Source organism: Bacillus cereus group sp. TH152-1LC, assembly GCF_027710505.1.
Classification (GTDB): domain Bacteria; phylum Bacillota; class Bacilli; order Bacillales; family Bacillaceae_G; genus Bacillus_A; species Bacillus_A mobilis.
In genome coordinates, this window is record NZ_JAQFNK010000002.1 from 115,343 (window position 1) to 173,013 (window position 57,671).

A 57,671-nucleotide genomic window follows, 5' to 3' on the forward strand; every position below is an offset into this window, starting at 1 on the left:
GCGGCGTTGTGTCAATGCAGAATGTAAATAGATTGCATGTGGCATAACTGTCGCGTCTAATATCCCTGCTGCAAGTAATATACTGTCTACACCTTGGAATTTCGGAATCAATAGTCCTGAAAGAAGGGGACTTAATTCTGGTTTTGCATAAAAAACTTGAATCCCAAATGCTATTACTACAATAAAAATCATCCCTGTAATAATAGCTTCTAGTGGGCGAAATCCTCTGCGTTGAAACTCAAGAATAATAAATGATCCGACTGCTGTAATTAAAGCAGCTGGTAACATAGGAATTCCAAATAATAAATACAATCCGAGTGCTGCCCCGATAAATTCAGCTAAATCTGTAGCCATAATAACGAGTTCACCTTGTATCCATAAGCCGATAGACACAGGTTTTGGAAAGTGCTCGCGAGCTATTTCAGGTAAATTATTTCCTGTAGCAATTCCTAATTTAGCTGATAAAGTTTGAATTAATACTGCCATTAAGTTAGAAGCGAATATAACCCATAATAGTAAATATCCGTATTGTGAACCAGCAGCGATATTTGTAGCAAAGTTACCAGGGTCAATATAAGCTACGGATGCGATAAAAGCGGGTCCTAAAAACGGTAACAGTCGTTTCCAGCCTTTCGTTTCGCCACTTAAAGCTTAAGTGTGCGGATTGAACAGTTGTACTTTGAGAAGGGACTTGTGCATCTTTTGATATATCTTTATTCATAGTAGTTTTCCCCTTTGGAATGTTAACTTGATGAAATTATTGTAAGTATTCTTATTGTTTATTTCAATACATTTAAATGTATTAGATGATATTTTTATCCCGCTTTAATGGGCAGTAAGACCCCCACCTCAAAATTCAGCGAAAGCAAAGAAGTTAGGAGGGGGTCGGGCTGCCCATTAAAGTCCGATTGGTGAGGGCTAATAATCAGTGGGGGATGAAGAAAACCCCCACTGATTAAAGTTTCACTTTATTTGAACATAAATGTTTCCTTAGTGCAAATTATATGCCTTGCTGCAATGGATGGTGTCGTGTAATAAAAAATTGGGAGTTTATGGTGTGATGACGTGGGGAAACATAATGAATTAAAGGGCTGTTTTTGAAATTTATGTGAACAAAAAGCCGATAATACAGCATATTAATTGATGGAATTGCATTTGTATGATATATAATATATTGGGATTACAACATAACCACAGGGTTTTGGTGTGTAATCTTGTTTTTTATTTTTGTTAACTGATAGAAAATAGTATAAAGAGAAGAAAATGGATTCATTTTCTTATTATATATGTTTTGATATGAACGTTAACTTATACATGATTTTAAAAATTAGATAGGTGGTAGAAACACATTGGCAACTACAAAACCATATAGAGTATTACTATATTACATGTACACAACAATTGAAAATCCGGAAGAATTCGCGGCAGAGCATTTAGCATTTTGTAATTCACTTGAATTAAAAGGTAGAATTCTTGTAGCAAAAGAAGGAATTAACGGAACTTGTTCTGGTACTGTAGAGCAAACAGAGAAATACATGGAAGCAATGAACAACGATCCACGTTTTGACGGTATCGTATTTAAAATAGATGAAGAAGAAGGGCATGCATTCAAGAAAATGCACGTACGTCCTCGTCCAGAATTAGTGACACTTCGTTTAGAAGACGACATTAATCCACATGAAATTACTGGTAAGTATTTAGAGCCAAAAGATTTTTATGAAGCAATGAAACAAGAAGATACAGTTATCATTGATGCACGAAATGATTATGAGTTCGATTTAGGACACTTTAAAGGTGCGATTAAACCTGATATTGAATCATTCCGTGAATTACCAGATTGGATTAGAGAAAACAAAGAAACACTTGAAGGTAAAAAGATTTTAACGTATTGCACAGGCGGAATTCGTTGTGAGAAGTTCTCTGGTTGGTTAGTTCGTGAAGGTTATGAGGATGTAAGTCAGCTTCACGGCGGTATTGTAACGTACGGAAAAGACCCAGAAGTACAAGGTGAGCTTTGGGATGGACAATGTTACGTGTTCGATGAGCGTATCGCTGTACCGGTAAACCAAAAAGAACATGTTATCGTTGGTAAAGACCACTTTACAGGTGAACCTTGTGAGCGCTATGTAAACTGTTCAAATCCAGAATGTAATAAGAAAATTTTATGTTCTGAAGAAAACGAAGCGAAACATTTACGTGCATGTTCTCATGAATGTCGAGTAAGCCCACGTAACCGCTACGTAGTACAACATGAATTAACGGAAGAGCAAGTAGCTGCTGCATTAGAGAAAATCGAAGCAGGGAAGTAAGCTGAATTAGTGTAATAAAAAAGTACTCCAGGTCTTAGATTGGAGTACTTTTTTATTATGTAGTTTTTCTTTTGTCAGTAAGTCGATATATCTTAAAAATCGCTCATAAAAATTTCATTTACTGAATCCTGCCACGTATTTGTAATTTGAAAATAACCTTCTTTACTTCTTATCATCTTTCTCTTTTACAGCAGAAAGTACAGTTTGTTTTACCCATGCTTTTCTTCGTTTATGTTGTAGACTCCATTGGTATAAACTTTGCGCACCTAAAATAAGTGAAATAACGATGCCGCTAATTGCTATTAAAAGTGCGAAAAATTCCAGTGGTGACGATATTTTGTTTGAATCGGTGTTTCTTAAAAGGTCAATCATAGTAAACCCTAACATTTGGCCTACTACAGAGTAGAGCGTTAAAATTAATAGTAAAAGGCTATCTTTTTTAGAGGCGACATTTTCTTGATATTTAAACAAACTATCAAGATTTTGTTTTGCATTTGAGTATAGTACTTCAATGTTAAATAGATTTCTTAAGCGGAAGAAAATATCTTCACTCTGTGATTGGGATACTAGCTCTAAAGAAAAGTAATTCGCTGTAAACGAATTGATTGAATAAATTAATTTTTCTATTTCATTTGTATCTTGTTCAATATTTAACTCCGCATAAGCATTTGCCATTTTTAATAAAACAACTTTATGAAATAAATTCAATAACAAGGCGTAATAAAACTCCCCGTACATTTGACTAGCAAGTTTAGCGAATTCGTGTTCACCCTCGTTTGTTATACATGTGAAAATATGTTCTTCCATAATAAAGTAGCGACTAGGAGCCCATCTTTGATATGAATGCTTTATTAAATAATCTTGAATATAAGGAACATTATTTGCGCTAATATACGGCTTGCCATCGTCTGTTAATCCGGAAAGACTGGAAGCTCGGTATACATCAACTACATGAAGGTCCGACTCTTTGTTTATGGATAATAAAGTTTGTACATACATTCGTTGATCCTCAAAGAAGGGGAATGTTTGAAAGTAAGAGCTCCGCAATCTCTTTTTCTCAAAGAAGTCTGTTACACCATGAAATAAATCGCCGAATATAAGCTTCTCTACTTGTGAATATTTTTTTCCATTACATTCAATGCAGATCGTTTCAGTTGTGCCATTTTTAGTTTCAAGTACACGGAAGCGGGCGGCGAATTCAATTGCTTCTGATAATGTCATGTTTGGAGCAGTTTCTACTTCTGTCCGAATTGTTAAGAAGCCAAGCTCATAGGGACAAAGTGTTACGTCAATAGAATGAATCTTGAATGGAACGGAAACAAGATTTGTTGTTAAGTGTCCAGTTAAGTTAAGGTCTTTAGAATAGCGTTGCAATCCTTTTTGATGCTCTGAGTGAGGGAATAGTATTTTATTTGTAAATGAAAGATAGTATGCTTCCATATTTTGATGTGAAACTTGAAACTTTCCGTAGTATGTATTTTCATTTTCAAGATGATCGAGTCGAAAAGGGCGAAAATCATTTTGTTGTAAGAAAGGGAACATATTTTGTTCATATCCAGTTTTAAAAGAAAACGGGAATATGAATTGAAATATAGCTGTTGTTACATCTTTTTCCTCGATTGTTTGTATTGCCTCCATTTACATTGTTTCCTTTCATATATGCTATAAAAACAACATGCCCAAATTCATTTGAAAATAACCACTGTTTTATAGTTGATTAAGAATGAAAATTCAGCTTATTTAGTAGGGGACATGTATAATGTTATGTATACGAAAGGTTATAAAACTGTATTTTGAAAAGGGGGGATGTTGTATGCGTATTTTAGTATTAGGAGCGGGTGGCGTTGGAGGCTTTTTTGGAGGGCGATTAGTCGAAAAAGGAGAAGATGTTACGTTTCTTGTCCGTAGTAAAAGAAAACAGCAATTAGAGGAAAAGGGGCTTGTTATTCGTAGTGTTAACGGGGATTTTTCTTTCCAACCGAAATTAATAACGAAGGAAGATCGAACTGCTTCATTTGATGTCATTTTATTTTCAACAAAAGCGTATCACTTAAACGAGGCAATGCAAGATTTGAAGCCGTTTGTAGGTGAAAATACTGTGATTATTCCATTGTTAAATGGTATTGCTCATGTATCACTATTACAACAAGAATTTGGCGTGGAAAAAGTGATTGGCGGTTTATGCTTTATCGAGACGACGTTAAACAATCAAGGAGAAATTGTACAAACGAGTGTTGCCAACAGACTTCTGTTTGGAGAAATGAAACCTCAAGATTCAGAGAGAATAAAGCATATTGCTAAAGCATTTGCAGGTACGAAATCTAGTTTTGTTTTAAGTGAAAATATTACACAAGATATGTGGCATAAATATTTATTCATCACTGTAATGTCAGGTGTGACAACATTAATGCGTGCACCGATAGGACCGATTCGTGAAAGCGAAGGTGGCCGCGATTTTATCCAAAACTTATTTGAAGAATGTGTGCAAATTATGAAATATATAGGGGCACCAGTTAAGGAAGGTATTGTCCAGGAACATATGAAAACAATTGATAAAATTTCGTATGATATGAAGTCATCGATGCAGCGGGATATGGAAAAAGGTTCTGGAATTGAAGGTGAGCACTTACAGGGGTACTTACTAGATATAGCAAAGCAATTTTCTATAGAAGCACCATTATTGAGTGCGGTATATCAAAACTTAAAGGTGTATGAAGAAATGACCTTTAACAAATCAGCAATACAATTGGATGTATGAAAAAATAAAAAAGAAAGCAATATATAAGTGTATTGCTTTCTTTTTTATGACAAATTATTTATTTCTTTTCGTTCTATCTGTCAAATTTATTTCCTGTTCACGTTTACCGTATAATTGATTAATTTCATTTGCTAATGCATCTAAATAGGAATCGGAAAAAATAGGCTTCTTTTCTTTAGACATATGGGTCTCCTTTATCGATTTTTTAATATTCATTATGTATATTTACCGGCGGATTATGCGCAATCATTTAAATTTTTTCTTTTTCAAAATTTTTGTTTACATTTTGAAAATAAAGGAGTATTATAATCCACAGTTTCAATTTTCTAAATCGCTGAAACCGCATGGTACGGGGGACCCGTTCTTATGGATTAGTTCTTAATCCAATGGGGTGAATCCTTGAAAAAGGTAGGGCTACTCATAGGCCCGAATCCGACAGCTAACCTCGTAAGCGTTATATTGAGAAGGAAGGTGGAGCTTGTGCGACAAAAAATATAATGTCTACAAGTCTATTTCGTTATGGCTTGTAGACATTTTTTGTTTTCTGAAGAAATCGTTTATCCGCTGTAACTAGCAGAAAAGTTCGTACAAAATTATTGGAGAGTGGACAGCAGTGGTTTCATCTATCAAAAAGTTTTTAATTGGAAGGCCGTTAAAATCAACTGAGTTAGGAGAGCAAAAGCTTAATAAAACGAAGGCGTTAGCCATATTATCTTCTGACGCATTGTCATCGGTTGCATACGGACCGGAGCAAATTTTAATTGCATTAGCAGGTCTTGGGGCAATAGCTTATTGGTATTCCATTCCGATAGCTGTTGGGGTATTAGTGTTATTAACTGCTCTTATTTTATCTTATCGACAAATTATTTTCGCTTATCCGCATGGTGGAGGAGCGTATGTTGTATCAAAAGAAAATTTAGGGATGAATCCGGGGTTAATAGCTGGAGGGTCTTTATTAGTCGATTATATTTTAACTGTTGCAGTAAGTGTATCAGCAGGTACAGATGCGCTTACATCAGCTTTTCCTAGTTTACATGCACATAATGTAATCATTGCGATTATATTTGTTATATTTATTACTATTTTAAATTTAAGAGGGGTAACGGAATCGGCTTCCGTTTTAGCATATCCTGTTTATTTATTTGTTCTAGCACTATTTATATTAATTGGTGTAGGTATTTATAATATTATAACTGGTCAAGTTTCACCGACATTACACACGCCAATTGGAACACCAGTTGCAGGAATTAGTTTGTTCTTACTGCTACGAGCATTTGCTTCAGGAAGCTCTGCTTTAACAGGTGTTGAGGCGATCTCCAACGCAATTCCAAACTTTAAAGATCCTGCACCAAACAATGCAGCGAAAACATTGCTTGCAATGGGTGCATTACTTGCCGTTTTATTTTCAGGAATTGTCTTTTTAGCTTATTATTACGGCATTAATCCAAGTAAGGAAGTAACGGTTGTTTCACAAATTGCTGAACAAACTTTTGGACGTAATTTCATGTACTATTTCATACAAGGTACAACTGCTTTAATATTAATTCTGGCTGCTAATACAGGTTATTCTGCATTTCCACTATTAGCAGTTAACCTTGCAAAAGACAAATTTATACCGAGAATGTTTATGATTAGAGGAGACCGCCTAGGATACTCAAACGGAATTATTATACTTGGAATCGCATCGATTATTTTAATTGTAGCTTTCCAAGGACAAACAGGACATTTAATTCCGTTATACGCAGTAGGTGTATTTATTCCGTTTACCCTTTCTCAAACGGGTATGGTATTAAAATGGCTTCGCGAAAAACCTGAAGGATGGGCTTTACGATTAACGGTCAATTTAATAGGAGCAGTCATTAGTTTTATCGTAATGAGTATGTTCTTTTTAACTAAATTCGCACAAGTTTGGTCAATCCTTATTTTCTTACCTGTCATTATCTTCTTGTTCCACCGAATTAAGAAGCATTATGATGCAGTAGGCGATCAATTAAGTTTAAAAACTTGTGAGAGAATTGTTCCGATTGAAGGAAATGTAATTGTCGTTCCTGTGGCTGGTATGACACATGTGGTAGAAAATTCATTGAACTATGCGAAGTCTCTTTCTGCAGATCAAGTAATTGCTGTATATGTTGCTTTTGACAGAGAAGAGGAAAAGAAATTCGAAGAGAAATGGAAGAAGTGGCAACCTGAAGTAAGACTCGTTACATTGCATTCGCATTATAGAAGCATTCTTCAACCGCTAACAAAGTTTATTGATACAGTGCAATATAAAGCGAGTGAATCAAATTACCGAGTTACGGTCGTTATACCACAGTTCATTCCGAAAAAAGGTTGGCATAACATTCTTCATAACCAGTCTAGTTTACTCATTCGTGCGTATTTACTCTATAAAAGAAATGTTGTTATTACGACAGTTCCATATCATTTGAAAAAGTAAGAAGATTTTTTAAGGATAGCTTCATGAAAGTGAAGCTATCCTTTTTGTGTATACACTATGCATAATTGCATATGAGTCTAAAAGGTATATTAATATAATTTTTATGTCTGTGAATAAGTAGAGATTTTTGTTGTGATATATGGATATTTCAATTGGAATAGTGAAGCGGATTATATTTTGAAATAAGGACAGGAAATCTTGAAAATAAAGGGAGTGAAAATACTTCTTTACGTTATATAAATAGCTGTGTTTAAATGACCTTACAGTACAAAACTTACATGAAAACAAAACAGAATTTCATATTGACGTACGTTTTTTAGTTTATAATGAATAATATTTTCATGTAATATATTCACTGTGTGAATGTGGAAATGATAAAATAGAAATTTTATACAATGTTATTCATACTAATCACATATGAAATGTTTTATAACAATAAGTAAGTACTGTAGCAATAAAAGTTGAGAGAGGTGGTTCATACATGGATCGCGGTGAGAACGTTCTCTATTTTAACCATCTCAAATTATGTGTAAGAAAATAGAATAATAAAATGCGATAGTAATAGTTGCTAATACATAGGAGGAGTTAAAGTGAAAAAGACTTTAATTACAGGGTTATTGGTTACAGCAGTATCTACGAGTTGCTTCATTCCTGTAAGCGCTTACGCTAAGGGGGGCAAACAGAGGTGAAAGCAGTATATGCACAAAATGTAATTGCTCCAAATACATTATCCAATTCAATTCGAATGTTAGGATCACAGTCACCGCTTATACAAGCATACGGATTAGTTATTTTACAACAGCCAGACATTAAGGTGAATGCGATGAGTAGTTTGACGAATCATCAAAAGTTTGCGAAGGCAAATGTAAGAGAGTGGATTGATGAATATAATCCGAAGCTAATCGACTTAAATCAAGAGATGATGAGATATAGCACTCGATTTAATAGCTATTATAGTAAGCTCTATGAACTAGCAGGAAACGTAAATGAAGATGAACAAGCAAAAGCAGATTTTACAAATGCATATGGAAAATTACAACTGCAAGTACAAAGCATCCAAGAGAGTATGGAGCAAGATTTATTAGAGTTAAATCGATTTAAAACGGTATTAGACAAAGATAGCAATAACTTATCGATTAAAGCTGATGAAGCAATAAAAACACTCCAAGGATCAAGTGGAGATATTGTGAAGTTAAGAGAAGATATTAAAAGAATTCAAGGGGAAATTCAAGCTGAACTAACTACTATTTTGAATAGACCTCAAGAAATTATTAAAGGTTCTATAAATATCGGTAAACAAGTATTTACAATTACAAATCAAACTGCACAAACGAAAACAATTGATTTTGTTTCTATCGGTACTTTAAGTAATGAAATTGTCAATGCTGCAGATAGTCAAACGAGGGAAGCGGCTCTTCGCATTCAGCAAAAGCAAAAAGAGCTACTACCACTTATTCAAAAGTTATCACAAACTGAAGCAGAAGCGACACAAATTACATTTGTTGAAGATCAAGTAAGTAGCTTTACAGAACTAATCGATCGTCAAATTACAACTTTAGAAACGTTATTAACAGATTGGAAAGTTTTAAATAATAATATGATCCAAATTCAAAAGAATGTTGAAGAAGGCACATATACAGATAGTAGTTTACTTCAAAAACATTTCAATCAAATTAAAAAAGTAAGTGATGAAATGAATAAGCAAACGAATCAATTTGAAGATTACGTTACAAACGTTGAAGTACATTAAAAATAAGTAATGATATAGGGAGAGAAGAAAAATGACAAAAAAACCTTATAAAGTAATGGCTCTATCAGCACTTATGGCAGTATTTGCAGCAGGAAACATTATGCCAGCTCATACGTATGCAGCTGAAAGTACAGTGAAACAAGCTCCAATTCATGCGGTAGCAAAAGCTTATAATGACTATGAGGAATACTCATTAGGACCAGAAGGCTTAAAAGATGCAATGGAAAGAACAGGTTCAAACGCTTTAGTAATGGATCTGTACGCTTTAACAATTATTAAACAAGGGAACGTTAACTTTGGTAATGTATCGTCTGTTGATACTGCTTTAAAAGGTAAAGTAATTCAGCACCAAGATACAGCTAGAGGAAATGCGAAACAGTGGTTAGATGTATTAAAGCCACAGCTTATTTCAACGAATCAAAATATCATTAACTACAATACGAAATTCCAAAACTATTATGATACTTTAGTTACTGCGGTAGACGCAAAAGATAAAGCGACTCTTACGAAAGGTTTAACTAGATTATCAAGTAGTATTAATGAAAATAAAGCGCAAGTAGATCAGTTAGTAGAAGACTTGAAGAAATTCCGAAACAAAATGACGTCCGATACGCAAAACTTCAAGGGTGATGCAAATCAAATTACATCTATATTAGCTAGTCAAGATGCAGGAATCCCGCTTCTGCAAAATCAAATTACAACGTATAATGAAGCAATTAGTAAGTATAATGCAATTATTATCGGTTCATCAGTTGCGACAGCTCTAGGGCCAATTGCCATTATTGGTGGTGCAGTAGTCATTGCTACAGGTGCAGGAACGCCGCTAGGAGTCGCGTTAATTGCAGGTGGTGCAGCAGCTGTAGGCGGTGGTACAGCTGGAATCGTATTAGCGAAGAAAGAGCTTGATAATGCACAAGCTGAAATTCAAAAAATAACAGGACAAGTTACAACTGCTCAATTAGAAGTAGCTGGGTTAACGAACATTAAAACACAAACGGAGTATTTAACAAATACAATTGATACTGCAATTACAGCGTTGCAAAACATTTCAAACCAATGGTACACAATGGGATCAAAATACAATTCTTTACTTCAAAATGTAGATTCAATTAGTCCAAACGACCTTGTTTTCATTAAAGAAGATTTAAACATTGCGAAAGATAGCTGGAAAAACATTAAAGACTATGCAGAAAAGATTTATGCGGAAGATATTAAAGTAGTAGATACGAAAAAAGCTTAATCAAATACGAATCGTTAGAGCATTACGTATTGATGAAAGATTTGAAGCTCCTGTTCAGTTGTGAGCAGGAGTTTTTCATACCCTTATAAAGAAAATAGGTGAAAAGAATGCAGAAAAGATTTTATAAAAAATGTCTTTTAGCGTTAATGATTGCTGGGGTGGCAACGAGTAACGCATTTCCTTTACATCCTTTTGCAGCAGAACCAAATGTAAAAACATTGCAAGAAAATGCGAAAAATTATTCTCTCGGACCAGCTGGATTCCAAGATGTAATGGCGCAAACGACATCGAGCATATTTGCAATGGATTCATATGCAAAATTAATTCAAAATCAGCAAGAGACTGATTTAAGTAAAATAAATTCCATTAATAGTGAGTTTAAAGGAAGTATGGTTCAGCATCAAAGAGAGGCAAAGATTAACGCGGCGTATTGGTTAAATTATATGAAGCCGCAAATTATGAAAACAGATCAAAATATTATTAATTACAATAATACTTTTCAAACGTATTATAATAGCATGCTAATAGCGATTGATCAAAAGGATAGCGTAAAGTTAAAAGCGGATTTAGAAAAGTTGTATGCGGATATTGTAAAGAATCAAAATGAGGTAGATGTATTATTAGGGGATTTGAAAGCTTTTCGCGATAGAATGGCGAAAGACACAAATAGTTTTAAAGAGGATACAAATCAATTAACAGCGATTTTGGCAAGTACGAATGCTGGTATTCCAGCTCTAGAGCAACAAATCAATACATATAACGATTCAATCAAAAAGAGTAATGATATGGTCATTGCTGGTGGCGTACTTTGCGTAGCACTAATTACATGTCTTGCTGGCGGACCGATGATTGCCATTGCGAAAAAAGATATCGCAAATGCAGAAAGAGAAATAGCCAATTTAAAAGATAGAATTTCTGGCGTACAAGCAGAAGTTGCAATTTTGACAGATGTAAAAAATAAAACAACAAATATGACTGAAACGATTGATGCAGCAATTACAGCATTGCAAAATATATCAAATCAATGGTATACAGTAGGGGCAAAATATAATAATTTACTACAAAACGTAAAAGGAATCAGCCCTGAAGAGTTTACGTTTATAAAAGAAGATTTACATACAGCGAAAGACAGCTGGAAAGATGTCAAAGATTATACAGAAAAATTACATGAAGGTGTGGCGAAGTAAACAGTGGACTAGTTCCGCTGTTTATTTTTTTATCCTGTTTTTGTGAGAGTTGGACTTGTAATTTGATATTTAAATTTTTCATGTTTTTTATTCATGTAGTTTTAGGGTAATGTTTAATCGAATCGATACTAATACCTTAGATAAACTTCTGATCAAGCTTTTTATATGTAATGTTTTAATGAAAAAAGTTATACTGTAAGCAAAACTAAAAATTGGAAAGGAAATACTAGAACATGGAAAATTATCTACTATTTATCCTTACAGCAATGTTAATCATAATGATGCCTGGTCCTGGTTTTGCACTAGTTACAAAAAATACTATCTCGCATGGTAAAAATGGTGGGATAAAGACTGTCTTAGGAACGATATCTGGAATGATGATTCATACAATAATGGCTACGCTAGGACTCTCTGCCATCTTAATGAAATTTGCTATGTTATTTACATTTATAAAATATGCTGGGGCAGTTTATTTAATTTACTTAGCTGTAAAGTCAATTAAAAGTGCCTTATATAAAAAAGAAGCTATATCAGGTTCAGTAGAAAGGGACTCTAAGGATATTGGGGTAATTAAAAGCTTTAGACAAGGATTTACTACGGCAATTTTAAACCCAAAAACTGCTGTGTTTTTCCTTAGTTTTTTACCCCAATTTATTGTAAGTAATCAAAATCATTTCCTCCAATTTCTTGTATTAGGAGTTACATTTACGACTCTGACAGCAGTATGGTATTTACTTTATATCTCACTCATACGTCAATTAAGAACTTTTTTAAGAAAAGAAAGAGTGAACCGTACAATAGAGGGTATTACGGGCGCAGTATTATTAGTATTTGGAGTGAGGTTGTTTTTCCAAAAATAAATATGTATATGAAAAGAGAAATAATCACTATTGATTATTTCTCTTATTTACTTATTCCAAAACTACTATTTTACAATTGATTTCACACCTTCATATTGATTTTATATATCTAATTTGAACTTTAAAACTGACTTCTTCAATAACCTGACCGGTTTGCTTTATAAGAAAAATCGTACATTATGGGGGCGGGATGATAACTAATAGGGGATGGATAAAAAACATTGATTAAAGTTTCATTTTAAATACTAAGTGTAGTAGAAGTTCAGTTAGATAAAATTCATTAGTCGAAATTTATTGCATAAAGCTGTATAATGCTTGTAACGAAAAGGAAATACAGGGAAGGATATGTAATAAGTTATTATGGATAAAGATAAACAACAATTAAGTGTTGAAGTTGCAAGATTATATTATCAATCAGATTATAGTCAGCAAGAAATTGCTAACAAATTAAATATTTCAAGGCCGACGACCTCTAGACTATTAAAGTACGCGAAAGAAAAAGGATTTGTTCAAATTAGTATAGCCGATCCATTTGCTGATCTAGATAACGTTGGAAATTTACTGAAAGAAAAGTACAACTTGCTAGAGGCACATGTCGTATTTTCTCCAGTGCCAGAATATGCAACGATTACAGAGTATATTAGTAAATATGCAGCTGAGTATATGGAAAAGACGGTTAAAAACGGTGATATCGTTGGTGTAAGCTGGGGAATGACGATGTATGAAATCGCTAGAAAAATCGTACCACAACATGTAAAAGGTGTAGAAGTTGTCCAGTTAAAAGGTGGTATTAGTCATTCGAGTGTAAATACATATGCGAATGAGACCATTGCTTTATTTGCAGATGCTTTTCAAACGACGCCAAGAAATTTACCATTACCAGTAATATTCGATAATGCAGTGACAAAAGAATTAGTAGAACAGGATCGACATATTCATCACATTATCGAAATGGGGAAACAAGCGAATATTGCAATTTTTACTGTAGGAACAGTGCGAGACGAAGCGCTATTATTCCGATTAGGCTATTTCGATAAGGATGAAACAAGTTTACTCAAAAAACAATCGGTCGGTGACATTTGTTCACGTTTCTTTGATGGAGATGGAAATATTAGTAGTGAAGAAATTAATAAACGGACTATTGGAATTGAGTTAGAAGAACTGAAATTAAAGAAACGCTCTATTTTAGTTGCCGGTGGTAATAGAAAAATAAAATCAATTGATGGTGCGTTACGTGGCGGGTATGCAAATGTATTAATTATTGATCAGCATACGGCGAAGGAATTGTTACAGTATCAAAAAGATTAGAAATAAAAGGCTTTCTCAAGATGTTAATTTTGAGAAAGCCTTTTATTTTACTATGTATGAATTATGGGAGTGTTTTTGAATACAAATTGCCTTTTTTAAAATAATTATGGATATTGAGATACATACTACCACTGTTAATATAAAAGTTTTCATTTTATATATGAAGTGTTTCTTAGATAGAATGCGCTTTATTTACTACAAGAGATTCCCTTCTAAAAAAGAATGAACAAAATTTCAAAAGTGTATTTACATTTGTTCAACTAAGGGTTAGAATGAAGTTGTTAAAAGATATGAGGAGTGAAGATAATGAATATTGCAAAGTTAATTGACCATACAATTTTAAAAGCTAATACTACAAAAGAAGATGTTATGAAAGTAATCGAAGAAGCAAAGGAATATAAATTCGCTTCTGTTTGTATTAATCCTACATGGGTGAAGCTAGCTGCTGAAGAATTAGCTGGACATGACGTAGATGTTTGTACTGTAATCGGTTTCCCATTAGGAGCAAGCACTACTGAAACAAAAGCTTTCGAAACAAAAGATGCTATCGCAAAAGGTGCAACTGAAGTTGATATGGTAATCAACGTAGGCGCTTTAAAAGATGGCGATAACGAGTTCGTTGAAAAAGATATTTATGAAGTAGTACAAGCAGCAAAAGGAAAAGCTCTTGTAAAAGTAATCATTGAAACTTGCCTATTAACAGATGAAGAGAAAGTACGCGCTTGTGAATTATCAGTAAAAGCTGGTGCTGACTTCGTAAAAACTTCAACTGGATTCTCAACTGGCGGAGCAACTGCTGAAGATATCGCATTAATGCGTAAAACAGTAGGACCAAACGTTGGTGTAAAAGCATCTGGTGGCGTTCGTACACGTGAAGATGCAGACAAAATGGTAGCTGCTGGAGCTTCTCGCGTTGGAGCGAGTGCTAGTGTTGCAATCGTATTAAATGATGCAAAAGGTGCTACAGATAACTACTAATCATTAATGAAGTCAAAAGCAATAGATACACAAAGTAAAGTGTATCTATTGCTTTAACAATTGAAAAAAATGTAAGCGGATACGAATGGGAGGAGACGGCTTATGAAATACTTAATTGGTATTTTTGGCCTCGTATTGATTTTAGGTATCGCTTGGCTTGCTAGCAATAATAGAAAGAAAGTCAAATATCGCCCAATCATAACGATGGTTATTTTACAATTCATTTTGGGGTTTTTATTATTAAATACAAGTGTAGGGAATATATTAATTAGCGGAATAGCAGATGGTTTTGGAGAGTTATTAAAATATGCTGCTGATGGTGTGAATTTCGTATTTGGTGGATTAGTAAATCAAAAAGAGTTTTCGTTCTTTTTAAGTGTATTAATGCCAATCGTATTTATTTCAGCTTTAATAGGTATTTTGCAACACATTAAAGTGTTACCTATTATTGTGAAATCTATCGGTCTAGCATTAAGTAAAGTAAATGGAATGGGGAAACTAGAATCATATAATGCAGTTGCTTCGGCGATTTTAGGACAATCTGAAGTGTTTATTTCAGTTAAGAAGCAACTAGGATTATTGCCAGAGAAAAGAATGTATACATTATGTGCATCTGCAATGTCTACCGTTTCAATGTCTATCGTCGGATCATATATGGTGTTATTAAAACCGCAATATGTTGTAACCGCTTTAGTTCTTAACTTGTTCGGTGGTTTTATTATCGCTTCTATCATTAACCCGTATGAAGTTACTGAAGAAGAAGATATGTTAGAAGTACAAGAAGAAGAGAAAAAGACTTTCTTTGAAGTATTAGGAGAATACATTATAGATGGATTTAAAGTTGCGATTACAGTAGCAGCTATGCTAGTTGGTTTCGTTGCTCTTATCGCATTCATTAATGCCGTATTTAAAGGTGTGATTGGTATCTCATTCCAAGAAATCCTTGGTTATGTATTTGCACCATTTGCATTTATTATGGGTGTACCTTGGCATGAAGCAGTTAATGCCGGAAATATTATGGCAACAAAATTAGTATCAAATGAATTTGTCGCTATGACAGATTTAGCACAAGGAAACTTTAATTTCTCAGACAGAACGACAGCGATTATATCTGTATTCTTAGTTTCATTTGCAAACTTCTCTTCAATTGGAATTATTGCAGGGGCAGTTAAGAGCTTAAATGAAAAGCAAGGGAATGTAGTCGCGAGATTTGGTTTGAAATTACTGTTCGGTGCAACATTAGTAAGTTTCTTATCAGCAACAATCGTTGGTTTATTATTTTAATAGATTTATATCATATAAAAAGGAATGGTGATTGTAATGAGAATGGTAGATATTATTGCAAAAAAACGTGACGGCAAAGAATTAACGACTGAAGAAATCAAGTTCTTTATTAATGGATATACAGATGGAAGTATTCCTGATTATCAAGTGAGTGCACTTGCAATGGCAATCTTCTTTAAAGATATGACAGATCGTGAACGTGCAGATTTAACGATGGCAATGGTGGAGTCTGGAGAAACGATCGACTTATCAGCAATTGAAGGAATTAAAGTAGACAAACATTCAACTGGCGGTGTTGGTGATACAACAACTTTAGTATTAGGACCATTAGTAGCTGCTTTAGATGTACCAGTAGCAAAAATGTCTGGTCGTGGTTTAGGACATACAGGCGGAACAATTGATAAATTAGAAGCGGTAGAAGGATTCCACGTTGAAATTACGAAAGAGCAGTTCATTGATATTGTAAACCGTGACAAAGTAGCTGTTATTGGACAAACAGGAAACTTAACACCTGCAGATAAAAAGATTTATGCATTACGCGATGTAACAGGAACAGTAAACTCAATTCCTTTAATCGCAAGTTCAATTATGAGTAAAAAAATTGCAGCTGGCGCTGACGCAATTGTACTTGATGTAAAAACAGGTGCTGGCGCATTTATGAAAACAGAAGAAGATGCAAAAGAATTAGCACATGCAATGGTACGTATCGGAAATAATGTAGGACGTCAAACTATGGCTGTTATTTCAGATATGTCACAACCGCTTGGATTTGCGATTGGTAATGCTCTAGAAGTGAAAGAAGCGATTGATACGTTAAAAGGTGAAGGTCCAGAAGATTTAACAGAATTAGTACTTGTATTAGGAAGTCAAATGGTCGTACTTGCGAAAAAAGCAAATACGTTAGAAGAAGCTCGTGAAATGCTAATTGAAGTTATGAAAAACGGAAAAGCAACTGAGAAGTTTAAAGAGTTCTTAAGCAATCAAGGCGGAGATAGCTCAATTGTAGACAATCCAGAAAAAATGCCACAGGCGAAGTATGTAATTGATGTACCGGCTAAAACTTCAGGTGTTATTTCTAACATTGTTGCAGATGAAATCGGTATCGCAGCTATGTTACTAGGTGCTGGACGTGCAACAAAAGAAGATGAAATCGATTTAGCAGTAGGATTAATGTTACGTAAAAAAGTTGGCGATGCAGTAAAAGAAGGCGAACCATTCGTAACAATCTATGCAAACCGTGAAAATGTAGAAGATGTAAAAGCAAAAATCTATGAGAACATTTCTATCGCTGAAACAGCAGTGGCTCCTAAATTAGTTCATACAGTTATTACTGACTAATCATAATTACACTTACTTTGAGGAGGAAATAATATGGATAAGAAAAAATATATCGAAGAAGCAAATAAGATGTTAGCAAAAGCATATATTCCGTATTCAAAATTTCCTGTTGGTGCAGCGTTAGTTACGAAAGAAGGTAAAATCTATACTGGTTGTAATATAGAAAATGCTTCTTACGGTTTATGTAACTGTGCAGAAAGAACAGCGATCTTTAAAGCAGTATCAGAAGGTGAGCGCGATTTTAGTTACTTAGTTATTACAGGCGAAACGGATGGACCGATTTCACCATGTGGTGCTTGTAGACAAGTGATAGCTGAATTCTGTGAACCGAAAATGCCAGTTTTACTAACGAATGTAAAAGGCGATGAAAAAGAAGTGACTGTTGAGCAATTACTTCCAGGCGCTTTCTCGATAGAAGATTTAAAATAAGTTGAAAAGCCATTCCGCAATTATGAATTGTGGGATGGCTTTTTTATTTTCAAAAGTTGAATGTAATATTTTGTTCATATTCCGTTCATAAACTTTGCTTAAAATAATTGCAGCGAATATAGAAAGTTTAAAACAGGAGGAATAAAATGAAGAGGTTATATAATGCGGCATTCATTTACTTAATTATTGGTTTATTATCAGGAGTATTTGCAAGAGAGTATACGAAAGCACAGGGAATTAAAGGGTCCACAATGTTGCAATTGGTGCATACACATGTATTAGTGCTCGGTTTCGTATTCTTTTTAATTGCTTTAGCTTTATGTAAAGTGTTTCATGTACAAGAAACAAAGAGCTTTATTACATGGTTTGTTGTTTATAATGTAGGATTAATTTTTACTATTGCTACAATGCTATGGAGAGGTCTTCTACAAGTAAATGGAACTGACTTTAACGGTTTAAGCCATATGGCTGGATTAGGTCATGTTATTATAAGTATCGGGCTCGTTTGGTTTATGATTTTGCTCAAAAAGTCTGTTAAGTAGATAGGAGTGGGGAGAGTATGATAGCACTTTTATCAAGTATTGTAGCGGTTTGTATGGCTATTGGTGTCATGTTTCTGCGCTTTAAAGCAGCGAAAAAACCGGTAACGAAAAAGAAAATTATATTACCGCCAATTTTTATGAGTACTGGTGCAATGATGTACTTCATACCGGAGTTTCGATTAACATCGTTAGAAATAGTAGAGGCAATTAGCGTAGGACTTATTTTTTCTATATTTCTAATTAAAACAACTAAGCTCGAAATAAGGGCCGAACATATATTTATGAAACCGTCAAAAGCATTTATATTTATTTTAGTCGGATTATTGGTTGTACGAGTAGCGCTAAAATCATATTTAAGTCAATCAATTGATTTAGCACAGTTAAGCGGAATGTTTTTCTTGCTCGCATTTACGATGATTGTATCGTGGAGAATTGCGATGTATCGTTCATATGTTAAATTAGAAAAAACAATAAAAAGAGCTGGAATTTCTAAATAGGAATTCCGGCTCTTTTTATGTTTTATAAGATTGTTTTTTTAGCTTTGATTTCATTTGCTTAATTTTAAACGTATTTGAGCATCTTGTAATGCGGCTGGTGTAACGTTAAGACCATGTTGATCAACAATTTTTGTGTTTAATAAAATGGAATCTAAGCTTCCACGAAATGTTTTTGTATAGTTTTGACGCAACATTTGTTGTTCTTGTTTTTCATCAACTGTTAATCCAGATGCTTTTTCTTTTTTTGATAATTCGTTAATACGGAATAAAATGTTTTTCATTTGATTCACCTCTAGTTAGTTTTAATTACATTAGTTACTTACTAATGTATAGTTATTGTAACGTATCTTTTAATAAGTGTCAATGCCTGTAAACATTCCTTGTTTTGTAAGTGTATGGGATAAGAGTGAGTGTAAATAACTACTAATACTTGAAATAGAAAACATGTTAATATACAATACCTTAGTATGGTATATTAACGTGTTATTTTACATTATGAAAGTAATAAGAAAAAGGAGTATGTAATAATGAATGCAGTAATTTCAAAGAAAGAAATTATCATCTCATATACGATTGCAATTTTATTTATTTTAGCTATGGTAACAGCAGGTGTGTTATTAAATGATCCAGAAGTCATTTTGCCGGAAATAGCAGCAATGGCAATTGCTTTATGGGCGTATCGTGAGCCAGGATGGTTAAGACAACCAGAAAAAATCTTTATTGCACCGTCAATAACTGCTGTGATCGGTTTTATGGTGAATCAAATGGAGATAGTCTATTTAGGGAAAGTAAGCTTAACGCTTGTACTGATGATGCTGTTTTTACGTGTGATTCAATCCAATTTAGCACCGTCAATTGCAACTGGTTTATTACCATTAGTAACAAATGCGACTGAATGGTCATTTGTTATTTCGGTTTTTATTTTGACATTCATATTGATGCTAGGTGTTCTTATATTTAAACTGAATAACGGTATTAAGAGAAAAGTGAATATACAATATAAATATATGACTGTATTTCTAATATTAAATTTCGTGTGGATCAGTTTATGTTGGATAACTGGTTATGAACAATTAGCAGTTATTCCGCCAATACTAGTTGTCGTGTATGAATCACTTCAAAGGCCGATATACAATGAAAAAATGGCATTTAAACAAATATTAGTATTAACTACATCAGCAACTGTTGGAACTTTATTGTATTTTGCAATTGATTCATGGATTGTAGTCACTTTATTAAATATGATAGTAATGATTATTTTATTAAAAATCGTTGGAGTAAGTATTCCAGCAGCTTATGCATTTCCATTACTTCCGCTCGTATTTCCTGATGAAATGATAAAAATGTTACCAGTAGCTTCATTTGCTGCGGGGGTATTTTTATTTGGTGCAGTACTACTGTATAAAAAGTGGGAGATGAAGCAACAGGGCATGCAGAAGAGTTAAATATAATTGGCAAAAAAGGTAAGCTCATTTCACTGTAGCTTACCTTTTGTATGTATTACCAATAGAGAGTAGTATCCCTGCTACAAGTTGAATGTTTTTTCCTATTTTTCGGCTCTTTTTAAGTAGTGCCCCATTTAATCCAAGGTAGGAGATGATGAACAGTAATATAACGATAGGGAGAGCAGTTCCTATCGAAAAGAATGTCGGAAACAAGTATCCATAATTATATGAGAAAGATAAAGGGATTAACGTTCCGAAAAATAGAACGAACATAGTCGGACAGAAAGCTAAGGAAAAGAAGAACCCAAGTAAAAATGAGCCAACTTCATTTTGTTTTCGTATAAATTTGATTGAGAAGAAATTTCTGCTCTTTATAATACCTGCCAACATTAGCCCTATTAAAATTAATAAAGGTCCAATTATTTTTCGTAACCACGGGAAGTACAAAGTTAATATTTGCTGCATCTCTTTTCCTAAAAACCATACGAATAGTCCAAGTGTTGTAAAAGCTATTATTTTTCCTAAAATGAATAACAATATATGTTTCCATGCATGTCCTTTTTGTAAAGATTGATTGCCATAAAGTGTAACAGTGCTAATGTTTCCTGTTAATTGGCAAGGAGCAAGGGTACCTACTACGCCTAATAAAAACGCAAATAATAGAGGTACTGATTTCGTAGCATTCGCGACATCCATTAAAGGAGACATGAGTTGATAGCTCCATTCACTAATTGTTGAAAACACGTTATATTCACCTTTCTAATTAAATTGGAATGCTCCCTCTTTCGTAATCTGCTTCCACGTTTTCCCCTCATCTGTAGAAAGGAACACATTAGCTTTCATTGTAGCAAATACAATTTCAGCTGAATTTTGAGGGTTTTGTGATATGTACATAATTGCATCTTTAGCATCTAAAGCTGGAATTTGTATGTTTGTCTCTTCATTTGTAGCAATTGATTTCTTCGTTACGATTTTCTTATTGATAGGGGCGTAAATAACCTCTTCATTGCTTAATGTAACTGCTGTTGATTCAAGTGATGTAGAGAATAGTTCAAATGTATTTCCGTAATCTGTAGATAAGTAAACACCGTCTTTAGTACTTACCGCGACTACACTAGATTGATCCGGATGTACGGAGAAGGAATGAATCGTACTTGAAAGACCTTTTAACTTACTATTTTTCCAATCTTGTCCGTTGTTCGTACTGAAATAAAAACCTTGTTGCAATTTAGAATTTGGACGCTCATTGTATAAATAAATGGCTTCTGTATTATATCCGACAGCAAGGTTATGAAAATCAGATTCTCCGTAAAAAGCTAGCTTTTCAAGGGTATTACCGCCATCAGAACTTTTCATTAACCCTAAAGGATTTTTTAAATTTGTGCCTGGTGCAGGATGACCGCTGGCAAAGAATCCGTTCTTTGTTGCCTGAAATCCCATATAATCATGTAGCTCAGTCTTAGTTTCAAGCCATTTTCCATTTTGGTAAACTTTTATCCCGCTATGAGTGGCGATAGAAACCCCAGGCATATTTCCTGCAAAGCCAATTCCGTGAATGTGCTCGATTTTTCCAGATGTAGTTTCCTTATAGAAGTTTTGCGGACTCGTAGTTACTGTTTCTGTATGTTTTGGCTGAGATTGCACCGTGTCTTTCTTCGCCGGTGCTGTTTCGGCGTTGTTAGAACATCCTGAAATGAATAATAAAGAAGTAATTGCTAATCCTGTTGCTATATAATGTGTCAAAGTTGTAGCTCCTTTCCTAAATATGAGATGTTAAGTATATGGAATAAATGTCAAGAAATTGTGGAGTGATATGCATAATTGTGAGTGAAAAGTGCCTAGTAATGAAAGTATTACTGTCTAAATGAACACTATTAATTGACGAAAAATTATAACAATAATAGAATGAATTGTATTAGGTAATTAAATATAAAAGTATACATAGAATGCTAGGGGGATTATTATGAAATCAACATTTTTTTCTCAAAATAGAGAACGATTAGTAAACACATTACCAGATGAATCTATTACTATTTTATTCGCTGGACAAGCACCTCACATGTCAGCGGATGCACATTATAAATTTGTGCCGAATCGAAATTTTTACTATGTAACAGGAATTAATGAACCAAATGTTATTTTCATGTTGAAGAAGTTTGGAAATAGTGTAGAAGAAACACTTTTCATTGAAAAGTCGGATCCAGTAATGGAAAAATGGGTCGGTAAAACAGTTTCTAACGAAGAAGCAGAGGGGATTTCTGGTATAAAGAAAGTTGTATATTTAGATAGCTTTGAAAAGACAATGTCGAATATACTTTTCACAGAAAATGTGAAGCATCTATATTTAGATTTAGAGCGTCGTGAGTGGAATGGTACGGAGACAAAAACGCAAGCATTTGCTAAACATGTAAGAGAACAGTATCCACACGTTTTAATTGGTAATGTATATCCGAATATTTGTGAATTACGAGTGTTTAAAACAGAAGAAGAAATTGAAATCATTAAAGAAGCAATTGCTGTAACGAAAGAGGGTATTTACAACGTACTTAAGCATGCAAAAGCTGACATGATGGAGTATGAACTAGAAGCTCAGTTTGATTTCACACTGAAGTCATCTGGCATTAAGCATCATGCGTTCAATACAATTTTGGCAAGTGGAAAAAATGCTACAGTTCTTCATTATGAAGATAATGATGCACAAATTCAAAATGGTGATTTAGTACTACTAGATTTAGGCGCTCAAAAAGACTACTATAATGCTGATATTAGTTATACTTTCCCGGCAAATGGAACATTCTCTAGTCGCCAAAAACAAATGTATAATATTGTATTAAAAGCATTGAAAGAAACAACAGAACTTATTAAGCCAGGAGTAAAGTTTGCTGCATTAAATGAGCATACGAAAAAGGTACTAGCAGAAGAGTGTAAAGCAATTGGTTTAATTCAAGAAGACGAAGAGTTATCAAAATACTATTATCATGGTGTTAGCCATTTCCTTGGTTTAGATACGCATGATGTAGGAACATATAAAGATAGAGTGTTAGAAGAAGGTATGGTAATAACAATTGAACCTGGTCTTTATATTGAAGAAGAATCGATTGGAATTCGTATTGAAGATGACATTCTTGTAACGAAAGACGGACATGAAAACTTGTCAAAAGATATCATTAGAGAAGTTGAAGAGATTGAAGCGTTTATGAGAGAAAATAATGTGAATGTAAAAGTAGATGAAGTTGTTACAAAATAATCATTAGTAGAGGCGCTCAATTTTGGGCGTCTTTTTATTTGGCTCATTGCACATCTCCATATTTTCTTGAAAATCATTTTTTATAATGATTTTGAAAAAGAAAAAGGAGGGGTTTTCCATGAAGCGATTTGTATTAACAGCAGTGACAGTCTCTGTCATATCTATAATTGCTGCATGTTCCGCGACCACAAATACAACAAACGATTATAAAAATATGAATGATAAAAAAACACCAGAGATTGAAACGGCTACAAAACCATTGAAAGTTGAAAAAGGACCAGAAGTGACTTTAATAGCGAAAGAAGAAAAACAAAAATTAAGTAACGGTGTTATTGTTCCAGTCTGGACATTTAATGGCTCATCTCCTGGTCCAGAAATTCGAGTGAAAAAAGGAGAAAAGGTGAAAGTAACATTGAAAAATGAATTATCTGCACCTGTATCTATTCATTGGCATGGATATCCTGTCCCAAATAATATGGATGGAATTCCAGGCGTGACGCAAGATGCGGTTGAATCAGGAAAAAGTTTCACCTATGAATTTGAGGCGAACATACCAGGAACGTATTGGTATCATTCACATCAAGATTCTGTAAATCAATTAGATAGAGGTTTATATGGAGCGCTCATTGTAGAAGATACAAAGGAAAAATATGATAAAGATTACACATTAATGTTAGATGAATGGGTAACAGATAAAGAAGAGATTAATAAACAGTTAAAAGAAATGACAAAAGGGCAAAAAGGTAATAAATCTAAGGATAATGAAAATACGAAAAAGAATGATGATATGAAAGGAATGGACCATGGAAATATGAAGATGGAAGGTCATGATATGAGTATGTATGATTTATTCACAATCAATGGTAAAAGTGGGGATTTAGTAGAACCATTAAAAGTGAATAAGGGAGATAAAGTTCGTCTTCGACTCGTTAATGCTGGTTATCTATCACATGATATACACGTTCACGGTCATGATATAAAAGTAATTGCGACAGATGGTCAACCAATAAACGATCCAAAAGTTATAAAGGATCAAGTAATTTCAATCGCACCGGGTGAACGTTATGATATTGAATTTACTGCTAATAATCTTGGGAAATGGTATGTGGAAGACCATTTAGCAAATAAAGGTGTAAAAGGAATGAAAGCTGTTATTGAATATGATGGCAGCAAAGAGATGAAAGATAAAGCAAACGAAAAAGAAAAATTACCGAAATTAGATGTGACGAAATATGGTGCTAAAAAATTAGGTAGTTTCACGTTAAATCAGCAGTATACTGTCACATATAATATGGATTTAAATACGCAAATGAATGGAAATGAAATGGTATATACAATTAACGGAAAGGTATTTCCGAATATTGACCCGATTCCAGTAAAAAAGGGTGATTTAGTAAAAGTGAAATTGGTAAATCGTTCTAAAATGGACGATCATCCAATGCATTTACATGGTCACTTCTTCCAGGTGTTGAGTAAAGATGGAAAACCGATAGAAGGTTCTCCAATTGTGAAAGATACTTTGAACCTAAAACCAGGTGAAGAATATGAAGTAGCTTTTGTAGCAGACAATCCGGGTGATTGGATGTTCCACTGCCATGATTTACACCATGCTTCCGCCGGGATGGTAACAGAAGTGAAATATACAGATTATAAATCTGACTATGTTCCCAACCCAAACATTCCTAATAAGCCAGAATAATATGAAGCAGTTATCCTATGGATAGCTGCTTATTCATTTTCGTTGCAAGAGTCAATGTATATGTTGATCATGCCCGGGTGAAGATGGGGGAGTATGATCTGGGAATGTCACGAATACGGAAACGATAATTACCACACTAATTGATAGTAATAACAAAAAACGCCTTTGGATAAAAGCAGAAAAAGTTTCTGATAAAAGTTGAATTATACATGACATAGTTATTGTTATCGTAAGCAAAAGGCTAATAAACAGTATACTATGGGCTTGTTGAGCATTTAACATTTCTGTAATCATTGCTCCCATCATGCTTGCCATTAATCCAGAGAACATTCCTTCTAAAGCAGTATATAGGTGAAAACGTAGACCGACTAAAAAACCGATACAACCACTAATCAAAATTGCAAGCAAAGTAGAATATAGTAATTCTCCTTTAAAAAGAATACCGAAATAAAAACCGATACTTAAACCCGTACTCATACTAAAAGACATAATAAATACCATATACTCCATTAGGGTACCCTTACGTTTAGAAATATATGATGTAATAAAAATCGAGATACAACAAAGTGTTAAGGCCGTTAATGTGTAAGCTAACATTATGATACCTCCCTGTCCTATCGTTCATTTCATCATATGTTCATATGGAGAGTACTCATGCTTATTTATCTCTGCATATTATCTGCACAATTTCATAATTGTAAGCAAGAAGGCTCCTGATTTTTTAGGGCGTCTTTTTAATTATGAGCATGTGAATGTAAGAGTTAAATGAAGAGTTTCTATTGTGAAGCCATAAAGAATAAGCGTATAATATTATAGGTCTCCCATTTGCGAGACAAACCGCGAATGATAAATAAGATTGTTGTTTTATCATCGTCTCTAAACAGATAGACAATGAAAGTAACACTGGAATACAGATAGGGAGTTATAAAATGAAATTAATTATTGCCGAGAAACCAGATCAAGGTTTGGCTCTTGTTTCACAGTTTAAATATCGCCGAAAAGATGGCTATTTAGAAGTAGAAGCGAATGAGTTATTTCCAAATGGAGCGTACTGTACATGGGCAATTGGTCATTTGACGCAGTTATGTAATCCAGAGCATTATCACGCAGAGTGGAAAAAATGGTCACTTAATACGTTACCTATGATTCCAGAGCGTTTTCAATTTGAAGTAACAAAGTCGAAGTATAAACAGTTTAACGTTGTGAAACAGCTGTTACATAATCCACAGGTAACAGAAATTATTCACGCGGGCGATGCCGGGCGTGAAGGGGAATTGATTGTACGAAATATTATTAACCTTTGCAACGTGCAAAAGCCGATGAAGCGTCTTTGGATTTCATCTTTAACGAAACAAGCTATATACCAAGGATTTAAAAATTTACTGGATGAAGCAGATACAATTAATACGTACTATGAGGCGTATACAAGGTCATGTGCAGACTGGGTTGTTGGTATGAATGCATCGCGTGTCTTTAGTATTTTGCTAAAGAAAAAAGGAATGAACGATGTATTTTCCGCTGGTCGAGTACAAACTCCGACACTCGCGTTAATTGTAAAGCGTGAAAAAGAAATAGAAAACTTTAAGTCTGAGCCGTTTTGGGAAGTGTTTGCAACCTTTAATATAGAAGGAAAGAAGTATGAGGGGAAATGGGAGAAGGATAGTGAATCCCGCTTACAAGACCCTGATATGGCAAATAAAATTGCGGCATTTTGCCAAGGGAAACCGGCTGAAGTGAAGGAAATGAAAACGGAGCGTAAAGAGTTTCAGCCACCGCTTTTATTTAACTTATCGTCACTACAAGCTACAGCAAATAAAGCGTTCAAATTTTCACCGAAAAAGACGCTTGATATAACACAAGCACTATATCAAAAAGGGATAGTTTCTTATCCGCGTTCAGATTCTAACTATGTTACACAAGGAGAAGCAGCGACGTTCCCTGATATTTTACAGAAGTTAAGTCAGTTTGATGAATATAAAGGGTTATTGCCAGCACCAATTGAATCGATTATGAATAATAAGCGTTATGTGAATGAAAAAAAAGTTACAGATCACTACGCTATTATTCCGACAGAGCAAGTTACAAATCCAAGCAGATTATCAGGTGATGAAAAGAAAATTTACGATATGATCGTAAGAAGACTGATTGCCGCTCACTATGAAGTTGCAATCTTTGATTATACGACGATTATAACGCTTGTAGATGAACGTGCTGAATTCATTTCAAAAGGAAAACAGCAAATTCAAGAAGGTTGGCGTAAAGTTATTTTCCAAGATGATAAAGATGACGAAACAATTCTTCCAATTGTCGCAGAAGGTGAACAAGGGAAAGTTGTAAAGGTGAAAGTGAAAGAAGGAAAAACACAGCCACCGAAGCGTTATACAGAAGGACAACTTATTACGTTAATGAAAACCGCAGGTAAGTATTTAGAGAACGAAGAGCTTGAGAAAGTATTAAAGAAAACAGAAGGTTTAGGTACAGAGGCAACTCGCGCTGGAATTATTACGATGCTGAAAGACCGTAAATATATAGATGTGAAGAAAAACCAAGTGTATGCAACCGATAAAGGGAAAGTGTTAATTACTGCAATCGGAGACAAAATACTAGCTTCACCAGAAATGACAGCGAAATGGGAGCAGCGCCTCGCGGAAATCGGGGAAGGCACAGCTTCACCAGCTACATTTATGGAGCAAACGAAAAAGCTATCAGCGAAAATTATTGAAGATGCAGTGGAAATGTCAGAGAAGTGGGATTTCACTGGATTACATGTTGAATCGATTGAGCGAAAAGGATCGAAATTTACAACAGGTAAAAAGGTAGGTAGTTGTAAAAAATGTGATGGTGATGTGATTGATAAGTCAACGTTTTACGGTTGTTCTAACTACAACACGACACAATGTGATTTTACCATCTCAAAGAAGATATTAAGTAAAACAATTTCCCAAAAAAATATGACAAAGCTCTTAAAAGGTGAAAAGACAGATTTAATTAAAGGCTTTACAAAGGGCGAGAAAACGTTTGATGCGAAGTTAGAGTGGAAAGATAATAAGATTAATTTTGTTTTTGAGAATTAAGTGGTTTCAACAAATAAAAAAATATGATAATTAAACTGTATCCTATAGAATAGACACTTAAAAAAGTCTATTCTATAGGATATTTTTTTGAATAAGTAGTAATATTTATATTTATTTTAAATAAAATATACAATAAAAAAATCTTTATAATTGATAATTATTTATTGTAAAACAATAAATTTTATATTAAAATCAATATCATAATAAATCAGTGAGTTGCTTTTTATAGAAAGGTAACAACGCTGTTCTTTATTAGAGGAGGTAAAACTATGGGCATTAACAATTTGATTATTGAAAATATGGATAACCCTCATGAGTTGGAGAGAATGTATAGAAAAGACACGAAAGCTTTTAAAAAGTCATTCTCACAAGCATGGGATAAAAATCCTGATTCTCAGGTGCTAGCTGCTTGGTATGAAAGGTTGCATTTCAAGGAGACGGCAAATAAAGAAAAAATATCACTGTTTCAAAAAGGTTTCTTATTCATGGGCATGTTAGCAATTCTAGCTGGGCTAAGCACTAGAATCATTTTCCATTTTGTTGAGCAGGAAGCAATTGCTCCAATTAACTTGGCTTTTGGTGTAATTCCCTTTATTGCTGCTTATTTTATTTACAATAATACTCCGAAAAAAAGTATTATTTATTTCCTTGCAGTGTTGTTCCTAATTGCCGGGTTGTATCTTAATATGTTGCCATTAAATTATAAAGACAGCAATATCCTTGCGTATTTACATCTTCCTATATTGTTATGGGTCTTATTGGGAGTTGCGTTTACGGGAAATGAATATTCAAAAGGCAGTACAAGATTAGCTTATATTAAATTTAATTTAGAATATTGTCTTCTCTACGCTAGCATGGCTGTGAGTGGAATGATACTAGCAGTATTCACTATGAAGTTATTTAGCTTTGTTGACTTGGATATAGGAGAATTCTATTTTAGTAATGTTGTATTATTTGGAGCTGCCGCTCTCGCTGTAGTGGCTGCATACTTAGTATCATTGAATCTTAAACTTGCTAAAAATATTACACCATATATAGCTAAAATTTTTAGTCCTCTCGTCCTGATCACATTGTTTATTTATCTTATAACGGTAATTTTGGTCGCGAAAAATCCATTCTTGGATCGTAATTTTCTCATGGCCTTCAACGTAATACTCCTTGGTGTATTGGCTGTTACTATATTTTCTATCGTTGAGAGTGAGTCAGACGAGAAAAAGAGCATTTCAGATTATATAAACTTTGCCCTAATTGTTTTGGCACTTATTATTGATACTGTAGCTTTGTCAGCTATCGTATTTAGACTTTCTTCTTACGGGATTACACCTAATAGACTTGCTGTTTTAGGCGTAAACATACTGATTTGGGCAAATCTCATTTGGATTATGTTCTCCTATATGCGTTTTCTACAAAACAAATCAGGACCGACAGCTATCCAAGATGCCGTTACGAAGTATTTGCCAATCTACGGAATTTGGGCAGCTTTCGTAATATTTACTTTTCCTATAATTTTTAATTAGAAAGACATTGTAAATGTAACGACAAGCTAATTTTCTATCACGTATAAAATCCTTAGAGCCGATAATTATCGTTACTTCTATAAGTTCTCGAAAATAAAAAAACGTCCCAAAATAGGACGTTTTTTATTATGTATATTGCTGTTTTTTCTTAATAAGTAATAACACTTGTGACACACAAGCTAGTACTGGTAGTTCAATTAATGGTCCAATCACTAATGCAAGAGCGATAAGAGGCTCGTCTGGAAAAGCGGTTACAGCAATAGCGAGTGCAATAGGTGAGTTTCTTGCTAATGTTGTTAAGCTCAGACTAACTGTATCTTTATAAGATAAACGCATCATGCGTCCGATAAATTGTCCGAGTACAAAATTAATGATGAAGAATAATAGAACAGGAATGAGTAATAGTAAAACAACATTCATATTCTGTAGTAAATATTTACCCTGTGATGCAAACATCGCTACTATCGCTAAGCTTAAAAATACAATTTGCGCAGAGCTGAAAAACGGAATGAGTTTATTCTCGAGTGTTTCAGCTTTTTTCATTTTATTCATAATGAATTTTGTAGCGTGTGCAAGTACAAATGGTAAGACGATTACGATAACAATACTTTCTACTAAAACAGAAACCGCTACAGTCTTCATGACACCAGCAAATAAAAATAAATAAATGGGAAGTAGTAGTACTTGCAATATTAAATTTACAGGCAAAATGGCAGTAGAAAGTGCTACATTTCCTTTTGCTATTTCAGTAAAGATTAAGTACCAATCTGTACATGGAGTAACCATTAACATAATAAATCCAACCCAAAGTGCTGGGTGATCTGAAAGAAATAGTGCTCCTAACCCCCAAGCGAGTAAAGGTGTCCATACAAAATTAATAGTAAGGCTCGTTCCAGCAAATTTTAAATTGCGGAACCCGCTTTTTATTTCTTTCAATGGAATGCTGAGGAATAATCCATACAGCATGAAAAATAAGAAGGGGACAATAAATTGTTCTGAATACATATATATTAAATTAAATTAAATTGTCCGAGTACGATGCCGCATGTAACAGCAAAAAGAATAATAAAAGTTTGAATCTTTTCTATAGTGCTCATGAGTAAATCCTTTCTAAATATGAATTGCTCTCTCTACATCTATTATACAAACAATAAAGTTACAATGGGTGTATGAATTGTATTGTGGTCATTATTTTTAATACGAGATATTATTTTTTATTTAAAGTTACTTGACTAAAGTAAGTAACTGTATTACAATCACTTACATAAGGTAATTAAATAACAAAAAGTTTTTCGTATTTGTACTTAAGGTATCTATTGGAACTTTTTACTAGAATAAGAATTTTTATGATGATGAATAATGAATATGATAAGAAAGTTTAGGTGAAGAAAATGGGATTATTTAGCTCGCTATTTGGTAAAAAAGAAGAAAATACAAGAGTAGAGGAGAATAAAACAATGTCAAAGGTATTATTTGTAAAAGCAAACGATCGTCCAGCAGAGCAAGCAGTTAGTTCAAGAATGTATGAAACATTTGTAAGTGCTTATAGAGAAGCGAACCCAAATACAGAAATTACGGAGTTAGATTTATTTGCATTAGATCTTCCATATTACGGAAATATCGCTATTTCAGGTGGATACAAACGTAGTCAAGGAATGGAGTTAACAGCAGAAGAAGAGAAGGCTGTAGCTACGGTAGATCAATATTTAAATCAGTTTTTAGAAGCTGATAAAGTTGTATTTGCCTTCCCACTATGGAACTTCACAGTGCCAGCGCCATTAATTACGTATATTTCATACTTATCTCAAGCTGGAAAAACATTTAAATATACAGCAAATGGCCCAGAAGGTTTAGCTGGTGATAAGAAGGTCGTTGTATTAGGCGCGCGTGGTTCAGATTACTCTTCAGAACAAATGGCTCCTATGGAAATGGCAGTAAATTATGTAACGAATGTACTTGGGTTCTGGGGAATTACAAATCCTGAGACTGTTGTAATTGAAGGACACAATCAATATCCAGATCGTTCACAACAAATTGTTGAAGAAGGTTTAGAGAACGTTAAAAAAGTAGCGGCGAAATTTTAATTGATAGTAAATATAAAAAACCAACATGGATGACCATGTTGGTTTTTTAGTCTATTTCTATGTTAAAAAATGTATATTTATAAAATAAAAGAAAAGTTTGAAAATAGTATTGCAAAATATTATATGACAAACTATAATGAGTTCAAGAATAGTTAATAGTCGAATTTAATATTCAGAAAATTCAATTAGTTAAAAATGGAAAATGAGATAAGGAAATTTGAATGGGGGTTATATTATGGCGAATAAAGTACCGTTTTCGTTCATAGTAGTTATTGGATTAATGTTATTTGCACTATTTTTTGGAGCAGGAAATTTAATATTCCCGGCAATGCTCGGTCAATCGGCAGGAGAGAATGTATGGATTGCTAATGCTGGATTTTTAGTAACGGGTGTCGGATTACCATTACTAGGTGTACTAGCATTTGGTTTTTCGGGTAAAGATGATTTACAGTCATTAGCAAGTCGTGCTCACCCAGTGTTCGGGATTGTGTTTACAACAGTTTTATACTTAGCGATTGGCCCGTTATTTGCAATACCAAGAACAGGAAATGTTTCTTATGAAATTGGTCTTAAACCGTTTATGCCAGAAGGATTAGGTTCTACACCTTTAATTCTTTTCACAATTGTATTCTTTAGTATCACTTGTTTTTTTTCGCTAAATCCTGCGAAAATTGTCGATATTGTTGGAAAAATCTTAACGCCAATTAAGTTAACTTTCATTGGTATTTTAGTAATCGTTGCTTTTATACATCCGATTGGAGATATGCAAGCACCAGTGGAAGCTTATACATCACATGCATTCTTTAAAGGTTTCCAAGAAGGATACTTAACAATGGACACGCTTGCATCATTCGTATTTGGAATCATCATCATTAATGCAATTAAAGAAAAAGGTGCGAAAACGAAAACACAGATTATGATCGTTTGTGCAAAAGCGACAATCATTGCAGCATCTATTTTAGCGATTATCTATACAGCTCTTTCTTATATGGGTGCTTCAAGTGTTGCAAAGCTTGGACATTTAGAGAATGGTGGAGAAGTATTAGCGAAAGTTTCTAACTACTATTTTGGATCATATGGTGGAGTATTATTAGGATTAATGATTACAGTAGCGTGTTTAACAACTAGTGTGGGACTTGTATCAGCATGTTCTTCATTTTTCCATAAGTTATTCCCAAATGTTCCTTACAAAGCGATTGCAATCACGCTATGTGTATTTAGTGCAATTGTTGCAAACGTAGGATTAACACAATTAATCGCAGTTTCTGTTCCAGTACTAACAGCAATTTATCCACTAGCAATCGTATTGATTTTCTTAACATTCTTCCATTCATTATTCAAAGGAAGAGCTGAAGTCTATCAAGTGAGCTTAATCGTAACATTTATCATCAGCTTATTCGATGGATTAAGTGCAGCTGGAGTTAACATTGAAGTAGTAAGCCGAGTGTTCACTAAATTCCTTCCGATGCAAGAAGTAGGATTAGGATGGATCTTCCCAGCGATTATCGGTGGATTTATCGGATATGGCATTAGCGTTTTAAAAGCAAAAAATCAAGTTCAACCAGCTAGTACGAATAAGAAAATAAGTTAAATGAAAAAAGTTATAGAATTTGATTCTATAACTTTTTTTGTTACTATTGATAAGGATAGAAAAATAAAGTAGTAGGGGAAATATAATGAAAAAAACAATTGATCATATCGGCATCGCAGTTCGAGATATAGATAGCACGATACGTTTTTATGAAAAGGTGTTGTTAGGAACTTTAATAGATCGTTACGTAAGTGAAGCTCCTGGCGTTGAAAGCGAAGTAGCCATTCTTGAAGTGGATGGAGATAGAATTGAATTACTTGCACCGACGAATAATACGACTTCACCAATTGCCCGATTTATAAAGCAAAAAGGTAAAGGTGTTCATCACGTTGCATATCGTGTCGATGATTTAGATGTGGCTCTAGAAGAGCTAAAAGAACAAGGTATTCGAACGTTAGAGCATACACTTCGAATTAATAAGCACGGTAGAAGATTAATATATCTTAACCCAGCGGATACAGAGGGAACAATCATTGAGTATTGTGATTATCCAGAAGAAAAGTAAAGAAATTTTATGATGGAAGAAGGGTGTTGCGTAATAACGTAATACCTTTTTTATTTATCCCGCTTTAATGGGCAGTAAGACCCCGACCTCAAAATTCAGCGAAAGAAAAGAAGTTAGGTGGGGGATCAACTGCCCATAAAAGTCCGATTGGTGAGGGCTGATAATCAGTGGAGGATGAAGAAAACCCCCACTGATTAAAGTTTCACTTTATGCATTTCACACTTTCTTCACGAATGATTCACGATAACTTTTCTTCTTCAAGAACTTACATAAATATATTTTATGATATAATTACAATCGGCTTGAAAAATGTAAGTTGTATCTATCAAGGTAGTTACTATTTTATTAGAAGTTTAGAGGTGAGAGAGAAATAAAGATTTATACTGTATAGTAATTTATATTTAATCAGGTTAATATTTCGCCGGAGAATTGAACTGGGGAAGTTAAAGGAATGGAAGTATAGCGATGAGTAAGAAAGAAGTGAAATGATTGTGAAAGTAATGAAAAGGTTAGGGGCATGGCTATTCATTGCATGTGTGCTTATTATATCGATACCAAAAAGTGCATCTGCTCATGCGTACATTGTGAAATCCAACCCTGCTGAAAATGAAACGTTGAAGAAAGCACCAGCTGTTGTGAAAATTGAATTCGATGAGGATATACAAGTTTCGCATTTTAATACATTGTTTGTAAGAGATACATCAGGTACAAGAGTAGATTTAAAAGATGCTCATATCGATAAGAAAAATAAAAAATTATTAGAAGCAGGGTTAAAAGAAAATTTGAAAAACGGAATCTACTCTATTCAGTGGAAAGTGATTTCAGCTGACGGGCATCCTATTCAAGGAGTGATTCCGTTCCGAATTGGATCAGCAGAAGCCGGAGCAGACGATGTACAAGTAGAAGAGATGGGGTATGTCCCGCAAATAGATATGATAATGGAACGTGGAATTTTATATACAAGTTTCTCACTATTTATAGGAGTGCTATTCTTTAATCTTATTATGTACAAAGGGAATACAATCTCGGTTCGATCAAGAAGCATTCGATCCTTTACTATTAAAAGAAACATTACAGCTCTCTGTTTTTAGTTACGTATGGCTCACTCAAATGGCTCTTATTAGTTTGCTTATAATCGTTACGTATTTTGCGATGAAGTGTGAGAAGCTATCGTCGTTTAAAGTATGGAGCATTCCGATAGTATTGTTTATTGGGATCCTTGTTATGAAAGCCTTTAATAGTCACGCATATGGTTTAAAGTTTAAAGAGATTGCTGTCGTTATGGACTTTCTACATTTATTCGCAGCTTCATTATGGATTGGTGGTCTATCATCTATTGTTCTTCTGTTGCGTAAAGAGGATGATAAGTGGAGTATGTATTGGGATATGATTAAGCGCTTTTCACCGTGGGCAACAGGTGCTGTCATCGTGATTTTAATAACAGGTCTTTTTAACAGTACATTCTTTATTCCAACAATCCACTCATTATTTGATACGAAGTATGGATTAGCTTTATTAGCAAAGATACTTTTATTCATTTGCATGGGGATATTGGGAATTGTTCATTATGTGAAAGGGAAAATGAGAGCGCAGCAAGGATTAGGCGCTACAGTGAAAGTAGAGTTTATCATTGGAATTATCCTTTTCGTAATCGTAGCTTTTATGACAAACGTACAAACACCGCCGATGCCTCCAACTGGACCTTTTACAGAGAGTAAGCAATTAGATAATGGATATGAACTTATTTTACATGTAAGTCCTAATAAAGTAGGACAAAATACATTCCATATTACTTTAAAGGATGAGAACGGACAACCTGTTACTGATATGGAGCAAATTATTTTAACTACACAATCATTGGATATGAACATGGGAAAAGGTTCATTTAAAGTTTCGGCCGTTTCACCAGGAGAATATGAAGCAGAAGGTATGTATATTAACATGACAGGAAACTGGAATATACAAGTGCACGGATTAACAAAATCTCTTGATAGTTTTGATACGGATTATAAATTTATAGTAGGCGGCAGATAAAGTGAAACTTTAATCAGTGGGGGTTTTGTTCATCCTCACTGATTAATAGTTGAACCAATCGGGCTTCTACGGGCAGTTAATCTCCCACCTAACTTCTTGCTCCAGCCTAATTTTGAGGTGGGAGTCTTACTGCCCGTTAATGCGGGATAAAGTGAAGGTATAAATAAAAAGGAGTTAATAGAAAATGAAACGTATAAAAAAAATTGGCACAACAATGATCGCAACAATAATTGCAATGGGAATTTTTTCGTTACCTGTAAGTGCGCATGTCACTGTGAAGCCAGCAACTTCAGACGTTAATTCTTGGGAGACTTACACGATAAAAGTACCGGTTGAAAAGAATGTAGCAACGACAAAAGTTACACTGAAAATACCGTCTGGAGTGGAGTTTCAACAGTATGAACCCGTGTCAGGATGGAAAGTGGAAGAGCAAAAAGACAATGCTGGAAAAGTTAAAACTGTAGTATGGGAAGCAACGGGAGAAGGGATTGTACCCGGCCAGTTCCAGCGATTTACTTTCGTCGCTAAAAATCCGGATAAAGAACAAAAAATAGCTTGGGATGCATATCAACAATATAAAGATGGAGAAATTGTTGAATGGACAGGCGATGAGAAAGCTGAAAAGCCACATTCACTTACTACAATTGCAAAAGGTACGTCATTAACAGGGGAACATGGTGAAGTGTCTAATGTAGAAAAGAATGAAGGTACTAGTAATATGCAATTGATAGCAATTGTCTTATCTATTTTAGCGATTGTATCGTCGGTAGGTGCGTGTGTTTTTGTAGTACGCCGTAAAAAATAAGTAAGATTGAAAGGTCTCATCGTAAATAATGAGACCTTTTTTATTAGGTCTATGGATTAGTAAGAATGAGGATAGTGGAGAGCTTGAATCTCCAAATTCTTTATATTGTAAAACCATATAATTCCTCCTTACGATTAGAATTGTTAGTCTATTCGTATATATTAGAAAAATACTCTTGCTACTTAAATATCATCATAAAATAAAAAAGAGCCTACAAACGTAGACTCTTTCTTATTTTTATTTCACTTCAACCTGCTGCCTTACAGCAAGTGTTTTCGGCTTTATGTTTACGAAACAAATACTCACCACAATAAATAATAGTCCGATGAATAAGCTAATAGTAATGGCCTCATGTAAGAAAATTGAGCTTACAATAATAGCGATTAGTGGAATGAGGAATGTATAAGCCCCAACTTTACTTGCTTCACCAGCTCCAACAAGAGTGAAGTATGCAAGCCATCCCATTGCAATAACAAAGAATGAAATAAAGAGAAGTACGCTAACAAACGGTATACTCCAAGCGATACTAGACCAGCTTTCAAACTCTGATCCAAATCCAATTAAGCAAATACCGCCAATAATAAGCTGCAGTGTTACCATCCAAATAGCATTCACGCGGTGACCAGTTTTCTTAATAAATACTGTACCTAGTGCCCATCCAATCGCACATCCTAACGCGAGAAGGACTCCGATAATAGAAATATGTCCAGTTAAACTACTAGAGCTAATCACACCTACGCCAATAAATCCAAGAACAAGCCCGAAAATTTTTAAGCCGTACATAGATTCTTCAAGCCAAATCCATGAGAAAATGCCAAGTAAAACAGGTTGTAGAAATACGATGGCGGAAAATAAACCAGCAGGCATATATTGAAGGCCGACAGTTTGTAATCCGTAGAATATAATGATGTTAAGTAAAGAAGAAATAACGTATAAATGCCAAGTTTCTTTTAAGTGTAACTCTTTGTATTTCGGTAATGCGAAAAGGAGTAAAATGAATCCTCCAATTAAAGTTCGAACGCCTGCAAATAAAACGGGTGGTGTATAATGCAGGGCAAACTTAGATAAAGGCCAATTGATTCCCCACATGACAACGAGAAAGGTAAGGATTATGGCCGTCTTAGTTCGAGAAAGCTGTGTCACGGTAAGACCTCCTTGTTGTTATTCATTTCACTATGATATGATATCGACTGTAATAAATAAAATGAATCTTTTTTATAAGGAGTATAAGTGATTAGTTATGACCATTACACAACTGCAAGTATTAATAAAAACTGTTGAGTTAGGTAGTTTTACGAAGGCTGCTCGGGTGTTAAATATGACGCAGCCAGCTGTAAGTCATGCCATTTCAAGTATTGAGTCAGAGTTAGGAGTTACGATTCTTATACGTGATAAACGAAAAGGATTAATCGTTACGGATGTAGGAAACAGAATTCTTGTACATATTAGAGAGATTTTGAACGGTGTAGAGAAGATTGAACAAGAAGTTGCGATGGAGAAAGGACACGAAGTGGGGACGATTCGAATTGGGAGTTTTCCGAGTGCTTCGGCACATTTCTTACCGAAAATGATAAACCATTTTAAGGAGAAGTATCCGAACTTAGAGGTCGTTCTTTGTGAAGGAACAATTAAAGAAGTTGAAGATTGGTTAATATCAAGGATTGTTGATATAGGAATTGTTATCTTGCCTAATAAAGAGATGGAGATTGTCCCGTTAACGAAGGGAAAAATGGTTGCTATCTTAAGAGAGGATCATCCTCTTTGTAAGAAGGACTCTATTACAATTAGTGATTTAGAGAATGAGCCGATCATATTATGTAAGGGCGGATACGAACCACCCATTATTGATATGTTTAAACAAGCTAACGTACCACTTCGGGCTGAATATGTAATTTCGACCGTTACTACAGCTTTAAATATGATTCAAGAAGGCTTAGGTATTGCAATATTAGCTGAATTATCTTTAACGAATTTACCACAGAATGTGCAAACGAGAGAATTGGAGCCGCAAGTATGGAGAGAAATTGCTTTAGCTGTTCCTTCATTAAAGGACTCTTCAATCGCTGTGCAGCTATTTATTGAGGAATTTCAAGCGCTATTTGCAGAATAAAAAGAGGTGTCTCATATATCATAATGGGACACTTTTTAATTTGTTTATAAAAAATCTATGAAAAGGATTGACTTATCTTTTTGTTGTAACTATAATGATTACATCTAGGTGGTGATCACGATGAAAATTAGTAGCCGCTTTTCTATAGCTGTTCATATTTTATCTATTTTGAAAAACAATCCATCTTCACTTTGTACTTCAGACTATATGGCTGAAAGTGTAAATACGAATCCAGTAGTCATTCGTAAAATGATGTCGTACTTGAAGCAAGCTGGATTTGTATATGTAAATCGCGGCCCAGGTGGTGCGGGATTATTAAAGGATTTACATGAAATCACATTGTTGGATGTGTATCATGCAGTAAATGTAGTCGAAGAAGACAAGCTATTTCATATTCACGAGCAACCAAATCCAGATTGTCCAATTGGAGCGAATATTCAAGCCGTATTAGAAGTTATATTAATACAAGCGCAATCTGCGATGGAAGAAGTTTTAAGAAATATTACGATGGGGCAGTTGTTTGAAACTTTGCAAGAAAAAATGAATGCTTAAATCATATTTATATTTTTTTTATCATTAATGTAACTAATTCGATTACAACTATAAAGGTAAGGTGTAAAAATTATGACTGTAAAAATGAAAGTATACTCAGATTTTATATGTCCATTTTGTTTTTTAGCAAAAGGTCCATTAGATGAGGTAGCGAAAGAGAATGATGTAGAGATTGAATGGATGCCATTTGAATTACGCCCAAGTCCATATTCAAAAATAGATCCATGGAATGAGCCGGAAAAATTAGGTTCATGGGATGCTTTCATTCTTCCAACCGCGAAAAAGTTAGGAATTGATATGCGTTTGCCGCGTGTTTCTCCGCATCCATATACACATTTAGCTTTTGAAGGATGTCAATTTGCGAAAGAACGTGGACTTGGAAATGAGTATCATCACCGTGTATTCACAGCATTTTCCAAGAAGAGCAAAACATTGAAGATATTGATGTTTTAACAAAATTAGCAGTAGAAGTAGGTCTTCCTGAAGCCGAATTTAAAGATGCTTTAGTAAATCGTAAATATAAAGAAAAGCATCAAGAAGCAATTCAGCACGCATATGATGAAGCGAATATTATGGCTGTTCCAACTGTCATGATTGGAGATGAAGTCATTCAAGGACTTGCTAGTAAAGAAACGCTACAAAGAGTAATTGATAAAGAAATTGAAAAGGAAAAAACAAATTCATTTGAAGGTATGCAGTGTAATACAGATGGATATTGCTAATTCGCTTGTTATGAAATAATAAAATAAATTATAAAACAAATATTTGGAGGAATTAACATGTCAGCAACTACAACAAACTTAAAAGAAGCAATCGTGAACCGTCGTTCTATTCGTAAAGTAACAAAAAACGATGCAATTACGAAAGAAAGAATTGAAGAAGTTTTAAAAACAGCTTTACACGCGCCAACATCTTTCAATATGCAAAGTGGCCGTATGGTTGTATTAATGGATGGAGAGCATGAAAAGTTTTGGGATATTGTTAAAGAAACACTAAGAGCCCGCGTACCAGCAGAAAACTTTGAAGCGACTGTAGAAAGATTAAAAGGTTTCCATACAGGTGTTGGGACTGTGTTATTCTTTGAAGATCAAGCAACAGTAGAAAAAATGCAAGAAAATGCCCCATTATATAAAGATCAGTTCCCATTCTGGTCTCATCAAGGAAATGCAATGTTACAACATACAGTATGGATGTTATTAGCAGCTGAAGGAATTGGCGCATCCCTGCAACACTACAATCCAATCGTAGATGCTGAAGTGAAAGAAACTTGGAACATTCCAGCAGAGTGGAGTTTAGTAGGACAAATGCCATTTGGAGAGCCAAATGAACAACCAGGAGAAAGAACATTTTTACCTACTGAAGATGTAGTGAAATTTTATTAAGAAATTTAATATGTAAAGAGCGAAATAAAAGGAGAGTACATATGAGCCATATATGTACTCTCCTTTCGTATGTAATAGTTAAACTTTTACTGCAAGAACAAATTCCTCTATATGAACCGAAGCCTTTCCTTACAATTAAAAATCTATTATGTTTTTGAAATGACAGTAAACATCCCCGTCATATTTGGTGAAAAATCTTTAAAATCAAATTTCTCATAGAACGATTCTTTACCTTCTGATGCAAACAAACCGACAAACGCCTTATCAGGGGCATTTTCATGTAAGTATGTAACTAAACGATGCATGATTTCTTTCCCGATACCATGTTTCTGATAATCCGGATGAACTACTATATCTTGAATATAGAAATAGATAGATCCATCACCAACAATTCTTCCCATGCCGATCATTTTTTCATTATCATTGATTGTGATGCAGTGAATAGAATTTTTCAGTGAAGTTTCCGCCACCTCAAAATTCATATAATTAGTCCATCCAACAGAATCACATAAATATTTATACTCTTCCAATGTTGGAATGTTATGTTTTAAACTCATATGTTTTCAAAATGTACCCTCCAAACCCTTAAATTCAACAAATATATACATTCGACATTTTTTTGTCTTTTCCTCTTATGTAACTGAATTCCCTTTAGCTATCGAATTTCGTATAGTTTCCTTATTTGTATTAATTTATATAAGTTTAGGGGAAAAATATTAGAAATAATGCAATAGAAAGGGAAGTGGAAAAATGAATGATGAGAAACAATATACAGTAGTAGGTACTGATGTTGAGGAAGTAAAACGTTTAAATAAGAATTCAGGATTAACATATAATCAGGTGAAAGAATTATTAGCGAAGCAAAAGCAAAAAAAGAAGTAATGAAATTGAAATTCTTCATTTTTTCATGTAGCATTTCAATTAGAGAGAGTTACAAGGATAACTCTCTTTTTCAATACAATTTAGCAACTTTTAGAGTGGAGGTAACAACATGAAAAAGTGGGTAAAGATAACGTTGTCGATCGCTGGAGGTATTGTCCTGTTGGTATGTGCCGGAGGGTATTACATGTATAAAAATTATTTTCCAAAGGAACCAGAGCGTATCGTATATGATAAAGATAGAGTGTTAAAACCGATACATAATCAGTTGAAAGGCATTAACATAGAAAATATAAAGATAAAAGAAAAAGAAGTCGTAAATGCGACTGTAGATGAGCTTCAAAAAATGATTGATGATGGGAAATTATCATATGAAGAGTTAACGAGTATTTACCTTTTTAGAATACAAGAACATGACCAAAATGGAATATCATTAAATGCTGTTACAGAGATTAATCCAAATGCAATGGAAGAAGCACGAAAGTTAGATGAAGAAAGATCTTTCAATAAGAAGTCGAACTTATACGGCATGCCAGTTATCGTAAAAGATAATGTACAAACGGAAAAGGTGATGCCGACAAGTGCGGGCACGTATGTGTTAAAAGATTGGATTGCAGATGAAGATGCGACGATTGTGAAGAAGTTGAAAGAAGAAGGTGCTTTCGTTTTAGGAAAAGCGAATATGTCTGAGTGGGCAAATTATTTATCCTTTACAATGCCTAGCGGATATAGCGGGAAAAAAGGACAAAATTTGAATCCATACGGTCCGATTACGTTTGATACATCGGGATCAAGTTCTGGATCTGCTACAGTAGTTGCCGCAGATTTTGCACCACTTGCAATCGGGACGGAAACGACTGGATCAATTGTAGCACCAGCGACGCAGCAATCAGTAGTTGGATTACGTCCATCACTAGGTATGGTGAGTAGATCAGGCATTATTCCATTAGCTGAAACACTTGATACAGCAGGACCGATGGCAAGGACGGTAAAGGATGCAGCAAAGTTATTTAACGCAATGGTAAGTTATGATGAAAAAGATGCTATGACAGAAAAAATGAAAGATAAAGAAAGAATCGATTATACGAAGGACTTATCAATAGACGGATTGAAAGGGAAAAAAGTAGGCGTACTATTTTCAATAGATAGGCAAGATGAGAATAGAAAAGAAGTAGCAGAAAAGATTAGAAAAGACCTTCAAGATGCAGGTGCGATCTTGACTGATGATATTCAGTTAAACGATGGGGGTGTAGATAATCTGCAAACATTAGAATATGAGTTCAAACATAATGTTAACGATTATCTTTCAAAGCAAAAAAATGTACCGGTAAAATCGCTAGAAGAGATTATAACGTTTAATAAAAAAGATAGTAATAGACGAATAAAATATGGACAAACATTAATTGAGGGATCTGAAAAATCTGCTATAACGAAAGATGAGTTTCAAAAAGTAGTGCAAACGAGTCAAGAAAATGCAAGAAAAGAGTTAGATAGGTATTTAGTAGAAAAAGGTTTGGATGCTTTAGTTATGATTAACAACGATGAAGTTCTTCTATCAGCTGTAGCTGGCTATCCAGAATTAGCGGTGCCAGCAGGATATGATAACAATGGAGAGCCAGTAGGTGCAGTGTTTGTCGGGAAGCAATTCGGTGAGAAAGAACTGTTCAATATAGGATATGCGTATGAACAGAAGTCTAAAAATAGAAAATCACCAAAACTGTAAAAGGATAAATGAAAAAAAGAGCGCCACTAAATTATGTTGGTCGGCTAATATAAAAAGAATCTAACATTATTAAAAGAAAAAAAGGATTCTTCTCAATTAGTAAGAAAGATTGTCTATAGAAGTTCATAAAATGTAATATATTCAATTTCCATCCATTGAAGGGGGAGGTTAAATCTTAATGAATGAAGTGAAAAATTTCTTTCGAAGTAGAGGGTTCCAACGGTTTCTCGTTTTAATAATAGTAGCGTTTGTATTATATGGATTAAAAAGTATGATCAATTTAATATTAATTACGTTCATACTTACATTTTTAATGGATCGGTTTCAACGTTTTATTTCAAAGAAATTGAAAGTGAATCGGAAAATTGTTATCGCATGTTTGTATATCATATTAGTTACTTTTATCGGCACAACATTATATAAATACTTACCTGTGCTAACGATACAAATTTCCCAATTAATTTATCAGTTTAGGTTGTTTTTTCAAAATCCACCTGATAATGAGATCATTAAATATGCACTTTCAACAATTAATGGGATGGAAGTATCAAAATATATAGAACAAGGTGTAGATGTCATATATCAATCGATTGCAAATATAGGAAAAGTCAGTTTGCAAATACTACTCTCTCTTATTTTAAGTTTATTTTTCTTGTTAGAAAAAGAACGCATCATATCATTTACTTCGAAATTTAAAGATAGTAGTTTGAGGGTTTTTTATGAGGAGATTGCATATTTTGGTGAAAGGTTTGCAAGATCGTTCGGTAAAGTAATTGAAGCACAGTTTTTAATTGCAGTTGTCAATTGTATTCTTACTGTCATTGCATTAATCGTTTTAGGATTTCCACAGCTTCTCGTATTAGCTGTCATGATTTTCTTACTAGGATTAATTCCTGTTGCCGGTGTAATCATTTCCTTGTTCCCGCTATGTATTATTGCTTATAACGTAGGCGGAGTTATGTACGTTGTATACATACTTGTGTTCATTACGATAATCCATGCTCTTGAAAGTTATTTTTTAAACCCGAAGTTCATGTCTGCGAAAACGAATTTACCAATTTTTTATACATTTATGATTCTCATCTTTTCAGAGCATTTCCTTGGAATATGGGGGCTTATTATTGGTATACCAATCTTTATCTTCTTATTAGATGTACTGAATGTAAATAATGAGGAATTGATTAAAAAATAGAAAATAACTGATGTTTTCAATGAGCGAGCAATGAAAAAGCAATCCAAAATAAATTGGATTGCTTTTTTGAATACCCGATTAAAGAACAGGAGCCATTGTTTCTTTCAATACTTGAACAGAGTGATCGAATTTTAATTCTTCTTCTTCACTTAATTCTACTTCTAAAATTTCACGAACACCGCCGCGATTTAAAACAGCAGGTACGCCGATATAAACATCTTTTTGACCGTATTGACCTTCTAAGTAAGCTGATACTGTTAATACACTATTTTCGTCGTTTAAAATCGCCTTAGTAACACGTAGAAGTGACATGCCAATACCATAGTAAGTTGCACCTTTTCGCTCAATAATATGGTAAGCTGCATCACGAACATTTATGAAGATTTTGTCTAAATCTTCTTGCGTGTATGTGTTGTCTTTATCAAGAAGTGTTTGTAGTTTTTGAATACCAATGGATACGTGACTCCAAACAGGAAGTTCCGTATCACCATGTTCTCCGATAATATAAGCATGAATGTTGTGAGGACCAATATCGAAATACTCACCTAACATATAGCGGAAACGAGCAGAATCAAGAGTTGTACCAGAACCGATTACACGTTCTTTTGGTAAACCAGACTCTTTCCAAGTTACGTAAGTTAAAATATCGACAGGGTTAGTTGCGATTAAGAAGATACCATCAAATCCGCTATCCATAATACTACGAACGATTTGTTTAAAGATTTTCGCGTTTTTCTCAACTAAATCTAAACGTGTTTCGCCTGGTTTTTGTGGTAATCCAGCCGTAATGACTACAAGATCAGCGTCTTTACAATCTTCGTAGCTGCCTTTCCATACTCTAGTTGGAGCTGGTGCAAAAGGAACAGCATGACTTAAATCCATTGCCTCTCCTTCAGCTTTTGCCTCGTTTACATCAACTAAAACAAATTCTTCAGCTACAGCTTGGTTAATCATACAGTAAGCGTAACTACATCCAACTGCTCCTGTTCCTACTAATACAACACGGTTAATACCTTTTTTCATTTCAAAATTCCTCGCAATTTCATTGATTTTAATATGTAAGATAATACGTCTTACTTCTATAGAGTCATATCTAGTTTATTACATTTTATAAAAGATATTCAAGTATTTGAAAATGTATCCGTGCAATTTCTTGCATGAAACATAGTAAGTAAGTGAACCGAATATAATGCAATAAAATCCTTTATTGAAGGAGAAAAGGGCATGATGCAGCCATTAACGATGGAAAGAATGCTACATATTATTAATGTCGGGCTCGTTAAAACGAAGAATCCAAAGCAGATCATTATTGCTGGTGCAGGGATTTCGGGCTTAGTTGCAGCATCGTTATTGAAAGAAGCAGGTCATAACATAACAATTTTAGAAGCGAATAACCGAATAGGCGGAAGAATATATACGATTCGTGAACCATTTAGCTCTGGTTTATATTTTAATGCAGGGCCGATGCGAATTCCTGAAACGCATGAGTTAACTTTAGCTTACATTCGCAAATTTAAATTACCGTTAAATCTGTTTATAAATAAAACCGCTTCAGATATTATTTATACGAATAATATTAAAACGAGATTGAGCATATTCGAAAAAAATCCAAGTATACTTCGATATCCAAATGTAGAGAACGAAAAGGGAAAAACGGCCGAAGAATTAATGTTAGTAGTATTAGAACCAATACTAAATTTTATAAAAAAAGATCCTAATAAAAATTGGATTATCGTTGAAAAAAAGTATAAAGCATATTCGCTGGGATCATTTTTAATTGAGTATTATTCAGACGGAGCAATAGATATGATTGGGGTACTTCTTGATATGGAAGCATATATGGGAATGTCTTTAATTGAAGTATTGCGTGAAATGATCTTTTTTACCTCAACGACAAAATATTACGAAATAACGGGCGGGATGGATGCATTACCAAATTCATTTTTACCCGAGTTAAAAGATAATATTTTTATGTCGTATAAAGTAGAGAAAATCATACAAGAAGATAATAAAGTAATGATGCAAGGAAGTCAGGAGCAAACGTTACATCCATTTATCGTAACAGGCGACAGTGCTATTATTACAATTCCATTTTCAGCGTTACGGTTTGTAGAAGTTCAGCCATATCATTTATTCTCTTATTATAAAAGACGAGCAATTCGTGAGTTGAATTATATTGCTGCAACTAAAATTGCGATAGAGTTTAAAAGTAGATTTTGGGAGAAAGCGGGACAATACGGCGGTAAATCTATTACAGATTTACCTATAAGGTTTACATATTATCCGAGTTATGGCATTCATACACCAGGGGCAGCCATCGTTTTAGCGAGTTATACGTGGGCAGATGAGGCGTTAACGTGGGATAGTCTCCCGCAAAGAGATCGTATTCGTTACGCATTAAAAAATTTAGCAGAAATATACGGTGACATCGTCTATAGTGAATTTGTTACTGGAACATCTTTTAGCTGGAGTAAAAATCCGTATTCTTGCGGCGCATTTACGGCTTTCGAACCAGGCCAAGAGTTAGAGTTATTTCCGTATATTACGCCGCCAGCTGGCAAAGTACACTTTGCAGGAGAGCATACGACATTAACGCATGGATGGATGCAAGGAGCAATAGAGTCTGGAGTTAGGGTTGCACATGAAGTAAACGAACAGTGAATCTGTTATGTTTACAAATGGTCATTCTTTTAATAAAATGATAAATATAAATCGTAATTATTACGCTTTGAATACGTTTGAAATAAAGAAATGGATGGTCGATCAAATGAATAAAGTAGAAATTCATATATTAGGTGGCTTTTTAGGTAGTGGAAAATCAACATTATTACAAAATTTATTGTTAGCGGAGAAAAAGAAGAATAGAAAAGTTGCAGTATTAATGAATGAAATTGGTGAATACTCGGTAGATACCGATATTATTGGAAAAGAGAATGTTTTAAGAGAGCTTCTGAAAGGATGTATTTGTTGTACGCTAAAAGAAGAGCTTGAAATACAGTTACATTCGTTATATCAGCAAGAAAGACCAGATGTCATTTATATAGAAACGACAGGTGTTGCACATCCAATTGAAGTGTTAGATGCATGTGTATCACCCATTTTAGCACCTTTCTTAGAAGTGAAATCAATTGTAGTCGTTTTAGATGCAGTAAGATGGTTAAATCGAAGTGTATTAAGTGCAAACGTTCAGCAATTATTGCATGAGCAACTGAAGTTTGGTAGCCACATTTTAATTAATAAATCAGACTTACTAACTGATGCGGATAAGAACAAAGTAATTGAAGAAGTGAAAGCGATAAATAATCATGCGAAATTGTTTGAAACAAAATATTGTAATATATCTTTAGAAGACATAGAAGAAGCTGAATTTACGAATGATGAGGAACATGAGACACTACATGTCAAACAGCATTTACATATACAAACGATGACGTATCAATTTACGAAATCGATTGATCAAGACAAATTATATGAATGGCTTTCGAATGTACCTGACAGTATTTATCGCGTAAAAGGATTTGTGAAATTCCATGGAGATAAATACCCGCACCTATTCCAATATTCATTTGGGGTACCAACTTTATTGGAACAAGACTTCGGTTTCCCGACGAACTTGGTAGTAATAGGGGAAGGGCTAGATAAGAAACAATTGGCTGAAGGGTTAGAGAAAGTAGAACTTAATTCTAATTAACATTAAAGGGAGCTGCCCCATAAATTGGTAAAAACGACTTATGGGGCAGCCTTTTTATTTTTTATGAATAAGCATATAGATACTTGTATTCATTTTAAATAGTCAATCTTTTAGTATTTTCGTTTTCCAATATAAACATTTATACTAGTACTAGAGTCTCTTCTAAATTCAATTTTGCGACCATCTAATTCTATTGTTCGAGAACTTGCAGTAGGATTTTTAATTAAACTATATAGATAATCTGCTTTAGTTGGTAGTAGTGTGTTTAGAATTTTTTTCACCGGCTCATTTAATACAGAATCATCACTATGAATATACATTCTATATGCGCTGTCATCATAAGGAGAAAAATTAAAATACATAATGCCATCATATGTACGATCAGTTTTAGTATATACATAGTTATAATCGGTTTTTAAAAATCCAGAATCAATCAGTATATTCTCAATTTCTTTGTACTTATCCTCATCTTTCGCAGGAATAGAATCAGGAATAAAATAAGGGTTTACATTAATTGCGCTATACATAAATTTTGCAAATTGTTCTCTTGTTACATTCATTTCTCCGCCATATCGATAGTTTCCAATTCCTTTTGTAATTCCATTACTATACAATGAACGAACAGAGTCTGTTGCCCAAAAATTATTTGGAACATCATAGAAAAGGTCGTTTGTCTTTACAGGTAGATGAAACGCTTTTTGTAAAATAACAGCCATTTCGTATCGAGTTAATGTATCATCTGGTCTAAATTTGTCAGTGCTATTTTCCCCTGTCATGATTCCTTTTTGAGCAACTGCTTTAATATTGTTTTCAAACATATGCCCATGAATATCAGAGAAATGTTTAATAGTAGATCCGGTATTTTCTAGTTTTAAGTATCTTGAAATAATCGCAGCTACTTGCCCACGAGTTACATTGTCCCCAAATCCAAATTTTCCGTTACCATAACCATTCATGACCTTTTGTTCAGTTAAATGGTCAATCGAATCTTCAGACCAATGCCCTTTTGGTACATCGATGAAACGTTCCGTTTGTGCGTGAGCATTCGTTGCGCCGAATAATGTGGCGCTAATTAAGCCTGTTGCGAGTACATGTTTAAAATTCATTATGATTCCTCCTAAGTATATAAAACAATATCTTCTCACTTATATCCGTTACTTTTAAGTGATAATCACTTATTTATTATATTAGCATATTTTGATTTTGTAAAATATGGATTTTCCTTCTTAATGTTGTTTAAATATATATGGTGTTATAAGAAGGAGGGGAGTGCAAAAAAGTTAACTGACGGGGCGTTTATTCATTTTGACTAGGGGTATGCTATAAAATTCTGATTAATTAATAGCTGGTCAAAGGTAGATAATTTTTGTTGAGGTATAGAAAAACGTTTGCGGATTTTGTCTAATAAAAATAATTGTAAAATTCAGAATTATGTTTATAATCGAATCTAAGAGGTGATTCAGGTGTCAGAAAAAATAATAATGGATGTAAAAAACCTAACAACAAAAGGGTTAGAAACGAGAGAGAAATTATTGTGTGCTGCAGAAGAGGTGTTTGGTAGTAAAGGATATTACGAGGCTTCTATCGTGAATATTACACAAGAAGCAAAGGTAGCGCATGGAACTTTCTATAATTACTTTCCATCTAAAAAAGACATATTTGATGAATTGATTCGCAGATTGAACCGTGAGTTACGCTTAATTATTAAAGAAGAAATGAAGGGGATATCAAGTTATGAAGAGGCACAAAGAAGAGGTTTTCAGGCGTTTTTTCGATGGGTGAAAGATCGTCCTAATCTATATAACATTGTACAACAGGCGGTAGTTGTTGATGAAAATTTATATAGATGGTACTATGCAAAGCTCGCAAATGGATTTTTAAAAAGTTTATCGGCTGGTATGGAAGCGGGAGAGTTTAAACAACTTGATAAAGAAACAATTGCGTATTGTCTTATGTCAATTGGGCAATTTCTAGGAATGCGATGGGGTTATTGGGAAGAGAAAGATGTTCCGGAAGATGTATTTGAAGCAGCGATGTCATTAATATTTGAAGGATTGAGAAAGAGATAAGGGAGTGGGGAAAATATGCAAGGCATTGCTTATTGGATAGAAAAACGGGCCTATTTACATCCAGATCGCATTGCCATTATTACAGAAGAGGAGGAAATGACATATAAACAGTTACATGAGTATGTAAGTAAAGTAGCAGCATATTTAATTTACGATGTAAATGTGCAAAAAGGAGAAAGGATAGCTATTTTATCACAAAATAGCTTGGAATATATTGTACTTTTGTTTGCTATAGCAAAGGTAGAATGTATTGCTGTTCCATTGAATATACGCTTAACAGAAAATGAACTTATATTTCAGTTAAAAGATAGTGGAACTACAGTTTTATTTGTAGAGGAAACATTTCAAAATATGGCACTGTCAATGCATAGGGTATCGTACGTACAAAGAGTTATTTCGATTGAAAGCTTAAAAGAAATAGAAGATAGAAAAAGTGACAACTTTGAAGAGAAAAATGAAAGCGCATCCTTTATTATATGTTATACATCAGGTACAACAGGAAAACCGAAAGGAGCTGTACTTACACAAGAAAATATGTTTTGGAATGCGCTTAATAATACATTTGCGATTGACTTAACTATTCACGACCGCTCCATTGTATTATTACCTTTATTTCATATTGGTGGGATTGGTTTATTCGCATTTCCAACTTTATTTGCAGGTGGCGTAATCATTATTCCGAAAAAATTCGAACCAACCACAGCTCTTTCCATGATAGAAAAACATAAAGTGACTGTAGTGATGGGAGTACCTACTATTCACCAAGCATTAATTAATTGCCCAAAGTTTGAAACTACAAATTTACAATCAGTTCGCTGGTTTTATAACGGTGGTGCTCCATGTCCAGAAGAGTTGATGAGAGAATTTATAGATAGAGGATTTTTATTTGGTCAAGGCTTTGGCATGACTGAAACATCACCAACCGTATTTATGCTTTCAGAAGAAGATGCAAGACGTAAAGTAGGTTCAATTGGAAAACCTGTTCTGTTTTGTGATTATGTACTTATGGATGAAAATAAAAATAAGGTTGAAATCGGTGAAGTTGGAGAGTTACTTATAAGAGGGCCGAATGTAATGAAAGAGTATTGGAATCGACCAGATGCAACAAAAGAAACGATTCAAGATGGTTGGTTATATACGGGAGATTTAGCTAAAGTTGATGAAGATGGTTTTGTATACATTGTCGGTAGAAAAAAAGAAATGATAATTTCCGGTGGTGAAAATATTTATCCACTCGAAGTAGAGCAGGTCATTAATAAGCTTTCGGAGGTATATGAGGTAGCGGTCGTTGGTAGGCAACATGTAAAGTGGGGAGAGATTCCAATCGCCTTTATTGTGAAAAAGAGTAGGAGTGTATTAACTGAAAAGGAAGTCATTGAACATTGTCGTTTATTTCTAGCAAAATATAAACTTCCAAAAGAAATTGTGTTTCTAGAGGAATTGCCTAAAAATGCAACTGGTAAAATTCAAAAAGCACAGTTAGCAAATCAATTGAAAAGCAGGTGAAGAGATGACGATGTATAGCACTGGTCAACAGGCATCATGTAGTAAAACAATAACAGAAACAGATTTTGTATTATTTGCAGGTTTGAGCGGGGATTTTAATCCAATCCATATTGATCATGAGTATGCGAAACAAACTAGATTTAATCAAAGAATAGCACATGGTTTACTAACTTCTAGTCTATTATCACAATTGCTTGGAATTCATTTACCTGGAAAAGGATCTGTTTATATGGAACAAACTATTAAATTTACAGCACCAGTCTTTATAGGAGATACGGTTACAGCTACGGCAACAGTACAAGAATTTATGATAGAAAAGAGAGTTTTGAAATTGTTGACGGAGTGTCATAACCAAAAAGGAGATTTAGTATTAACTGGTGTAGCAACTATGATGGTACCAAAAGAAGGAGGAGTAGTCTAATGAATATTGGGATTGAAGCGACTGGTGTTTTCTTCCCAAAAGACGTAGAGACGGCGGCAGACCTATCTCAAAAAACAGATATCCCTGAGAATATTATTATAGAAAAGTTTGGATTATATGAAAAGCATGTCGCAGATGAAACGATGCATGCATCAGATTTAGCTATTGCTGCTGCAAAGCCAATATTATTACAAGTAGATTCTCAATCTATTGATGTAGTCATTTATTTTGGCAGTCCACATAAAGATTACCACGTATGGTCAAGTGCCCCGAAAATTCAGCATGAACTTGGATTGAAAAATGCTTATGCTTTTGAAATTATGAATGTTAGTTCTTGCTTTCCTATTGCTCTCAAAGTCGCAAAAGATATGCTCTACTCTGATAACTCAATTGAAAATATATTATTAGTAGGTGGATGTAAAGAATCTCAAATTGTAGATTATGATAATCCACGCTCACGTTTTATGTTTAATTTCGCTGATGGCGGAAGCGCAGCTTTAGTGAAAAAGGACGCTAAAAACGGTGAAATATTAGGAAGTGCGATTATAACAGATGGTTCATTTCATGAAGATGTACGTATTCCAGCAGGTGGATCAAAGCAGGTTGCGAGCTATGATACAGTTGAGAATCGACAACATTATATTGATGTAATAGATCCTAATAGTATGAAAGAACGTCTAGACCAGGTTTCAATCCCTAATTTTGACAAGGTTATTCGGGAGGCGTTAAGAAAAAGTGGATTTACTCCTAAAGATATTAAAGTATTGTTACCACTGCATACAAAACGTTCTATGTTAATAGAATTGATACAGGGGCTAGGGCTAGAAGAAGAACAAGTTGTATATTTAGATCATTATGGACATATGTCAGCGCTTGATCCATGCATTGGTCTTCACTTTGCAAATGAACAGGGGAAGTTACAGCCTGGAGATATTGCAGTAGTAGTTAGTGCAGGGACTGGGTATACGTGGGCAGCGACTGTAATTAGGTGGTGAAAAATACTAGATGAGTATATGGTAAATGGAGGTATTTGGAAAGAGGCGGCGAATGTAAAGGTACTTCATTAAAATTTTTAAACAGATTTGTTTGTATGATTCAAAGAAAAAGTCATAATTACGGATGGGTAACTTTGGCGTGTTTGATTCTATCAGAAAGAAAAGTATGGGGAGGATCACAATGTCGATGAAAAAACGTAAATGGCTAAGAATGATGGCTACTGGTTGTGTTTTAGGTTCGTTATTAATAACGGCCGCTTGTTCAGGAAAGAAAACAAGTACAGAGGATGAAAAGACGATTAAGGTAGGGGTTCTTGCATCATTAACAGGTCCATTAGAATCGTATGGAAAACAAACAGTGAACGGATTTGAATTAGGGTTAGATTATGCAACGGGTGGAACTGGGAAAGTAGAAGGGAAGAAGATTAAGTTTGTTGTAGAAGATACGGAAACAAAAGCTGATGTAGCAGTTAAAAAAGCTACGAAATTATTAGAAGAAGAGAAAGTTGATTTTTTAGTCGGATCGTCTAGTTCAAGTGATACATTAGCGGTTTTACCATTAGCTGAAGAATATGAAAAAATAATGGTTGTAGAACCGGCAGTAGCTGATAGTATTACCGGGAAGAACTAGAATAAATATATTTTTAGAACAGGAAGAAGTTCTTCGCAAGATGCGATTGCAGGAGCAGCGGCAATTGCAAAAAAAGATGTAAAGATTGCGACGTTTGCCCCGGATAATGCATTTGGTCGTGAGGGAATTGCGGCATTTAAAGCGGGAGCGAAGAAATTAGGTGCGAATATTGTCAACGAGCAATATGCTGATACGAATTCGACTGACTTCACTGCAAATATTCAAAATATCATTAGCTCAAAACCGGATTATTTATTTATCGTTTGGGCTGGGGCAAATTCACCTTGGAAACAGTTAAAAGATATGAATGTGGAAGCGCAAGGTATTAAAATTTCTACCGGTGCACCAGATATACCGGCATTAAAAACGATGGATGCATTAGTAGGAATGCAAGGTTTTTCTGTTTATTATCATACACTCCCGAAAAATAAGGTGAATGATTGGTTAGTGGAGGAACATAAAAAACGATTTAATGGTGCGGTGCCAGATTTATTTACAGCGGGTGGAATGTCAGCGGCAATTTCAATTGTAGAAGCTGTAAAGAAAACAAAAGGTGATACAGATGTAGATACATTGATTAAGAAAATGGAAGGAATGGAATTTGAGACACCGAAAGGAAAGATGAAGTTTAGAGAAAAGGATCACCAAGCGATGCAGACACTGTATTCTATCACATTGAAAAAGCAAGATGGTGTTGACTATCCGGTGCCAGTATTAGAGCGAGAATTAACGATGAAAGAGACAGAACCACCAGCTCAAAATAAATAGACTGAATTTTCTATTGTTTTTGTATAAAGAGGGAATACCCTCTTTATACGTATTTCTTTCATACTGAAAGCTTTAAAGGGAGGGATATCGTGACACACTTGCTTGAAACGAAAAATCTTAGCGTATCTTTTGGTGAACATCATGTTATTAAAGATGTGAATGTAACAGTACAAAAAGGAAAGCTCATTTCCATTATCGGACCAAATGGTGCAGGAAAGACAACGTTATTTAATTTACTTAGTGGACAAATTTCTCCAACAAAGGGTGAAGTATATTTTAAAGGACAAGAGATTACAAAATTATCAATTTCAGATCGAACTCGATTAGGAATTGGCCGTTCCTTTCAGCTTACAAATATATTCCCAGAGTTAACGGTACTTGAAAATGTTCGTTTAAGTGTTCAATCATTTGTTCAAGATTACTATAGTTTTTTTCCGAGTTCGGCAAAATTTAAACAACAAGTAGGAGAGGCGAGACGGTTCTTAAAAACGGTATTACTTCAGGAGAAAGAACATGTATTAGCGAAAGATTTAGCGCATGGAGAAAAACGAAAGTTAGAGCTTGCGATGTTATTAGCTTTAAAAACGGATGTGTTACTACTTGATGAGCCGACGGCAGGTATATCAGTTGAGGAGGTACCGGCTATTTTACAAGTGATTGAAAATATTAAGAAACATCCAGAGAGTACAATTGTACTGATTGAACACAAAATGGATATGGTACTAGGTTTGTCAGACCATCTTATCGTTTTGTTCCATGGGGAGTTATTGGCTGAAGGTTTGCCCGAAGAAATTATGAAAGATGAGCGTGTACAAAGTGCTTATTTAGGGGGATTATATAGTGGCACTATTACAAGTAAATAATATAGAGACGTATTTAGATCAGTTTCATATTTTACAAGGGGTATCTCTTGCTGTCGAGAAAGGAACGATTACTGTACTGTTTGGAAGAAATGGGGCAGGGAAGACTACGACATTACGTTCGGTTATGGGTTTTCACCATATCGCACATGGTGAAATTTATTATGATAGTACACAAGTAAATGGATTATCTACACATTTAATCTCAAGGAAAGGAATAGGGTATGTACCAGAAAATCAAGGTATTTTTTATGACCTGACAGTAGAAGAAACATTCGCTCTTGCTAGGGGGAAGGGAGAAGAGGCGGAAGAAAAAATAGAATGGATGCTTGAATTATTTCCGGATTTAAAGCAGTTTTGGCACAAAAAAAGCGGACTCTTAAGCGGAGGACAAAAGCAAATGCTAGCAATTTCAAGAGCATTTATAAATAGTGATGGTTTATTACTTATTGATGAACCGAGTAAAGGCTTGTCCCCCATTATGATAGAAAAATTAATGATAGCCATATTGAAAATGAAGGAGAAAACAACAGTTTTACTCGTGGAACAAAATTTTATGATGGCTAGTCAAATTGGTGATTATTTTTATATTATGGATAATGGAAAAATTGTTCATAACGGTTTTATGCATGAACTAAAAGAGGATAAGGAAATGTGTCATAAATATTTAGGAATCTCTTAACATGAATCCGGGGTGAGAAGGATGGATGTGTTAATTAATTTATTTGTAAATGGGATTTCAACAGGGATGCTCATTTTTTTATTAGCATCAGGTCTTTCACTTATTTTCGGTTTAATGAGTGTTCTAAACTTCGCACATGGTGGTTTATTTGCGTGGGGAGCGTTTACAGGTGTTTGGCTATTTAATATGACAGGTAGTTATGTATTAGCGTTAATTGGAGCGATAGTTATGGGCATGTTCCTTGGGTTCATTTTAGAAAGATTCCTTATTAGGCCGGTATATGGAAATCATGTTCGACAGCTTCTTGTGACGCTTGGAGGAATGCTTGTACTTAGTGAATGTATTAAAGTATTTTGGGGACCAAATCCCATTAGTGCTAAATTACCGTTATGGTTACAAGGTAGTTATACATTTGAAGGTATTATATTAATTAAATATCGTCTATTCGTTATTTTAATCGGGATCATCATTTACATTGCCTTACTATTATTGCTCAAAAAAACAAAGATAGGTCTTATGATACGTGCAGGTGTAATGGATAAAGAGATGGTTCAAGCGCTCGGTATAAACGTAAAAGCGATATTTTCTTTCGTCTTTTTATTAGGAGCAGGAATGGCAGCGTTAGGAGGATTTCTATTAGCACCTTATTCAGGCGTTATTTTTGCCGAGATGGGTATGCAGTATGCGATTTTAGCTTTCATAGTAGTAATTATTGGCGGGTTAGGAAGCGTACAAGGTTCGGCAATCGCTTCTTTAATTGTCGGATTAGCGGGTGCGTTTACAGCGTATTTTATACCGGATTTATCACTTGCAATTAATATGTTAATGTTACTATTTTTCTTAATAGTGAAGCCAAACGGACTTGTTGGTGAAAAGGGGTGAAATGGTGAACAGCACTTCAAATCGAATTAAAGTATACTTCGGAGTATGTATGCTCATTTGTTTAAGTGTATTTCCATTCGTAAATGATTCACGGAGTTTGTTAATTTTGTTCACTCAAATCTTCATCTTTGCTATTTTTGCAATGAGTTTTGATGTATTGCTTGGATATACCGGAATTGTATCATTCGGCCACTGTATGTTCTTTGGAATAGGAGCATATGGCGTAGCGCTTTTATTTGATCGGCAAGGAGTATCCATAACGAACTTTTTAATAGGGATAGTAGCTGCAATTATCATTTCAGCAATTGTTAGTTATATAATTGGTTTGCTTTCTTTACGGCTGAAAAGTCATTTTTATGCAATGTTAACACTTGCTATTTCACAGTTGTTTTTCGTACTTGCTGAAA

Annotated in this window: 47 protein-coding genes, 7 pseudogenes and 1 riboswitch (2 of these 55 running past the window's edge); of the genes and pseudogenes, 42 read left to right on the top strand and 12 right to left on the bottom strand. The window is 34.3% G+C overall.

The features are described 5' to 3' along the window. A pseudogene (locus PDL00_RS07195) lies at positions 1 to 721 on the bottom strand (Nramp family divalent metal transporter) (it extends 576 nt beyond the left edge of the window). 628 nt (positions 722 to 1,349) lie between these two features. On the opposite strand from PDL00_RS07195, the gene trhO reads away from it, so the two are divergent. Next, positions 1,350 to 2,309 carry an oxygen-dependent tRNA uridine(34) hydroxylase TrhO gene (gene trhO / locus PDL00_RS07200; protein WP_270728033.1) on the top strand — a complete coding sequence of 320 codons (960 nt, stop codon included), beginning with the start codon at positions 1,350 to 1,352 and terminating at the stop codon, positions 2,307 to 2,309. A 162-nt stretch (positions 2,310 to 2,471) separates the two neighbouring features. Here the strand turns inward: trhO and PDL00_RS07205 are convergent, their stop codons facing one another. Then, positions 2,472 to 3,947, bottom strand: coding sequence for a hypothetical protein (locus PDL00_RS07205; protein ID WP_270728036.1), 1,476 nt, complete (start codon positions 3,945 to 3,947; stop codon positions 2,472 to 2,474). Positions 3,948 to 4,122: 175 nt separating this feature from the next. On the opposite strand from PDL00_RS07205, the gene panE reads away from it, so the two are divergent. Beyond that, positions 4,123 to 5,067, top strand: a complete 945-nt coding sequence (gene panE / locus PDL00_RS07210) for a 2-dehydropantoate 2-reductase (RefSeq protein ID WP_270728039.1) — start codon at positions 4,123 to 4,125, stop codon at positions 5,065 to 5,067. 54 nt (positions 5,068 to 5,121) lie between these two features. On the opposite strand, the gene PDL00_RS07215 is transcribed toward panE, so the two are convergent. Further along, positions 5,122 to 5,250 carry a hypothetical protein gene (locus tag PDL00_RS07215; RefSeq protein ID WP_000031869.1) on the bottom strand — a complete coding sequence of 43 codons (129 nt, stop codon included), beginning with the start codon at positions 5,248 to 5,250 and terminating at the stop codon, positions 5,122 to 5,124. A gap of 139 nt (positions 5,251 to 5,389) precedes the next feature. Further along, a riboswitch (cyclic di-AMP (ydaO/yuaA leader) is annotated at positions 5,390 to 5,536 on the top strand. Positions 5,537 to 5,680: 144 nt separating this feature from the next. Between PDL00_RS07215 and PDL00_RS07220 the strand changes: the two genes are divergently transcribed. The 12 genes and pseudogenes from PDL00_RS07220 to PDL00_RS07275 all read left to right on the top strand — a co-directional run bounded on the left by PDL00_RS07220 (position 5,681) and on the right by PDL00_RS07275 (position 18,920). Next, a complete protein-coding gene (locus tag PDL00_RS07220; RefSeq protein ID WP_270728041.1) occupies positions 5,681 to 7,507 on the top strand; it encodes an APC family permease in 1,827 nt (608 codons plus the stop codon). A 590-nt stretch (positions 7,508 to 8,097) separates the two neighbouring features. Further along, positions 8,098 to 9,257 (top strand): annotated as a pseudogene (gene nheA, locus PDL00_RS07225) (non-hemolytic enterotoxin NHE subunit A). 31 nt (positions 9,258 to 9,288) lie between these two features. Beyond that, positions 9,289 to 10,497 (top strand): non-hemolytic enterotoxin NHE subunit B, encoded by a 1,209-nt coding sequence (gene nheB, locus PDL00_RS07230; RefSeq protein WP_242254006.1) that lies wholly within the window; start codon positions 9,289 to 9,291, stop codon positions 10,495 to 10,497. 107 nt (positions 10,498 to 10,604) lie between these two features. Then, the gene (gene nheC / locus PDL00_RS07235) at positions 10,605 to 11,684 is read left to right on the top strand and encodes a non-hemolytic enterotoxin NHE subunit C (protein WP_270728044.1); all 1,080 of its coding nucleotides are present in this window, start codon (positions 10,605 to 10,607) and stop codon (positions 11,682 to 11,684) included. Between the two features lie 233 nt (positions 11,685 to 11,917). Then, entirely contained in the window at positions 11,918 to 12,544 is a 627-nt protein-coding gene (locus PDL00_RS07240; RefSeq protein WP_270728045.1) for a LysE family translocator, read from the top strand. A gap of 360 nt (positions 12,545 to 12,904) precedes the next feature. After that, complete coding sequence (locus PDL00_RS07245) at positions 12,905 to 13,852, top strand: sugar-binding transcriptional regulator (RefSeq protein WP_270728047.1); 948 nt, start codon at positions 12,905 to 12,907, stop codon at positions 13,850 to 13,852. A gap of 306 nt (positions 13,853 to 14,158) precedes the next feature. Then, complete coding sequence (gene deoC / locus PDL00_RS07250; RefSeq protein ID WP_001017444.1) at positions 14,159 to 14,830, top strand: deoxyribose-phosphate aldolase; 672 nt, start codon at positions 14,159 to 14,161, stop codon at positions 14,828 to 14,830. 102 nt (positions 14,831 to 14,932) lie between these two features. Continuing rightward, entirely contained in the window at positions 14,933 to 16,114 is a 1,182-nt protein-coding gene (locus PDL00_RS07255) for a NupC/NupG family nucleoside CNT transporter (RefSeq protein ID WP_000876173.1), read from the top strand. 36 nt (positions 16,115 to 16,150) lie between these two features. Further along, the gene (locus PDL00_RS07260) at positions 16,151 to 17,452 is read left to right on the top strand and encodes a pyrimidine-nucleoside phosphorylase (RefSeq protein ID WP_001983022.1); all 1,302 of its coding nucleotides are present in this window, start codon (positions 16,151 to 16,153) and stop codon (positions 17,450 to 17,452) included. Between the two features lie 33 nt (positions 17,453 to 17,485). Then, positions 17,486 to 17,881, top strand: coding sequence for a cytidine deaminase (locus tag PDL00_RS07265; RefSeq protein WP_000358522.1), 396 nt, complete (start codon positions 17,486 to 17,488; stop codon positions 17,879 to 17,881). Positions 17,882 to 18,027: 146 nt separating this feature from the next. Beyond that, the gene (locus tag PDL00_RS07270) at positions 18,028 to 18,423 is read left to right on the top strand and encodes a DUF2871 domain-containing protein (RefSeq protein ID WP_242254014.1); all 396 of its coding nucleotides are present in this window, start codon (positions 18,028 to 18,030) and stop codon (positions 18,421 to 18,423) included. Positions 18,424 to 18,440: 17 nt separating this feature from the next. Beyond that, complete coding sequence (locus tag PDL00_RS07275) at positions 18,441 to 18,920, top strand: CcdC family protein (protein ID WP_242254016.1); 480 nt, start codon at positions 18,441 to 18,443, stop codon at positions 18,918 to 18,920. Between the two features lie 50 nt (positions 18,921 to 18,970). Here the strand turns inward: PDL00_RS07275 and PDL00_RS07280 are convergent, their stop codons facing one another. Further along, positions 18,971 to 19,201: a DUF896 domain-containing protein gene (locus tag PDL00_RS07280; protein ID WP_000789775.1), complete on the bottom strand. Its 231-nt coding sequence runs from the start codon at positions 19,199 to 19,201 to the stop codon at positions 18,971 to 18,973. A gap of 246 nt (positions 19,202 to 19,447) precedes the next feature. On the opposite strand from PDL00_RS07280, the gene PDL00_RS07285 reads away from it, so the two are divergent. Further along, positions 19,448 to 20,365 carry a hypothetical protein gene (locus tag PDL00_RS07285; protein ID WP_270728052.1) on the top strand — a complete coding sequence of 306 codons (918 nt, stop codon included), beginning with the start codon at positions 19,448 to 19,450 and terminating at the stop codon, positions 20,363 to 20,365. Between the two features lie 39 nt (positions 20,366 to 20,404). On the opposite strand, the gene PDL00_RS07290 is transcribed toward PDL00_RS07285, so the two are convergent. Continuing rightward, entirely contained in the window at positions 20,405 to 21,109 is a 705-nt protein-coding gene (locus PDL00_RS07290) for an urease accessory protein UreH domain-containing protein (protein ID WP_270728055.1), read from the bottom strand. Between the two features lie 15 nt (positions 21,110 to 21,124). After that, positions 21,125 to 22,108, bottom strand: a complete 984-nt coding sequence (locus tag PDL00_RS07295; protein ID WP_242254022.1) for a F510_1955 family glycosylhydrolase — start codon at positions 22,106 to 22,108, stop codon at positions 21,125 to 21,127. A gap of 220 nt (positions 22,109 to 22,328) precedes the next feature. Between PDL00_RS07295 and PDL00_RS07300 the strand changes: the two genes are divergently transcribed. Beyond that, positions 22,329 to 23,612: an aminopeptidase P family protein gene (locus tag PDL00_RS07300; RefSeq protein ID WP_242254024.1), complete on the top strand. Its 1,284-nt coding sequence runs from the start codon at positions 22,329 to 22,331 to the stop codon at positions 23,610 to 23,612. A gap of 118 nt (positions 23,613 to 23,730) precedes the next feature. Continuing rightward, complete coding sequence (locus PDL00_RS07305) at positions 23,731 to 25,311, top strand: multicopper oxidase family protein (RefSeq protein WP_270728061.1); 1,581 nt, start codon at positions 23,731 to 23,733, stop codon at positions 25,309 to 25,311. Positions 25,312 to 25,362: 51 nt separating this feature from the next. Here the strand turns inward: PDL00_RS07305 and PDL00_RS07310 are convergent, their stop codons facing one another. Further along, positions 25,363 to 25,908: a hypothetical protein gene (locus PDL00_RS07310; RefSeq protein ID WP_270728063.1), complete on the bottom strand. Its 546-nt coding sequence runs from the start codon at positions 25,906 to 25,908 to the stop codon at positions 25,363 to 25,365. Between the two features lie 332 nt (positions 25,909 to 26,240). Between PDL00_RS07310 and topB the strand changes: the two genes are divergently transcribed. Together topB and PDL00_RS07320 are read left to right on the top strand one after the other, a co-directional pair. Then, on the top strand, positions 26,241 to 28,385 hold the full coding sequence (gene topB / locus PDL00_RS07315) for a DNA topoisomerase III (protein ID WP_242254027.1): 2,145 nt from the start codon (positions 26,241 to 26,243) through the stop codon (positions 28,383 to 28,385). A gap of 269 nt (positions 28,386 to 28,654) precedes the next feature. Then, positions 28,655 to 29,902 (top strand): DUF4153 domain-containing protein, encoded by a 1,248-nt coding sequence (locus tag PDL00_RS07320; RefSeq protein ID WP_270728065.1) that lies wholly within the window; start codon positions 28,655 to 28,657, stop codon positions 29,900 to 29,902. 126 nt (positions 29,903 to 30,028) lie between these two features. Here the strand turns inward: PDL00_RS07320 and PDL00_RS07325 are convergent. Then, positions 30,029 to 30,999 (bottom strand): annotated as a pseudogene (locus PDL00_RS07325) (arsenic resistance protein). A gap of 294 nt (positions 31,000 to 31,293) precedes the next feature. Here PDL00_RS07325 and PDL00_RS07330 point away from each other — a divergent pair. The 5 genes and pseudogenes from PDL00_RS07330 to PDL00_RS07350 all read left to right on the top strand — a co-directional run bounded on the left by PDL00_RS07330 (position 31,294) and on the right by PDL00_RS07350 (position 36,921). Beyond that, positions 31,294 to 31,986, top strand: coding sequence for an FMN-dependent NADH-azoreductase (locus tag PDL00_RS07330; protein WP_242257028.1), 693 nt, complete (start codon positions 31,294 to 31,296; stop codon positions 31,984 to 31,986). 235 nt (positions 31,987 to 32,221) lie between these two features. Further along, entirely contained in the window at positions 32,222 to 33,577 is a 1,356-nt protein-coding gene (brnQ, locus tag PDL00_RS07335) for a branched-chain amino acid transport system II carrier protein (RefSeq protein ID WP_242257029.1), read from the top strand. An 85-nt stretch (positions 33,578 to 33,662) separates the two neighbouring features. Further along, positions 33,663 to 34,082, top strand: coding sequence for a VOC family protein (locus PDL00_RS07340; RefSeq protein WP_000750833.1), 420 nt, complete (start codon positions 33,663 to 33,665; stop codon positions 34,080 to 34,082). Positions 34,083 to 34,567: 485 nt separating this feature from the next. Next, a pseudogene (locus tag PDL00_RS07345) lies at positions 34,568 to 36,116 on the top strand (copper resistance CopC/CopD family protein). Positions 36,117 to 36,300: 184 nt separating this feature from the next. Next, positions 36,301 to 36,921 carry a YcnI family copper-binding membrane protein gene (locus PDL00_RS07350; RefSeq protein ID WP_270728069.1) on the top strand — a complete coding sequence of 207 codons (621 nt, stop codon included), beginning with the start codon at positions 36,301 to 36,303 and terminating at the stop codon, positions 36,919 to 36,921. A 237-nt stretch (positions 36,922 to 37,158) separates the two neighbouring features. On the opposite strand, the gene PDL00_RS07355 is transcribed toward PDL00_RS07350, so the two are convergent. Beyond that, on the bottom strand, positions 37,159 to 38,064 hold the full coding sequence (locus PDL00_RS07355; RefSeq protein ID WP_270728071.1) for a DMT family transporter: 906 nt from the start codon (positions 38,062 to 38,064) through the stop codon (positions 37,159 to 37,161). Positions 38,065 to 38,161: 97 nt separating this feature from the next. On the opposite strand from PDL00_RS07355, the gene PDL00_RS07360 reads away from it, so the two are divergent. The 4 genes and pseudogenes from PDL00_RS07360 to PDL00_RS07375 all read left to right on the top strand — a co-directional run bounded on the left by PDL00_RS07360 (position 38,162) and on the right by PDL00_RS07375 (position 40,965). After that, positions 38,162 to 39,031 (top strand): LysR family transcriptional regulator, encoded by an 870-nt coding sequence (locus PDL00_RS07360; protein ID WP_242255368.1) that lies wholly within the window; start codon positions 38,162 to 38,164, stop codon positions 39,029 to 39,031. A gap of 120 nt (positions 39,032 to 39,151) precedes the next feature. Beyond that, positions 39,152 to 39,583, top strand: a complete 432-nt coding sequence (locus PDL00_RS07365; protein WP_063261795.1) for an Rrf2 family transcriptional regulator — start codon at positions 39,152 to 39,154, stop codon at positions 39,581 to 39,583. 72 nt (positions 39,584 to 39,655) lie between these two features. Then, positions 39,656 to 40,305: pseudogene (locus tag PDL00_RS07370) on the top strand (DsbA family oxidoreductase). A 57-nt stretch (positions 40,306 to 40,362) separates the two neighbouring features. Beyond that, positions 40,363 to 40,965: a nitroreductase family protein gene (locus PDL00_RS07375; protein ID WP_001277029.1), complete on the top strand. Its 603-nt coding sequence runs from the start codon at positions 40,363 to 40,365 to the stop codon at positions 40,963 to 40,965. A gap of 146 nt (positions 40,966 to 41,111) precedes the next feature. Here the strand turns inward: PDL00_RS07375 and PDL00_RS07380 are convergent. Further along, positions 41,112 to 41,532: pseudogene (locus PDL00_RS07380) on the bottom strand (GNAT family N-acetyltransferase). Positions 41,533 to 41,715: 183 nt separating this feature from the next. On the opposite strand from PDL00_RS07380, the gene PDL00_RS07385 reads away from it, so the two are divergent. The 3 genes from PDL00_RS07385 to PDL00_RS07395 all read left to right on the top strand — a co-directional run bounded on the left by PDL00_RS07385 (position 41,716) and on the right by PDL00_RS07395 (position 44,759). Next, positions 41,716 to 41,847: a hypothetical protein gene (locus PDL00_RS07385; protein ID WP_270728079.1), complete on the top strand. Its 132-nt coding sequence runs from the start codon at positions 41,716 to 41,718 to the stop codon at positions 41,845 to 41,847. Between the two features lie 109 nt (positions 41,848 to 41,956). Continuing rightward, the gene (locus PDL00_RS07390) at positions 41,957 to 43,567 is read left to right on the top strand and encodes an amidase family protein (protein WP_270728081.1); all 1,611 of its coding nucleotides are present in this window, start codon (positions 41,957 to 41,959) and stop codon (positions 43,565 to 43,567) included. A 178-nt stretch (positions 43,568 to 43,745) separates the two neighbouring features. Next, complete coding sequence (locus tag PDL00_RS07395) at positions 43,746 to 44,759, top strand: AI-2E family transporter (protein ID WP_270728082.1); 1,014 nt, start codon at positions 43,746 to 43,748, stop codon at positions 44,757 to 44,759. Between the two features lie 78 nt (positions 44,760 to 44,837). Here the strand turns inward: PDL00_RS07395 and PDL00_RS07400 are convergent, their stop codons facing one another. Next, a complete protein-coding gene (locus tag PDL00_RS07400) occupies positions 44,838 to 45,782 on the bottom strand; it encodes an L-lactate dehydrogenase (RefSeq protein ID WP_064476369.1) in 945 nt (314 codons plus the stop codon). Positions 45,783 to 45,983: 201 nt separating this feature from the next. On the opposite strand from PDL00_RS07400, the gene PDL00_RS07405 reads away from it, so the two are divergent. After that, positions 45,984 to 47,420, top strand: coding sequence for a flavin monoamine oxidase family protein (locus tag PDL00_RS07405; RefSeq protein ID WP_242255374.1), 1,437 nt, complete (start codon positions 45,984 to 45,986; stop codon positions 47,418 to 47,420). Positions 47,421 to 47,526: 106 nt separating this feature from the next. Continuing rightward, positions 47,527 to 48,450: a CobW family GTP-binding protein gene (locus PDL00_RS07410; RefSeq protein WP_242255396.1), complete on the top strand. Its 924-nt coding sequence runs from the start codon at positions 47,527 to 47,529 to the stop codon at positions 48,448 to 48,450. Between the two features lie 110 nt (positions 48,451 to 48,560). Here PDL00_RS07410 and PDL00_RS07415 read toward each other — a convergent pair whose 3' ends face one another. Then, on the bottom strand, positions 48,561 to 49,556 hold the full coding sequence (locus PDL00_RS07415; RefSeq protein WP_242255375.1) for an S-layer homology domain-containing protein: 996 nt from the start codon (positions 49,554 to 49,556) through the stop codon (positions 48,561 to 48,563). A gap of 357 nt (positions 49,557 to 49,913) precedes the next feature. Between PDL00_RS07415 and PDL00_RS07420 the strand changes: the two genes are divergently transcribed. From PDL00_RS07420 to PDL00_RS07460, 9 genes and pseudogenes are all read left to right on the top strand, one after another. After that, entirely contained in the window at positions 49,914 to 50,519 is a 606-nt protein-coding gene (locus PDL00_RS07420; protein WP_242255376.1) for a TetR/AcrR family transcriptional regulator, read from the top strand. Positions 50,520 to 50,534: 15 nt separating this feature from the next. Beyond that, entirely contained in the window at positions 50,535 to 52,025 is a 1,491-nt protein-coding gene (locus PDL00_RS07425; RefSeq protein WP_242255377.1) for an o-succinylbenzoate--CoA ligase, read from the top strand. Between the two features lie 4 nt (positions 52,026 to 52,029). After that, positions 52,030 to 52,446 (top strand): MaoC family dehydratase, encoded by a 417-nt coding sequence (locus PDL00_RS07430; protein WP_098057991.1) that lies wholly within the window; start codon positions 52,030 to 52,032, stop codon positions 52,444 to 52,446. Then, on the top strand, positions 52,446 to 53,441 hold the full coding sequence (locus PDL00_RS07435; protein ID WP_270728094.1) for a 3-oxoacyl-ACP synthase: 996 nt from the start codon (positions 52,446 to 52,448) through the stop codon (positions 53,439 to 53,441). Before PDL00_RS07430 ends, PDL00_RS07435 begins: the two co-directional genes overlap by 1 nt. 181 nt (positions 53,442 to 53,622) lie before the next feature. Then, a pseudogene (locus PDL00_RS07440) lies at positions 53,623 to 54,840 on the top strand (substrate-binding domain-containing protein). Between the two features lie 89 nt (positions 54,841 to 54,929). Beyond that, positions 54,930 to 55,703 carry an ABC transporter ATP-binding protein gene (locus PDL00_RS07445; protein WP_000149330.1) on the top strand — a complete coding sequence of 258 codons (774 nt, stop codon included), beginning with the start codon at positions 54,930 to 54,932 and terminating at the stop codon, positions 55,701 to 55,703. Further along, on the top strand, positions 55,681 to 56,382 hold the full coding sequence (locus PDL00_RS07450) for a branched-chain amino acid ABC transporter ATP-binding protein (RefSeq protein ID WP_063261805.1): 702 nt from the start codon (positions 55,681 to 55,683) through the stop codon (positions 56,380 to 56,382). The genes PDL00_RS07445 and PDL00_RS07450 overlap by 23 nt, the downstream gene beginning before the upstream one ends. 21 nt (positions 56,383 to 56,403) lie before the next feature. Next, positions 56,404 to 57,264: a branched-chain amino acid ABC transporter permease gene (locus PDL00_RS07455; RefSeq protein WP_242255382.1), complete on the top strand. Its 861-nt coding sequence runs from the start codon at positions 56,404 to 56,406 to the stop codon at positions 57,262 to 57,264. A gap of 49 nt (positions 57,265 to 57,313) precedes the next feature. Next, on the top strand, positions 57,314 to 57,671 hold the beginning of the coding sequence (locus tag PDL00_RS07460) for a branched-chain amino acid ABC transporter permease (protein WP_242255398.1). 596 nt of this gene lie beyond the right edge of the window; the window shows 358 of its 954 coding nt (coding positions 1-358); it begins with the start codon at positions 57,314 to 57,316; the stop codon falls past the right edge of the window.

What these genes read in the sequence shown, in the direction of transcription:
- PDL00_RS07205 (WP_270728036.1), bottom strand. Translation starts at nt 3,947, where the DNA reads ATGGAGGCAATACAAACAATCGAGGAAAAAGATGTAACAACAGCTATA.
- panE (WP_270728039.1), top strand. Translation starts at nt 4,123, where the DNA reads ATGCGTATTTTAGTATTAGGAGCGGGTGGCGTTGGAGGCTTTTTTGGA.
- PDL00_RS07215 (WP_000031869.1), bottom strand. Translation starts at nt 5,250, where the DNA reads ATGTCTAAAGAAAAGAAGCCTATTTTTTCCGATTCCTATTTAGATGCA.
- nheB (WP_242254006.1), top strand. Translation starts at nt 9,289, where the DNA reads ATGACAAAAAAACCTTATAAAGTAATGGCTCTATCAGCACTTATGGCA.
- nheC (WP_270728044.1), top strand. Translation starts at nt 10,605, where the DNA reads ATGCAGAAAAGATTTTATAAAAAATGTCTTTTAGCGTTAATGATTGCT.
- PDL00_RS07240 (WP_270728045.1), top strand. Translation starts at nt 11,918, where the DNA reads ATGGAAAATTATCTACTATTTATCCTTACAGCAATGTTAATCATAATG.
- PDL00_RS07245 (WP_270728047.1), top strand. Translation starts at nt 12,905, where the DNA reads ATGGATAAAGATAAACAACAATTAAGTGTTGAAGTTGCAAGATTATAT.
- deoC (WP_001017444.1), top strand. Translation starts at nt 14,159, where the DNA reads ATGAATATTGCAAAGTTAATTGACCATACAATTTTAAAAGCTAATACT.
- PDL00_RS07255 (WP_000876173.1), top strand. Translation starts at nt 14,933, where the DNA reads ATGAAATACTTAATTGGTATTTTTGGCCTCGTATTGATTTTAGGTATC.
- PDL00_RS07260 (WP_001983022.1), top strand. Translation starts at nt 16,151, where the DNA reads ATGAGAATGGTAGATATTATTGCAAAAAAACGTGACGGCAAAGAATTA.
- PDL00_RS07265 (WP_000358522.1), top strand. Translation starts at nt 17,486, where the DNA reads ATGGATAAGAAAAAATATATCGAAGAAGCAAATAAGATGTTAGCAAAA.
- PDL00_RS07270 (WP_242254014.1), top strand. Translation starts at nt 18,028, where the DNA reads ATGAAGAGGTTATATAATGCGGCATTCATTTACTTAATTATTGGTTTA.
- PDL00_RS07275 (WP_242254016.1), top strand. Translation starts at nt 18,441, where the DNA reads ATGATAGCACTTTTATCAAGTATTGTAGCGGTTTGTATGGCTATTGGT.
- PDL00_RS07280 (WP_000789775.1), bottom strand. Translation starts at nt 19,201, where the DNA reads ATGAAAAACATTTTATTCCGTATTAACGAATTATCAAAAAAAGAAAAA.
- PDL00_RS07285 (WP_270728052.1), top strand. Translation starts at nt 19,448, where the DNA reads ATGAATGCAGTAATTTCAAAGAAAGAAATTATCATCTCATATACGATT.
- PDL00_RS07300 (WP_242254024.1), top strand. Translation starts at nt 22,329, where the DNA reads ATGAAATCAACATTTTTTTCTCAAAATAGAGAACGATTAGTAAACACA.
- PDL00_RS07305 (WP_270728061.1), top strand. Translation starts at nt 23,731, where the DNA reads ATGAAGCGATTTGTATTAACAGCAGTGACAGTCTCTGTCATATCTATA.
- PDL00_RS07310 (WP_270728063.1), bottom strand. Translation starts at nt 25,908, where the DNA reads ATGTTAGCTTACACATTAACGGCCTTAACACTTTGTTGTATCTCGATT.
- topB (WP_242254027.1), top strand. Translation starts at nt 26,241, where the DNA reads ATGAAATTAATTATTGCCGAGAAACCAGATCAAGGTTTGGCTCTTGTT.
- PDL00_RS07320 (WP_270728065.1), top strand. Translation starts at nt 28,655, where the DNA reads ATGGGCATTAACAATTTGATTATTGAAAATATGGATAACCCTCATGAG.
- PDL00_RS07330 (WP_242257028.1), top strand. Translation starts at nt 31,294, where the DNA reads ATGGGATTATTTAGCTCGCTATTTGGTAAAAAAGAAGAAAATACAAGA.
- brnQ (WP_242257029.1), top strand. Translation starts at nt 32,222, where the DNA reads ATGGCGAATAAAGTACCGTTTTCGTTCATAGTAGTTATTGGATTAATG.
- PDL00_RS07340 (WP_000750833.1), top strand. Translation starts at nt 33,663, where the DNA reads ATGAAAAAAACAATTGATCATATCGGCATCGCAGTTCGAGATATAGAT.
- PDL00_RS07350 (WP_270728069.1), top strand. Translation starts at nt 36,301, where the DNA reads ATGAAACGTATAAAAAAAATTGGCACAACAATGATCGCAACAATAATT.
- PDL00_RS07360 (WP_242255368.1), top strand. Translation starts at nt 38,162, where the DNA reads ATGACCATTACACAACTGCAAGTATTAATAAAAACTGTTGAGTTAGGT.
- PDL00_RS07365 (WP_063261795.1), top strand. Translation starts at nt 39,152, where the DNA reads ATGAAAATTAGTAGCCGCTTTTCTATAGCTGTTCATATTTTATCTATT.
- PDL00_RS07375 (WP_001277029.1), top strand. Translation starts at nt 40,363, where the DNA reads ATGTCAGCAACTACAACAAACTTAAAAGAAGCAATCGTGAACCGTCGT.
- PDL00_RS07385 (WP_270728079.1), top strand. Translation starts at nt 41,716, where the DNA reads ATGAATGATGAGAAACAATATACAGTAGTAGGTACTGATGTTGAGGAA.
- PDL00_RS07390 (WP_270728081.1), top strand. Translation starts at nt 41,957, where the DNA reads ATGAAAAAGTGGGTAAAGATAACGTTGTCGATCGCTGGAGGTATTGTC.
- PDL00_RS07395 (WP_270728082.1), top strand. Translation starts at nt 43,746, where the DNA reads ATGAATGAAGTGAAAAATTTCTTTCGAAGTAGAGGGTTCCAACGGTTT.
- PDL00_RS07400 (WP_064476369.1), bottom strand. Translation starts at nt 45,782, where the DNA reads ATGAAAAAAGGTATTAACCGTGTTGTATTAGTAGGAACAGGAGCAGTT.
- PDL00_RS07405 (WP_242255374.1), top strand. Translation starts at nt 45,984, where the DNA reads ATGATGCAGCCATTAACGATGGAAAGAATGCTACATATTATTAATGTC.
- PDL00_RS07410 (WP_242255396.1), top strand. Translation starts at nt 47,527, where the DNA reads ATGAATAAAGTAGAAATTCATATATTAGGTGGCTTTTTAGGTAGTGGA.
- PDL00_RS07415 (WP_242255375.1), bottom strand. Translation starts at nt 49,556, where the DNA reads ATGAATTTTAAACATGTACTCGCAACAGGCTTAATTAGCGCCACATTA.
- PDL00_RS07425 (WP_242255377.1), top strand. Translation starts at nt 50,535, where the DNA reads ATGCAAGGCATTGCTTATTGGATAGAAAAACGGGCCTATTTACATCCA.
- PDL00_RS07430 (WP_098057991.1), top strand. Translation starts at nt 52,030, where the DNA reads ATGACGATGTATAGCACTGGTCAACAGGCATCATGTAGTAAAACAATA.
- PDL00_RS07435 (WP_270728094.1), top strand. Translation starts at nt 52,446, where the DNA reads ATGAATATTGGGATTGAAGCGACTGGTGTTTTCTTCCCAAAAGACGTA.
- PDL00_RS07455 (WP_242255382.1), top strand. Translation starts at nt 56,404, where the DNA reads ATGGATGTGTTAATTAATTTATTTGTAAATGGGATTTCAACAGGGATG.